At 30.0% G+C, this 57,671-nt stretch carries 56 protein-coding genes, 1 tRNA gene and 1 pseudogene (1 of these 58 running past the window's edge); 40 read left to right on the top strand and 18 right to left on the bottom strand.

Going from position 1 to position 57,671, the window contains the following annotated elements; translation table 11 throughout:
* The 3 genes in view from cmeF to cmeD are tightly spaced (at most 2 nt apart) and all read right to left on the bottom strand, a layout consistent with a single transcriptional unit that may run on beyond the window.
* Positions 1–2,338 carry the 5' portion of a multidrug efflux RND transporter permease subunit CmeF gene (gene cmeF, locus SR62_RS05055; RefSeq protein ID WP_038401396.1) on the bottom strand. 680 nt of this gene lie to the left of the window's left edge, so 2,338 of the gene's 3,018 nt are visible here — the first part of the coding sequence; it begins with the start codon at positions 2,336–2,338; its stop codon lies off the left edge, out of view.
* 2 nt (positions 2,339–2,340) lie between these two features.
* A complete protein-coding gene (gene cmeE / locus SR62_RS05050; RefSeq protein WP_002797145.1) occupies positions 2,341–3,081 on the bottom strand; it encodes a multidrug efflux RND transporter periplasmic adaptor subunit CmeE in 741 nt (246 codons plus the stop codon).
* Positions 3,078–4,352, bottom strand: a complete 1,275-nt coding sequence (cmeD, locus tag SR62_RS05045) for a multidrug efflux RND transporter outer membrane subunit CmeD (protein ID WP_002852947.1) — start codon at positions 4,350–4,352, stop codon at positions 3,078–3,080. The genes cmeE and cmeD overlap by 4 nt, the downstream gene beginning before the upstream one ends.
* Before the next feature lie 126 nt (positions 4,353–4,478).
* On the opposite strand from cmeD, the gene lepA reads away from it, so the two are divergent.
* The 19 genes from lepA to SR62_RS04950 all read left to right on the top strand — a co-directional run bounded on the left by lepA (position 4,479) and on the right by SR62_RS04950 (position 24,216).
* Positions 4,479–6,275, top strand: a complete 1,797-nt coding sequence (gene lepA, locus SR62_RS05040; RefSeq protein WP_002909145.1) for a translation elongation factor 4 — start codon at positions 4,479–4,481, stop codon at positions 6,273–6,275.
* A gap of 76 nt (positions 6,276–6,351) precedes the next feature.
* A complete protein-coding gene (mapA, locus tag SR62_RS05035) occupies positions 6,352–6,996 on the top strand; it encodes an outer membrane lipoprotein MapA (RefSeq protein ID WP_002852941.1) in 645 nt (214 codons plus the stop codon).
* Complete coding sequence (locus SR62_RS05030) at positions 6,993–7,568, top strand: ComF family protein (protein ID WP_002853564.1); 576 nt, start codon at positions 6,993–6,995, stop codon at positions 7,566–7,568. The genes mapA and SR62_RS05030 overlap by 4 nt, the downstream gene beginning before the upstream one ends.
* A gap of 40 nt (positions 7,569–7,608) precedes the next feature.
* Positions 7,609–10,200: a DNA topoisomerase (ATP-hydrolyzing) subunit A gene (gene gyrA, locus SR62_RS05025; RefSeq protein WP_147502289.1), complete on the top strand. Its 2,592-nt coding sequence runs from the start codon at positions 7,609–7,611 to the stop codon at positions 10,198–10,200.
* A 64-nt stretch (positions 10,201–10,264) separates the two neighbouring features.
* Positions 10,265–10,780 (top strand): flagellar assembly lipoprotein FlgP, encoded by a 516-nt coding sequence (gene flgP / locus SR62_RS05020; RefSeq protein WP_002852972.1) that lies wholly within the window; start codon positions 10,265–10,267, stop codon positions 10,778–10,780.
* Entirely contained in the window at positions 10,756–11,205 is a 450-nt protein-coding gene (flgQ, locus tag SR62_RS05015; protein ID WP_002892245.1) for a flagellar assembly protein FlgQ, read from the top strand. Before flgP ends, flgQ begins: the two co-directional genes overlap by 25 nt.
* A 56-nt stretch (positions 11,206–11,261) precedes the next feature.
* A complete protein-coding gene (gene flgR, locus SR62_RS05010; RefSeq protein ID WP_002892246.1) occupies positions 11,262–12,563 on the top strand; it encodes a fla regulon two-component system response regulator in 1,302 nt (433 codons plus the stop codon).
* Positions 12,563–13,594: an aspartate-semialdehyde dehydrogenase gene (locus tag SR62_RS05005; protein ID WP_002892247.1), complete on the top strand. Its 1,032-nt coding sequence runs from the start codon at positions 12,563–12,565 to the stop codon at positions 13,592–13,594. Before flgR ends, SR62_RS05005 begins: the two co-directional genes overlap by 1 nt.
* Positions 13,595–13,602: 8 nt before the next feature.
* Positions 13,603–14,109: a YqhA family protein gene (locus SR62_RS05000; RefSeq protein WP_002892249.1), complete on the top strand. Its 507-nt coding sequence runs from the start codon at positions 13,603–13,605 to the stop codon at positions 14,107–14,109.
* 51 nt (positions 14,110–14,160) lie between these two features.
* Positions 14,161–14,352 carry a mini-MOMP protein gene (locus SR62_RS04995; protein WP_002853004.1) on the top strand — a complete coding sequence of 64 codons (192 nt, stop codon included), beginning with the start codon at positions 14,161–14,163 and terminating at the stop codon, positions 14,350–14,352.
* A gap of 8 nt (positions 14,353–14,360) precedes the next feature.
* Positions 14,361–14,795: a c-type cytochrome gene (locus SR62_RS04990; protein WP_002892251.1), complete on the top strand. Its 435-nt coding sequence runs from the start codon at positions 14,361–14,363 to the stop codon at positions 14,793–14,795.
* 30 nt (positions 14,796–14,825) lie between these two features.
* A complete protein-coding gene (locus tag SR62_RS04985) occupies positions 14,826–15,941 on the top strand; it encodes an ABC transporter substrate-binding protein (protein ID WP_002867160.1) in 1,116 nt (371 codons plus the stop codon).
* Between the two features lie 21 nt (positions 15,942–15,962).
* Entirely contained in the window at positions 15,963–17,072 is a 1,110-nt protein-coding gene (locus SR62_RS04980) for an ABC transporter substrate-binding protein (RefSeq protein WP_002853905.1), read from the top strand.
* A gap of 18 nt (positions 17,073–17,090) precedes the next feature.
* On the top strand, positions 17,091–17,987 hold the full coding sequence (locus SR62_RS04975) for a branched-chain amino acid ABC transporter permease (RefSeq protein ID WP_002852952.1): 897 nt from the start codon (positions 17,091–17,093) through the stop codon (positions 17,985–17,987).
* On the top strand, positions 17,987–19,039 hold the full coding sequence (locus tag SR62_RS04970) for a branched-chain amino acid ABC transporter permease (protein WP_002893210.1): 1,053 nt from the start codon (positions 17,987–17,989) through the stop codon (positions 19,037–19,039). The genes SR62_RS04975 and SR62_RS04970 overlap by 1 nt, the downstream gene beginning before the upstream one ends.
* A complete protein-coding gene (locus SR62_RS04965; protein ID WP_002893211.1) occupies positions 19,036–19,806 on the top strand; it encodes an ABC transporter ATP-binding protein in 771 nt (256 codons plus the stop codon). The genes SR62_RS04970 and SR62_RS04965 overlap by 4 nt, the downstream gene beginning before the upstream one ends.
* Positions 19,793–20,488: an ABC transporter ATP-binding protein gene (locus SR62_RS04960; RefSeq protein ID WP_002873318.1), complete on the top strand. Its 696-nt coding sequence runs from the start codon at positions 19,793–19,795 to the stop codon at positions 20,486–20,488. Before SR62_RS04965 ends, SR62_RS04960 begins: the two co-directional genes overlap by 14 nt.
* Positions 20,489–20,505: 17 nt before the next feature.
* The gene (ccsA, locus tag SR62_RS04955; RefSeq protein ID WP_070306638.1) at positions 20,506–23,751 is read left to right on the top strand and encodes a cytochrome c biogenesis protein; all 3,246 of its coding nucleotides are present in this window, start codon (positions 20,506–20,508) and stop codon (positions 23,749–23,751) included.
* Between the two features lie 15 nt (positions 23,752–23,766).
* Complete coding sequence (locus tag SR62_RS04950) at positions 23,767–24,216, top strand: hypothetical protein (protein WP_024088204.1); 450 nt, start codon at positions 23,767–23,769, stop codon at positions 24,214–24,216.
* A gap of 2 nt (positions 24,217–24,218) precedes the next feature.
* Here the strand turns inward: SR62_RS04950 and SR62_RS04945 are convergent.
* The 3 genes from SR62_RS04945 to tgt form a co-directional block, all read right to left on the bottom strand.
* Positions 24,219–24,295: transfer RNA gene (locus SR62_RS04945), tRNA-Arg, on the bottom strand.
* Positions 24,296–24,347: 52 nt separating this feature from the next.
* Positions 24,348–25,115 (bottom strand): magnesium transporter CorA family protein, encoded by a 768-nt coding sequence (locus tag SR62_RS04940; protein WP_002893215.1) that lies wholly within the window; start codon positions 25,113–25,115, stop codon positions 24,348–24,350.
* A gap of 1 nt (position 25,116) precedes the next feature.
* Positions 25,117–26,238 carry a tRNA guanosine(34) transglycosylase Tgt gene (tgt, locus tag SR62_RS04935; protein ID WP_002893216.1) on the bottom strand — a complete coding sequence of 374 codons (1,122 nt, stop codon included), beginning with the start codon at positions 26,236–26,238 and terminating at the stop codon, positions 25,117–25,119.
* A gap of 29 nt (positions 26,239–26,267) precedes the next feature.
* On the opposite strand from tgt, the gene SR62_RS04930 reads away from it, so the two are divergent.
* Genes SR62_RS04930 through SR62_RS04910 form a run of 5 tightly spaced genes read left to right on the top strand, consistent with a single transcriptional unit; the run spans position 26,268 to position 33,204 of the window.
* Positions 26,268–27,668, top strand: coding sequence for a COG3400 family protein (locus SR62_RS04930; RefSeq protein WP_002856550.1), 1,401 nt, complete (start codon positions 26,268–26,270; stop codon positions 27,666–27,668).
* A gap of 45 nt (positions 27,669–27,713) precedes the next feature.
* Positions 27,714–28,769, top strand: a complete 1,056-nt coding sequence (aroB, locus tag SR62_RS04925) for a 3-dehydroquinate synthase (RefSeq protein ID WP_002893218.1) — start codon at positions 27,714–27,716, stop codon at positions 28,767–28,769.
* Complete coding sequence (locus SR62_RS04920; protein WP_002856191.1) at positions 28,766–30,337, top strand: mechanosensitive ion channel family protein; 1,572 nt, start codon at positions 28,766–28,768, stop codon at positions 30,335–30,337. The genes aroB and SR62_RS04920 overlap by 4 nt, the downstream gene beginning before the upstream one ends.
* On the top strand, positions 30,334–31,584 hold the full coding sequence (gene mtaB, locus SR62_RS04915; RefSeq protein WP_002893219.1) for a tRNA (N(6)-L-threonylcarbamoyladenosine(37)-C(2))-methylthiotransferase MtaB: 1,251 nt from the start codon (positions 30,334–30,336) through the stop codon (positions 31,582–31,584). Before SR62_RS04920 ends, mtaB begins: the two co-directional genes overlap by 4 nt.
* A 3-nt stretch (positions 31,585–31,587) precedes the next feature.
* Complete coding sequence (locus tag SR62_RS04910; RefSeq protein WP_002853644.1) at positions 31,588–33,204, top strand: AAA family ATPase; 1,617 nt, start codon at positions 31,588–31,590, stop codon at positions 33,202–33,204.
* 7 nt (positions 33,205–33,211) lie between these two features.
* Here the strand turns inward: SR62_RS04910 and SR62_RS04905 are convergent, their stop codons facing one another.
* Entirely contained in the window at positions 33,212–33,628 is a 417-nt protein-coding gene (locus SR62_RS04905) for a PepSY-like domain-containing protein (RefSeq protein WP_147502288.1), read from the bottom strand.
* 98 nt (positions 33,629–33,726) lie between these two features.
* On the opposite strand from SR62_RS04905, the gene SR62_RS04900 reads away from it, so the two are divergent.
* On the top strand, positions 33,727–34,245 hold the full coding sequence (locus SR62_RS04900) for a rhomboid family intramembrane serine protease (protein ID WP_002853058.1): 519 nt from the start codon (positions 33,727–33,729) through the stop codon (positions 34,243–34,245).
* Positions 34,242–34,754, top strand: coding sequence for a SixA phosphatase family protein (locus SR62_RS04895; protein ID WP_002902307.1), 513 nt, complete (start codon positions 34,242–34,244; stop codon positions 34,752–34,754). The genes SR62_RS04900 and SR62_RS04895 overlap by 4 nt, the downstream gene beginning before the upstream one ends.
* A gap of 15 nt (positions 34,755–34,769) precedes the next feature.
* Here SR62_RS04895 and rpoD read toward each other — a convergent pair whose 3' ends face one another.
* Complete coding sequence (rpoD, locus tag SR62_RS04890; protein ID WP_002853451.1) at positions 34,770–36,638, bottom strand: RNA polymerase sigma factor RpoD; 1,869 nt, start codon at positions 36,636–36,638, stop codon at positions 34,770–34,772.
* Positions 36,639–36,717: 79 nt separating this feature from the next.
* The gene (locus SR62_RS04885) at positions 36,718–37,599 is read right to left on the bottom strand and encodes a LysR family transcriptional regulator (protein WP_002855820.1); all 882 of its coding nucleotides are present in this window, start codon (positions 37,597–37,599) and stop codon (positions 36,718–36,720) included.
* A 112-nt stretch (positions 37,600–37,711) separates the two neighbouring features.
* Here SR62_RS04885 and SR62_RS04880 point away from each other — a divergent pair, with 112 nt between their 5' ends.
* Together SR62_RS04880 and SR62_RS04875 are read left to right on the top strand one after the other, a co-directional pair.
* Positions 37,712–38,809 (top strand): YeiH family protein, encoded by a 1,098-nt coding sequence (locus SR62_RS04880; RefSeq protein WP_002853043.1) that lies wholly within the window; start codon positions 37,712–37,714, stop codon positions 38,807–38,809.
* A 94-nt stretch (positions 38,810–38,903) separates the two neighbouring features.
* Positions 38,904–39,476, top strand: coding sequence for a hypothetical protein (locus SR62_RS04875; RefSeq protein WP_002867944.1), 573 nt, complete (start codon positions 38,904–38,906; stop codon positions 39,474–39,476).
* Positions 39,477–39,491: 15 nt separating this feature from the next.
* On the opposite strand, the gene rsmG is transcribed toward SR62_RS04875, so the two are convergent.
* On the bottom strand, positions 39,492–40,058 hold the full coding sequence (gene rsmG, locus SR62_RS04870; RefSeq protein ID WP_002867945.1) for a 16S rRNA (guanine(527)-N(7))-methyltransferase RsmG: 567 nt from the start codon (positions 40,056–40,058) through the stop codon (positions 39,492–39,494).
* Positions 40,059–40,619, bottom strand: a complete 561-nt coding sequence (gene ribA / locus SR62_RS04865; protein WP_002853056.1) for a GTP cyclohydrolase II — start codon at positions 40,617–40,619, stop codon at positions 40,059–40,061.
* Positions 40,620–40,676: 57 nt separating this feature from the next.
* Between ribA and hemB the strand changes: the two genes are divergently transcribed.
* The 6 genes from hemB to SR62_RS04835 are packed head-to-tail and all read left to right on the top strand — an operon-like array spanning position 40,677 to position 46,432.
* Positions 40,677–41,660 (top strand): porphobilinogen synthase, encoded by a 984-nt coding sequence (hemB, locus tag SR62_RS04860; RefSeq protein WP_002867946.1) that lies wholly within the window; start codon positions 40,677–40,679, stop codon positions 41,658–41,660.
* Positions 41,657–42,577: an ornithine carbamoyltransferase gene (gene argF / locus SR62_RS04855; RefSeq protein ID WP_002854006.1), complete on the top strand. Its 921-nt coding sequence runs from the start codon at positions 41,657–41,659 to the stop codon at positions 42,575–42,577. Before hemB ends, argF begins: the two co-directional genes overlap by 4 nt.
* A complete protein-coding gene (locus SR62_RS04850) occupies positions 42,574–43,065 on the top strand; it encodes a DUF2603 domain-containing protein (RefSeq protein WP_002853412.1) in 492 nt (163 codons plus the stop codon). Before argF ends, SR62_RS04850 begins: the two co-directional genes overlap by 4 nt.
* Positions 43,052–44,407: an oxygen-independent coproporphyrinogen III oxidase gene (gene hemN, locus SR62_RS04845; protein WP_147502287.1), complete on the top strand. Its 1,356-nt coding sequence runs from the start codon at positions 43,052–43,054 to the stop codon at positions 44,405–44,407. The genes SR62_RS04850 and hemN overlap by 14 nt, the downstream gene beginning before the upstream one ends.
* Position 44,408: 1 nt before the next feature.
* Positions 44,409–45,674, top strand: a complete 1,266-nt coding sequence (locus SR62_RS04840) for a (Fe-S)-binding protein (RefSeq protein ID WP_002890010.1) — start codon at positions 44,409–44,411, stop codon at positions 45,672–45,674.
* Positions 45,671–46,432, top strand: a complete 762-nt coding sequence (locus tag SR62_RS04835) for a DUF5416 family protein (protein WP_074484144.1) — start codon at positions 45,671–45,673, stop codon at positions 46,430–46,432. Before SR62_RS04840 ends, SR62_RS04835 begins: the two co-directional genes overlap by 4 nt.
* A gap of 2 nt (positions 46,433–46,434) precedes the next feature.
* Here the strand turns inward: SR62_RS04835 and SR62_RS04830 are convergent, their stop codons facing one another.
* On the bottom strand, positions 46,435–46,641 hold the full coding sequence (locus SR62_RS04830; protein ID WP_002893236.1) for a hypothetical protein: 207 nt from the start codon (positions 46,639–46,641) through the stop codon (positions 46,435–46,437).
* Positions 46,642–46,872: 231 nt separating this feature from the next.
* Here SR62_RS04830 and SR62_RS04820 point away from each other — a divergent pair, with 231 nt between their 5' ends.
* Together SR62_RS04820 and SR62_RS04815 are read left to right on the top strand one after the other, a co-directional pair.
* Positions 46,873–48,093 (top strand): CynX/NimT family MFS transporter, encoded by a 1,221-nt coding sequence (locus tag SR62_RS04820; protein ID WP_002893147.1) that lies wholly within the window; start codon positions 46,873–46,875, stop codon positions 48,091–48,093.
* 1 nt (position 48,094) lies between these two features.
* Complete coding sequence (locus tag SR62_RS04815) at positions 48,095–49,246, top strand: M20 aminoacylase family protein (protein ID WP_147502286.1); 1,152 nt, start codon at positions 48,095–48,097, stop codon at positions 49,244–49,246.
* Between the two features lie 3 nt (positions 49,247–49,249).
* Here SR62_RS04815 and SR62_RS04810 read toward each other — a convergent pair whose 3' ends face one another.
* Positions 49,250–49,990 (bottom strand): YaaA family protein, encoded by a 741-nt coding sequence (locus SR62_RS04810; RefSeq protein WP_002893151.1) that lies wholly within the window; start codon positions 49,988–49,990, stop codon positions 49,250–49,252.
* A gap of 90 nt (positions 49,991–50,080) precedes the next feature.
* Positions 50,081–51,199, bottom strand: coding sequence for a lipoprotein adhesin JlpA (gene jlpA, locus SR62_RS04805; protein ID WP_002855896.1), 1,119 nt, complete (start codon positions 51,197–51,199; stop codon positions 50,081–50,083).
* Positions 51,200–51,418: 219 nt separating this feature from the next.
* Here jlpA and SR62_RS04800 point away from each other — a divergent pair, with 219 nt between their 5' ends.
* Both SR62_RS04800 and SR62_RS04795 read left to right on the top strand, forming a co-directional pair.
* Positions 51,419–52,258 carry a cysteine ABC transporter substrate-binding protein gene (locus SR62_RS04800; RefSeq protein WP_002860724.1) on the top strand — a complete coding sequence of 280 codons (840 nt, stop codon included), beginning with the start codon at positions 51,419–51,421 and terminating at the stop codon, positions 52,256–52,258.
* Positions 52,259–52,298: 40 nt separating this feature from the next.
* Positions 52,299–53,546, top strand: a complete 1,248-nt coding sequence (locus SR62_RS04795; RefSeq protein WP_002893152.1) for an MFS transporter — start codon at positions 52,299–52,301, stop codon at positions 53,544–53,546.
* Here the strand turns inward: SR62_RS04795 and SR62_RS04790 are convergent.
* Positions 53,529–54,797 carry a M20/M25/M40 family metallo-hydrolase gene (locus SR62_RS04790; RefSeq protein WP_002893153.1) on the bottom strand — a complete coding sequence of 423 codons (1,269 nt, stop codon included), beginning with the start codon at positions 54,795–54,797 and terminating at the stop codon, positions 53,529–53,531. The genes SR62_RS04795 and SR62_RS04790 overlap by 18 nt on opposite strands.
* A 67-nt stretch (positions 54,798–54,864) precedes the next feature.
* Here SR62_RS04790 and SR62_RS04785 point away from each other — a divergent pair, with 67 nt between their 5' ends.
* Both SR62_RS04785 and SR62_RS04780 read left to right on the top strand, forming a co-directional pair.
* The gene (locus SR62_RS04785; RefSeq protein WP_060810086.1) at positions 54,865–55,392 is read left to right on the top strand and encodes a thermonuclease family protein; all 528 of its coding nucleotides are present in this window, start codon (positions 54,865–54,867) and stop codon (positions 55,390–55,392) included.
* Between the two features lie 8 nt (positions 55,393–55,400).
* Positions 55,401–55,574: a hypothetical protein gene (locus tag SR62_RS04780; protein ID WP_002853638.1), complete on the top strand. Its 174-nt coding sequence runs from the start codon at positions 55,401–55,403 to the stop codon at positions 55,572–55,574.
* On the opposite strand, the gene SR62_RS04775 is transcribed toward SR62_RS04780, so the two are convergent.
* The 3 genes and pseudogenes from SR62_RS04775 to SR62_RS04765 form a co-directional block, all read right to left on the bottom strand.
* Positions 55,575–56,153 carry a hypothetical protein gene (locus tag SR62_RS04775; RefSeq protein WP_002853367.1) on the bottom strand — a complete coding sequence of 193 codons (579 nt, stop codon included), beginning with the start codon at positions 56,151–56,153 and terminating at the stop codon, positions 55,575–55,577.
* A gap of 72 nt (positions 56,154–56,225) precedes the next feature.
* A complete protein-coding gene (gene cmoB / locus SR62_RS04770; RefSeq protein WP_002859209.1) occupies positions 56,226–57,116 on the bottom strand; it encodes a tRNA 5-methoxyuridine(34)/uridine 5-oxyacetic acid(34) synthase CmoB in 891 nt (296 codons plus the stop codon).
* Between the two features lie 82 nt (positions 57,117–57,198).
* A pseudogene (locus tag SR62_RS04765) lies at positions 57,199–57,671 on the bottom strand (ShlB/FhaC/HecB family hemolysin secretion/activation protein); the annotation flags it as partial.

Here is a 57,671-nt window from a genome sequence, read left to right as displayed (position 1 = left end):
TTTTATTGTAACGATTGATAGTTTTTAAATCTTTACTGTATATAAAATCCACCACGCTTGAAAGTTCTAAATTTATACCTTGGTTGTTTTTAATGCTAATGCGCTTTAAAGCTTCTATGTCTTTTTTAAATTCTGGAGCAAAACTTAGGATAATATCATCTTTTGAATTGCCTCTATCCATGCTTCCTACGCTAAGTTGCGAGAAAGAATACCCTAAAACCCCAGCGATATATTGAGGATTGACATCTAAAAGTTTGGCTTTTTCTTTGTTGATGTGTAAGGCTACTTCATCTTTTGTAGCATTAGCATTATCACTTATATCTACAATGCGTGCATTAGTGCCTAAAATTTCTTTTGCCTGAGAAGCAGCTTCTTTCAGAGTGTTTAAATCATCTCCTAAGATTAAAAATTGCACGGGATCATCAATGCCTGCACCCTCTATCTTTGGAAGTTCTAAAATTTTGATTTTTAAACTTTCATCTTGAAATTTTTGACGATATAAACTTACTATGGCACTTTGTCTTAAATTTCTTTCGTCTAAATTTTTAAGTTTAACATAAATTTTAGCCTTTGTAGCATCTTTGGCATCATCATAGCCTACAAGTAAAAAAGCGTATTTGACATTGCTATCATTTTTGATTTTTTCAAGCAAATTTAAACTTTTTTCTTTCATGGCTTCTAAACTTAAATCCTTTTTGCTTTCAAGCAAAACTTGAATTTCACTATCATCTTCCATAGGTAAAAAATCAAGCCCTATGCGAGTGGCTAAAGCAAAAGAAAGCCCTATAAAAACAAGAGTGGCTAGGATAAATTTTACTTTATTTTGTAAAATTTTATAGAGTAAATTTTCATACTTTTGCTCTATTTTTTCAAAAAAAGCTTCTGTTTTTTCATAAAACTTGCTTTCTTTTGGATTTAAAAATCTTGCCCCAATACTAGGTATTAAAAATACAGAAACCAAAAAGCTTATAACTATCCCACTTGCAACGCTTATGCCTAAGGCATTGAAAAAAAGCCCTGATATAGAGTTCATATAAGAAATAGGGATAAAAACACAAAGTAAAACTATACTTATGCTTAAAACGCTAAAACCTATTTCATTGATACCTAAAAAAGCAGCTTGTAAAGGCGGATAAGTTTTTAGTTTTTTAGCAATATTTTCAATCACTACTATAGCATCATCGATAAAAATTCCTATGCTTAAGGTTAAAGCTATAAAAGTTAAGCGGTTTAAATCATAGCCTAAAAGATCGATAATAAAAAAAGTTGAAATGATAGAAGTAGGTATAGCTATGCAAGCAATGAGAGTTGCACTTAAATTTCTTAAAAATAAAAACACGATAACAAGGGTTAGAAAAATCCCCAAAACCATATCAAAAATCACTTGAGAAAGGTGCTTGTGGATATTTAAGCTTTTATCATAAAGCATATTAATGCTTATATCTTTTGGAATTTGTTTTTCTAAAATAGGCAAGGCATTTTTGACATTTTTAATCATTTCAAGGGTGTTATAATTTGTGATTTTTCCGAGTTCTAAAAGCACCCCTTCTTTACCTTCGTATAAAGCACTTTGTTTTTCATCTTCATAAAGGCTTGAAATATTAGCAATATCACTTAAAAATACTCCTGTTTTTATGCGAAGATTGCTAAGTTCTTCTAAATTTGTGGCTTCAAAATAGCCTTTGATGATATAGTTATCTTGATTGTTGTTAAGTTCGCCTAGAGCTTGTTTAAAATTTTGACTTTTGATGATATTTGCTACATCAAGGGCGTTAAGATTGTATTTTCTAAGTTCGTTTGGTTTTAATTCTATGCGAATTTGGGGTTCTAAAAACCCCTTAGCTTCGATTTTACCTACTCCTTCAACTCTTTGCAAAAAAGGTTTTATTTTGTCATTGATTTCACGCATGAGTTGTAATTTATCTTTAGAATATAGAAAAAGTGAAATAGCAGAACCAGAATCTGAACTGATTTTTTCAATTTCAGGCTTAGAAGGTAGGCTTAAAGTTCCTATTTTATCACGCACATCATTGGCAGCTACTTCAAGATTTTTACCCAGTTTAAACTCGACTACACTTACACTAAAATTATCATATGCAGCTGAGGTTATGGTCTTTACTCCATCGATTTCACTTAAAGCATTTTCTATTTCTTTAGTGACTTTTGATTCTACGAAATTTAAATCCCCATTTATCTTGCTTGTGATTTTTATAAGAGGTATGGAAACATTAGGAAATAAATTTACACTCATGCTAAAAGCAGAGATTAGCCCAAAAATCATAAGAGCTAAGAAAAACATTAGCACGGTAATAGGTCGGTTTATAGCCAGTTTAAACATTTTTAATCTTTAGTGATGATTCTACCTTCACCAAAAAGCCCTGGTGTTAGATTTGTGGTTTGCACTTCAGCATAAATTTTTCTTGTTTTTACTTCTATACTTGGATAAATAAGGCTGATTTTTCCTTTCAATTCTGTACCATTTTGATCGATTTTATAAAAGAAATCATCGCCTAATCTAACTTTATCTTTATATTTTTCATCAAAACTTAAAATCAGTTTGCTTTGTGGATAGGAAAAAATTTCTATTAAAGGTTGAGCTACTCCTCCTACTCCTTCGCCCACTTGTATAAATTTGTTTGCGATAATAGCATCATAAGGTGCGCGTAATTCTTTTTTTGCCATGATATTTTTATAATAAGCTATATTGATTTTTGCTTTGTTTAAATTTAAATTAGCAGCATCAAACTTAGCTTTCATATCTTCATAGCTTTGTTTGTCTATAACATTTTCTACAGCTTTGATTTTTTGCATCCTACTTTTGGTATTTTCGTATTCTACAAGGGCAAGTTGATAAGAATTTTGAGCATTTTGAAGAGCTATTTTTTCACTTTCTTGATCAAGAGCAAGTAAAAGTTCTCCTTTGCTGACTTTTTGTCCAATTTCTACAGGAATTTTTTGAACCAAACCTATGCTTTCAAGGGCAAGTTTGCTTTGTTTTGATGCTTCTACATTGAAACTTGCGTAAATTTCTTCGCCAAAGGCGCAATTAAAAACAAGAAGTAAAAATAGAATTTTTTTCATTCTTTAACCTTTGAATTAAGATCTATACCCGCATTAAAATAATAATTTGCTTTAGTAATTTCAAATTCATTTTTAGCAAGCTCTAAATCGCTTTGTGCTTTAAATTTAACCTCTAAAGCTTGAAGATATTCTACATAAGAAACAAGTCCTGCTTGGTATTTTTTATCTACACTTTCAAAAGCTAAATTTGCAGCATTTAAGCTAAGATTAAGAGCTAAAATTTGTTCTTGTAAAACTTTTAAACTTTTGTCTAAATAATTTAATTCTTCTTTATTTTTTCTCTCGCTAAATCTTGCATTTGCATTGGCTATTTGAACATTTAAACGCTCTTTTTCAACTTCTTTCGCCCTTGCATTGAAATCAAAAATTTTCCATTCCATACCTAAAATAAATTGATTACCTTGAGAATATTTTTCTAAGAATTGATCCGCTAAATTTGCAAAAGGAGCTGGAACTTTTGGATTATAATTGTTTTTATAAAAGTTAAAATTATCTTGAATATAAAATTTTGGAAAATATTCAGCTTTTGCTAAATTTACACTTTCTTTAGCAAGATTGATTTGTTCTTTAGCTATCATTACTTCATAGTTTTGACTTTTTTCTTGTTGCGGATTTTCTAAAAAAGCATTCCCTTGCACTTTAAAATCTGTATCGCTTAAAATTTTAATCTCTTTTTGTATATTGGCAAGTTTTAATTCATTTTGACTGAGCTCTAATAAGCTTAAATGGTATTTAGCCTTAATGCTTTCAAGTTCATCTTTAGGGCTAAGTCCTGCGTCGTAAAATTTTTGCAATCTTTCAAAAGTTGATTTTAAAAAAGATACTTTTTGTTGATTGGCTAGTAAAATTTTTTCAAGACTTAAGGTGTTAAAATAAAGTGTGATTGCATTTAGGGCAAGGTAATTTTTATTTTGTTCTTTGTCTAAAAGGCTTAATTTTTCTCTGCTTTCTAAAGCTCTTAAATTAGCCTCTCTAGCACCCCCATCAAAAAGCAAAAAATTAAGAGAAACTTTAGCAAATAAACTTTCTTGTGGATCGATAATGAAGCGATCTTTATTGTTGGCTACATAAGCTGAGTTTAGACTAAGAGAGGGTAGGTAATTTCTAAAAGCTTGTTCTTTGTCTAAATTTGCTTGTTCGCTTTGCATTTGCTTAATGAGATAGGATTCATTATTTTGACTTAGTGCTATAAATTCGTGCAAATTAGAAGCTAACATTGCTAAGGGATAAAGAGCTAAAAATATAGCTGATTTTAAATATTTTTCAAACATTTTGATATTTTAATATGTTTTATATAAATTTCAATTGAAGTTTTTTATATAAAATAAAATTTATTTGTTTTAAACATAAATTTTGTTAAAATCCTAGCTTTAAAATTTTATATTTAGGATGAAATTTTGTCGGTAAAAAATATTAGAAATTTTTCTATTATAGCTCATATAGATCATGGAAAATCTACTCTTGCAGATAGGATTATTAGTGAGTGTGGTGCTATTAGCGATAGGCAGATGAGTTCACAAGTTATGGATACTATGGATATAGAAAAAGAGCGTGGTATCACCATAAAAGCACAATCAGTGCGTTTAAATTATAAATTTAATAATGAAAATTTTGTTTTAAATCTTATTGATACTCCTGGCCATGTGGATTTTTCTTATGAAGTGAGTCGTTCTTTGGCAAGTTGTGAAGGGGCTTTGCTTGTAGTAGATGCTTCTCAAGGTGTTGAAGCACAGACTATAGCTAATGTTTATATAGCGCTTGAAAATAATCTTGAAATCATTCCTGTGATTAATAAAATCGATTTACCTAATGCTGATGTTGAGAAAGTAAAGCATGAAATCGAGCATATTATAGGTATAGATTGCAAAGATGTAATTTGCGTGAGTGCAAAAACAGGAGTGGGTATAAAAGAGCTTATAGAAACAATTATTACTAAAATCCCTGCACCAAAAACAGATGATGAAGCTCCTACTAAGGCTTTAATTTATGATTCTTGGTTTGATAATTATTTGGGTGCTTTGGCTTTGGTTAGGATTTATGAAGGAAGTATTGCTAAAAACGATGAAGTTTTAGTCATGAGTACGGATAAAAAACATATAGTTCAAGATCTTTTTTATCCCCACCCTTTAAGTCCAATTAAAACTCAATCTTTACAATCAGGCGAAGTAGGTGTGGTGGTTTTAGGGCTTAAAACCGTAGGTGATGTACAAGTAGGCGATACCATCACTTTGGTAAAAAACAAAGCTAAAGAAGCCATAGGTGGTTTTGAAAAGGCTAAAGCTTTTGTGTTTGCGGGACTTTATCCTATAGAAACGGATAAATTTGAAGATTTAAGAGATGCTTTGGATAAATTAAAGCTTAATGATAGTTCTATTACTTATGAGCCTGAAACTTCTTTGGCCTTAGGCTTTGGTTTTAGGGTAGGATTTTTAGGGCTTTTACATATGGAAGTTATCAAAGAAAGGCTTGAGAGAGAATTTAATCTTGATTTGATTGCTACAGCTCCAACTGTGACTTACGAAATTTATCAAACCGATGGAGAGCTTATTAAAATTCAAAATCCTAGCGAGCTTCCTCCTGTTAATAAAATCGATCATATAAAAGAGCCTTATGTTAAAGCTACTATCATTACTCCAAGTGAATTTTTAGGGAATTTAATCACTCTTTTAAATCGCAAAAGAGGAGTACAGGTTAAAATGGACTATATCACACCTGAGCGTGTTTTGCTAGAATATGATGTGCCTTTAAATGAGATTGTGATGGATTTTTATGATAAATTAAAGTCCTTAACAAAAGGTTATGCGAGTTTTGATTATGAGCCTATAGAATTTAGAGTAGGGGATTTGGTAAAACTTGATATTAAGGTAGCGGGTGAAAATGTTGATGCGCTAAGCATTATCGTGCCTAATGAAAAAGCGCAAAGTAAAGGAAGAGAACTTGTTAGTGCTATGAAAGAAATAGTTCCTAGACAGCTTTTTGAAGTGGCCATTCAAGCAAGTATTGGAAATAAAATCATCGCAAGAGAAACTGTTAAATCCATGGGTAAAAATGTGACAGCAAAATGTTATGGTGGGGATATTACTAGAAAAAGAAAGCTTTTAGAAAAGCAAAAAGAAGGTAAAAAAAGAATGAAAGCTATAGGTAAGGTAAATTTACCTCAAGAGGCTTTTTTGAGTGTTTTAAAGATAGATTGATGATAAATTTAAAACTTGGCTTGAAATTTGCTTGTATTTTTAATACAATTTTAAAATAATTTTCTAAGGAGAAAAAATGTTTAAAAAATTTTTGATTTTTATAGTGCCTATTTTATTTTTGAGTGCTTGTGCAACTAAACAAGATACTTTTGCTCAAGTTAATCAAATTTCTAAAAATTCTCAATGCAGTTCTTGTGAAAGTCCTGGTGGTTTTGAAGCAAAGATTAAAGGGCTTTTATACATTAGCGATGTTGGAATTCAATGTTGTGCCAATAAACGCACTTTAGACACTGGTATTGCTTTGAAAAAGGTTTATTTACATAGATTTTATGATTTAAAAGAAGGGCAAAAGGTTTTAAATGCTAAAGGGAAAAAGTTATTTGTTGATGTGAATTTTAATGCGGTATTTTATACTTATTTAAAACAAGAACTTGAAGCTAGAGGAATAGTTGTGCTTGACAATAACGATCAAAATTCACCTTATGTGAGTAAGATTGATTTAGAATTTATATCTTATGGAGCAACTCAAGATGCTATAGGATTACATTCAAAACTAGTAGGAGTTTTACAAGTTAGTGATATAAATAAAAATAAGAAATTTACAATCCGTACCAAGCAAGATGTACAAGGTTTTGATGATTTAAAAGAAACAACTTTTTATACTCATTTGTTAATAAAACAAATGGCAAATAAAGCAGCTAGTTTAATCTCTGAACTTTGAGGTGTATAAATTGCGGAGCTTTTGCTCTGCTTTGCTTTTGTGAATTATGCGAGCTAGAGCTTTCTGAATTTTCCTTAAATGTAAGAAAGCTTGATAATAATTTCAAAGTCTATTCTTTTTATAAATACCATGAAATACAACACTTGCTTCACTCTAAACATTATTTTTATGGTTATTTTGTTTATAAAATGCTTGCTAAATTAAGTTTTGCAAAATTTAAAGATTTTTTTGATCCTAGAATGACAATTAATGTTATAGCTTTAGATGATAAGGTTGAAGATATGCTTTATTCGCATTCTGCTATTTTAGCTAGATATCTTAAAACAAAATTTGTAAAACCTGTTTTTAATGTTTTAAAAGCACAAAATCATATTAAATATTCTGGAAAAAGTTTAGAATTTCGTCAAAAACATAAAAGAAATTACAAACTCTTAAAAACCATTCACGAACCTGTAATTTTAGTAGATGATATTGTAACGACTGGTTCTAGCCTTTTGGAAGCTAAAAAAGTTTTAGAAGAAAATAAAATTTCTGTACTTTTTGCTCTTGTTTTAGCTGATGCAAAAGTTTAATATGCTATAATCAAAACTTTGAACTAATAGAAGGATTTTTATGGAGAATATTTTTAGCAAAGATTCTGATATTGAACTTGTAGATATAGAAAATTCTATAAAAGGTAGTTACTTAGACTATTCTATGAGTGTTATTATAGGTCGTGCTTTGCCTGACGCAAGAGATGGTTTAAAGCCTGTTCATAGAAGAATTTTATATGCTATGCAAAATGATGAGGCAAAAAGTAGAACAGATTTTGTCAAATCAGCCCGTATAGTGGGTGCTGTTATAGGTCGTTATCATCCACATGGAGATATAGCAGTTTATGATGCTTTGGTTAGAATGGCTCAAGATTTTTCTATGAGATATCCAAGTATTACAGGACAAGGCAACTTTGGATCTATAGATGGTGATAGCGCTGCTGCGATGCGTTATACTGAAGCAAAAATGAGTAAACTTTCTCATGAGCTTTTAAAAGATATAGATAAAGATACGGTCGATTTTGTTCCAAATTATGATGGTTCAGAAAGTGAACCTGATGTCTTACCTTCTAGGGTTCCAAATTTATTATTAAATGGTTCAAGTGGTATAGCTGTAGGTATGGCGACAAACATCCCACCTCATAGTTTAAATGAGTTGATAGATGGACTTTTATATTTGCTTGATAGTAAAGATGTAAGCTTAGAAGAGATTATGCAGTTTATCAAAGGTCCAGATTTTCCAACAGGTGGAATAATTTATGGTAAAAAAGGTATTATAGAAGCTTATCGCACAGGGCGTGGTCGCGTGAAAGTGCGCGCTAAAACTCATATTGAAAAAAAGACAAATAAAGATGTTATTGTTATAGATGAGCTTCCTTATCAAACCAATAAAGCTAGGCTTATAGAGCAGATTGCAGAGCTTGTTAAAGAAAAGCAAATTGAAGGAATATCTGAAGTAAGAGATGAGAGCAATAAAGAAGGAATCCGCGTTGTTATAGAGCTTAAACGTGAGGCTATGAGTGAAATTGTTTTAAATAATCTATTTAAATCTACTACTATGGAAAGTACTTTTGGTGTGATTATGTTGGCAATTTACAATAAAGAACCTAAAATTTTCTCTTTGTTAGAACTTTTAAATCTTTTCTTAACCCATAGAAAAACAGTTATTATTAGAAGAACGATTTTTGAACTTCAAAAGGCAAGAGCAAGAGCTCATATTTTAGAAGGTCTTAAAATTGCACTTGATAATATAGATAAAGTGATTGCTTTAATTAAAAATAGTTCTGATAATAATACCGCAAGAGATTCTTTGGTAGCTAAATTTGGTCTTAGTGAGCTTCAAGCCAATGCTATTTTAGATATGAAACTTGGTCGTTTAACAGGACTTGAAAGAGAAAAAATCGAAAATGAACTTGCAGAATTAATGAAAGAAATTGCAAGACTTGAAGAAATTTTAAAAAGTGAAACCTTGCTTGAAAATTTAATTCGCGATGAATTAAAAGAAATTAGAAGTAAATTTGATGTGCCACGTATTACTCAAATTGAAGATGATTATGATGATATTGATATTGAAGATTTGATTCCTAATGAAAATATGGTTGTAACTATTACGCATCGTGGTTATATTAAGCGTGTGCCTAGTAAACAATATGAAAAGCAAAAACGAGGCGGAAAAGGAAAATTAGCCGTTACGACTTATGATGATGATTTTATAGAAAGTTTCTTTACGGCAAATACACATGATACACTTATGTTTGTAACAGATCGTGGACAGCTTTATTGGCTTAAAGTTTATAAAATTCCTGAAGGCTCAAGAACGGCCAAAGGAAAAGCAGTGGTAAATCTTATTAATTTACAAGCTGAAGAAAAAATCATGGCTATTATTCCAACCACGGATTTTGATGAGAGTAAATCTTTATGTTTCTTTACTAAAAATGGTATTGTAAAGCGTACAAATTTGAGTGAATATCAAAATATCAGAAGTGTAGGAGTTAGAGCGATCAACTTGGATGAAAATGATGAGTTGGTAACTGCTATTATTGTTCAAAGAGATGAAGATGAAATTTTTGTCAGTGGTGGTGAAGAAAATTTAGAAAATCAAGAAATTGAAAATTTAGATGATGAAAATCTTGAAAATGAAGAAAGTGTAAGCACACAAGGTAAAATGCTCTTTGCAGTAACCAAAAAAGGTATGTGTATCAAATTCCCACTTGCTAAAGTGCGTGAAATCGGTCGTGTAAGTCGTGGGGTGACGGCTATTAAGTTTAAAGAGAAAAATGACGAATTAGTAGGTGCAGTTGTTATAGAAAATGATGAGCAAGAAATTTTAAGCATAAGTGCAAAAGGTATAGGAAAACGCACAAATGCTGGAGAATATAGATTACAAAGTAGAGGTGGTAAGGGTGTAATTTGTATGAAACTTACAGAAAAAACCAAAGATCTTATTAGCGTAGTTATAGTAGATGAAACTATGGATTTGATGGCTCTTACAAGTTCAGGCAAGATGATACGTGTTGATATGCAAAGCATTAGAAAAGCAGGGCGTAATACAAGTGGCGTCATTGTAGTTAATGTGGAAAATGACGAGGTGGTTAGCATCGCTAAGTGTCCTAAAGAGGAAAATGATGAGGATGAGTTAAGCGATGAAAACTTTGGTTTAGATTTGCAATAAAGTTTAAAGTTGGAACGCTTATTGCTTTTTATTTTACTAATTACAATATTTTGAAGGTGTAAAAATGAAAAAAATTTATTTTATGCTAGCAATAGCAGGAATTTTCGCTGGTTGTGTACCAAGTGCAAACAGTGCAACTAAAAATTCAAGTGCAAATAGCACTGCTCCATCTCAAGATGTTATCGTGCAAAAAGTCGATAAAGATGATGTGCGTGATATTATCAGAGAAGAAAAAATGTTGGCTCCAGATGCTAGCGAAACGGAACTTAGTTTTACAGCAGTTGGTGAAGGAATTGCTCCAATGAATACAGTTTCTACTGCTCAAGCCCTAGCTTTAGCAAAAAGAGCAGCGATTACAGATGCTTACAGACAGCTTGCAAGTAAACTTTATGGTGTGAAAGTGAATGGTAAAGACACTGTAAAAGATGCAATGCTTAGAAGTTCAACTATTACTGCGCAAGTAAATGGTTTGATTAAAAATGCAAGTATTATTGATGAGAATTTTAATCAAGGGCTTTATAGAGTAAACTTAGAACTTAAAATCGATGCAGACAAGTGGAAAGAATTGTTTGCTTATTAATCTTTCTTAGCTTTAAGCTTTTTGCCCAAGATGAATTTATTTTTTGGGCAGAGCTTTCTAGTAAAAATTTCATTCTCTTTCATCAAAATCAAAATTTATCCTTAGCAATGACGCAAAGCGAAAATGTTGAAGAACAATGGGTATGTGAAATTTCTTATAGTGATCAAGATTTAAAAGTTTTACCTCGAACTTCTTTAGGATTAATTGATGATAATATGCTAAAAACAATTAAATTTAATTTTTTAAATTCTCATAAAGATGAGTTAAGTGATTGCTTTATAGGAGCTAAAATCAGTGTTAAGGATATTGTTAATACCGACTTATTACGTGCTCAAAGTGAAACTTATATTAAAATTTTACCCTTGCGTTTTACCATGGAATTTGGCGAACAAAATGCGATAATTTATTATCTTAAAAAAAAGTAAATTCAAAATTAAGCGCAAATTGGATACTATAGCAGAAATTTTTTAAAAGGCTTAGGATGAATTTAGTCATAGTAGAAGATGATATTAATATGCGCAAATCCTTAGAAATTGCATTAGCAGAGTATGAAGAATTTAATATTAAATCTTATAAATCTGCTACTGAAGCTTTAAAAAAAATAGATGAGAATACAGATTTGATTATTACAGATATTAATATGCCAGGAATTGATGGCATAGAATTTGTTAAAGCCTGCGAAAATAAATATGATTTTATTATTATGACAGGAAATGCTACTTTAAGTCGTGCTATAGAAGCGGTTCGTTTGGGAGTAAAAGATTTTTTAACCAAGCCTTTTGATGTTGATACTTTAGTCGAGGCTATTAAGCGTGCTAAAATCATAAGAGAAAAAACAGCCGATAAAAAAAGCAAAAAAAATGAAAAAAAAGAAGAAAATAAAGATTTTTTTTCAACTTCTCCTAATTTAGAAAAAACATTAAATTTAAGTCAAAAAGCGGCTAAAACTGATGCCTCTGTAATGTTTTTTGGAGAGAGTGGAGTAGGAAAAGAGGTATTTTCTCGTTATATTCACACTCATTCTAAACGCTCTAATAAGCCTTTTGTTGCTATTAATATGGCAGCCATTCCTGCAAATTTGATTGAAAGTGAGCTTTTTGGTTTTGAAAAAGGTGCTTTTACCGATGCCAATGCAACTAAAATAGGGCTTTTTGAAATGGCTAATGAGGGTACTTTGTTTTTAGATGAAATTGGCGAAATGCCTTATGAAATTCAAGCCAAACTTTTAAGAGCTTTGCAAGAAAAAGAAATTACGCGACTTGGAAGTACGAAAAGCATCAAAATAGATGTAAGAATTATCAGTGCAACTAATGCAAATTTAGATGAAAAAATAAAAAATGGCGAATTTCGTTCAGATTTATATTATCGTTTAAACACTGTTCCTATTAATATCCCGCCTTTAAGAGAGCGCAAAGAAGAAATTTTAGGTATAGCTCAAAAGGTTTTAGAAGATACTTGTAAAGAATATGATTTTAAGGAAAAACAGCTCAGCCAAGAAGCTAAAAATGCTTTACTTGAATATGATTTTCCTGGTAATATTAGAGAATTAATATCCGTTGTACAAAGAGCTTGTATTTTAAGTGAAAATGATGAAATTTCAAGTGAAGATTTGTTTTTAGAAGCTAGAAGTATAAAAAAAGATGTAAAGAATTTAGAGAAAGAATTGATTTGTGAAGTTCTTTTAAGTGTAGATTATGACAAGGATCAAGCTTCTCAAATTTTAGGTATGGATATAAAAATTTTAAATGAAAAAATTAAAAAATATCAAATAAAGGATAGGTAATGTCAAAAAAACAAAAAATAGCCATTGTGGGTGCTACTGGTGCGGTTGGGGAAGAGCTTTTAAATGTTTTAGATGAACTTGATTTTCCAGTGGAAAGTATTTTACCTTTAGCAAGTGCAAAAAGTGTAGGTAGTGAAGTAGAATTTAAAGGCAAAGCTTATAAAGTCAAAGAACTTACTGAAAATGTATTTAAAGAAAATCCTATTGATATTGCTTTTTTTAGCGCAGGTGGAAGTGTGAGTGAAAAATATGCTAAATTTGCAGTAGAATCGGGTGCTGTTGTTATTGATAATACAAGTCATTTTAGAATGGAAAAAGATGTTCCTTTGGTGGTTCCTGAATGCAATCCTGAGGATATTAAAGATTGGAAAAAAACAGGGATTATTGCTAATCCAAATTGTTCTACTATACAAATGGTACAAGTTTTAAAACCTTTAAATGATGCATTTAATTTAAAGCGTGTTGATGTAAGTACCTATCAGGCTGCAAGTGGAGCAGGAAAAGAAGGAATGCAAGAATTGGTTGAAGCCATGCAAAGTTTTTTTGCTTTTAAACTTGATGAATTTGAACCTCAAACTTTTCCTTATACTTTAGCGCTTAATCTTATTCCGCAAATTGATGTTTTTATGGATAATGATTACACCAAAGAAGAACTTAAAATGGTTAATGAAACTCAAAAAATTTTACATAAAAATTTAGAAGTTTCAGCAACTTGTGTTAGAGTGCCTGTTTTAAGAAGTCATAGCGAAGCCATTACTATGCATTTTGAAAAAGAAATAGATGTAAAAAAAGCTAAAGAAATTTTAGAAAAAGCACCAAGTGTTGTTGTCATAGATGATCCTAAAAATAAAAAATACCCTATGCCTTTAATGACAAGTGATACTAATGAAACTTATGTAGGAAGAATTCGCACTGATGTGTATGATAAAAAAATACTCCATCTTTGGTGTGTGGCAGATCAAATTCGCGTAGGTGCTGCAACAAACGCTGTGCGTATTGCGCAAAAATGGTTAGAATTAAAAAATAAATAAGGAAAAAAATGTTAGAGAAAATATTTGAATCTTTGCTTGTTAGAAGTCGTATTGTTACAATTTTACCCGTAATTTTTGGTTTAATTGGAGCTTTTGTATTGTTTTTTATTGCAAGTTATGATGTTTTAAAGGTTATATTTTATACTTATAATTATTTTTTTGATACAGGTTCTAATGTGGATTTGCATGAGGATGTGGTGGCTTTAATTATAGGAGCTGTTGATCTTTATCTTATGGCTTTAGTTTTGTTTATTTTTTCTTTTGGAGTTTATGAGCTTTTTATCAGCGAAATAGAAGAATTTAAACAAACAAAACAAAGCAAGGTTTTAGAGGTGCATAGCTTAGATCAATTAAAAGACAAGCTTGCAAAAGTTATCATTATGGTCTTAGTGGTAAATTTCTTTCAAAGGGTTTTGCAGATGAAATTTGCTACTCCTGTGGATATGGCTTTTCTTGCTGGATCGATTTTAGCTCTTTGTGTAGGACTTTATTTTTTACATAAAGGTGGTCATTAACAAGGATTATCTTTTTTTGATATAATCGTTTTTTGTGTTTAAAGAATAAAAATGAAAAAAATATTTTTAATTGGTATGATTTTAAATCATTTTGTTTTTGCAGCTCCTTTAGATGAAGTCTTTAAAGATATAGAAGTTTCAGGGACTGTTCGTTATCGCTATGATATTAAAAAAGAAAAAAAATACAACAAAAAAACACATAGATATCAAAATAAAACACAAACGGAAATTACAATAAAATAAGGAAAATCATGATTATACGATGGTTGTTTATTAATTCAATATTTGTTGTTGCGCTTTTTGGTATTAACTTGAAATCATTTTTTACTTATACCTTTGATGCAAATAAGCAATATGATATGGAAAAAGCGAAGGCTTTGTATTTTCAAAATAAATGCAATACTTGCCATGGAGATAATGCTGAAAAGAGTGTTATAGGATCTAGAATTTTAAAAGATATGTCTCCTGAGGATATTAAAGGAGCTTTGATAGGTTATACTCTTGATAGTAGTAGTTCTACAACAGCTTCTCAAATGGCTTTTTATGCTAGAAATTTAAGCCACGAGGATATAGATAATATTATTGCTTATATTAAAGGTGGAAATTTTGCGCTTGATTTGCAAGTAAAAGATCTTCTTGAAGAAGAACCTGCGCAAAAAACAAAACATAATATATTTCTAAAATAAAATGTAAAAACTATAATTAAAAGGAATGCTATGAAAAAACTAACTTTAACTTTAAGTGTTTTAACTATGGTAAATTGCTTATATGCTAAGGATATTAATATAGGAGTAGTTTTACCTTTAACTGGAACTGTGGCAGCTTATGGGCAAGATGTTTTTAACGGAATTGAACTGGCTAATAAGCTACAGCCAAAACTTTCAAATGGAGATGTTATTAAACTTATCACAATAGATACAAAAGGAGATAAGCTTGAAACTTCAAACGGAGTTAATCGTTTAATAGCAACAGATAAAGTCCTTGGGATTATTGGTGAAGCTACAACTCCAAATACCATTCAAGCTATTTCTATAGCAGAAGAGAAAAAAATTCCTCTAATAGCTCCAGTGGCATCTGGAGATAAATTGCTAGATAAAAAGAAATATGCAAGTAGAGTTTGTTTTAAAGACAGTTTTCAAGGAGATAAATTTGCTACTTATGTATCTAAGGATTTAGGGCTTAAAAATGCTGTTATCATCATAGATCAAAGCAATGTTTATTCTTTAGGTTTGGCAAGAGCTTTTGAAAATTCTTTTAAGAATAATGGTGGGAAAATTATAAAAAAACTTGTTATTAATTCAGGAGATAAAGATTTTAGAGCTGTGGTTTCGCAACTTAAGAGTTTAAATCCTGATTTTGTTTATATGCCTATTTATCATCCTGAAGCTGCTTTAATTGCGAGACAAGCAAGACAAATTGGTTTTGATAAACTTTTAGCAGCAGGAGATGGTGTTAATAATCAAACTTTTATAGATCTTGGCGGAAGTGCTGTTAATGGAGTGATTTTCACTGATAGTTTTGATTATAACAATCCATCTACACAATTAGGAAAAGATTTTGTTGCAGCTTATGAGAAAGTTAAAGGAACAAAAGAACTTCCAGCATTTTCGGCTATGGGGGCTGATGCGTATTTTGTAATGCTAAATGCTATGAATGCTTGCGTTGATAATCTTAGCAGTGAATGTATTAATAGCAAAATTCATCAAACTAAAGATTTTCAAGCTGTTGGTGGTGTGATTAGCATAGATGAAAGCGGTAATGCTATTCGTTCTGTTGTGATTAAAGAAATTCAAAATCAAAAACAAAATTATAAAACAATTATAAATCCATAATTACTAAAATAAAGGTAGAGAATGAAAAAAAGTTTAATTTTAGCAAGTATTCTAAGTTTAAGTTTAAGTGCTGCGGAAGTCAAAATAGGAGTTGTTTTACCACTTAGCGGAGCTACTGCAGCATATGGACAAAGTGCACTAGAAGGGATTAAACTTGCAAATTCAATGCAATCAACTTTAAGTAATGGAGATAAGGTTTCTCTTGCTATTATTGATACTAAAGGTGATAAATTAGAATCTTCGAGTGGAGCAAATCGTTTAGTTTCTCAAGATAAAGTTATAGGTCTTATAGGGGAAATGGTTACTGCTAATACATTGCAAGTTATGCGCGTAGCAGAAGATAATAAAATTCCATTGATCGCTCCTGCTGCAACTGGTGATAGATTGCTTGATAAAAAAATATATTCTTCTCGAGTATGTTTTATGGACAGTTTTCAAGGTTCATCTTTAGCAAAATATGTTTTTTCAAAACTTAATTACAAAAGTGCTGTTATTGTAGTAGATCAAAGCACTGACTATTCCTTAGGTTTAGCAAAAGCTTTTGAAAAACAGTACAAGTCTAATGGTGGTCAAATTCTTAGAATTTTAAGAGTTAATTCAGGTGATAAAGATTTTAGAGCTATTGTAGCTCAAGTTAAAAGTTTAAATCCAGAATTTATTTTTTTACCGCTTTATTATAGCGAAGCTTCTTTATTTGCAAGACAATCAAAACTCGCAGGTTTAAATATTCCTATGGGTTCTGCAGATGGAGTTGCTGATCAAACTTTTATTAGTTTAGCTGGAGATGCAAGCGAGGGTTATATTTTCACAGATAGTTTTGATGCTAATAATCCAACTACAAAATTAAGCAAAGAATTTATCAGTGTTTATGAAAAAGCTAAAGGAACAAAAGAAGTTCCAAATTTTTCAGCTATGGGTGCTGATGCGTATTTTGTAATGCTAAATGCTATGAATGCTTGCGTTGAAAATCTTACTAGTAAGTGTGTCAATGAAAAAATTCACCAAACTAAAAATTATCAAGGTGTTTCTGGTGTTATCAGTATTGATCAAACAGGAAATGCAACTCGTTCTGTAGTGGTTAAAGAAATTAAAAATCAAAAGCAAAATTATAAAGATATTATCAATCCTTAAAGGAAAAATAGAAAGATTATGGATTCTACTTTATTTTTACAACAACTTGTTAATGGACTTAGTTTGGGCAGTATGTATGCCCTTATTGCTGTTGGCTATACGATGGTTTATGGTGTGTTAAGACTTATTAATTTTGCTCATGGCGATATTATGATGGTTGGTGCTTATGCAGCTCTTTTTTGCATGACCAATCTAAATGTTCCTTTTCTAGGAGCTTTGTCTTTGGCAATGATTTTTGCTGCCTGTGTTGGAATAGCTACAGATAGAATCGCTTATAAACCTTTAAGACAGGCTCCTAGAATTTCATTGTTGATTACAGCAATTGGTATTAGTTTTTTCTTGCAAAATCTTTTTAATATGCTTTTTACTTCAACACCTAGAACTTTTACACCGCCAAGTTATTTTGAGGAAAGTGTTAATTTTGGCGGAGTGATAACAACCTATGGTTCTTTAATGGTTCCTGCTCTTACATTTGTTATTTTAATAGCAGTGTTATGGATTTTGTATAAAAGCAAATATGGTATAGCTATTCGTGCTTTGGCATTTGATATACAAACAGTAAATTTAATGGGTATAGATGCAAATCGTATTATTGCTATAGTGTTTGCCCTAGGTTCAGCTTTGGCAGCAGTTGGGGGTGTTTTTTGGGCTGCAAATTATTACTCTGTTGAACCTACTATGGGAACTTTAATAGGTTTAAAAGCTTTTGCTGCTGCAGTTTTAGGAGGTATAGGTTCTGTAGTAGGTGCAGTTTTGGGTGGACTTATTATAGGATTTACTGAAGTTGTTGTTGTGGCTTTTTTTCCAGATTTATCAGGCTTTAAAGATGCATTTGCTTTTATTTTTTTGGTGTTTATATTGTTATTTAGGCCTACGGGAATTTTAGGTATAAATTTTGAAAAGAGTAGGTTTTAATGATGGTTAAAATTAAGGTTTCACATTTAATCTTTTTAATTGCTTCAATTATTTTTATTTTCATTTCTCCTTATATTTTTGGGGACTATGGATTAAATATTGTTAATCAAATTGCTATTTTTATTATTTTGGCTGTGAGTTACAACCTTATTAATGGTGTAACTGGACAATTTTCACTAGAACCCAATGGATTTGTTGCGATTGGAGCTTATGCGGCTGCTTTAGTTCTTTTAAGTGCTGATGCGAAAAATGATCAGTTTTTTTTAGATGGTCCTAGTTCTTTTATTTTAGCCATCCATTCAAATTCCTTTATTCTAGCTTTAATTGTGGCTGGAATTTGTTCATCTTTACTTGCCCTGATTTTGGCTTTTGCTGTATTTCGCGTGAGAGGGGATTATTTGGCTATTGTAACTTTAGGCTTTGGAATAATTATTAAAATAGCTGCTATTAATTTTCCTTCTATTACTAATGGCTCAAGAGGGCTGGTAGATATTCCACAATTTTCCACGATTTATTGGACAGGTGGTATTGCTATTGTAGCGGTTATTTTAATTTTAAATATAGTTTATTCTAAATATGGTCGTGCAATGAAGGCTATAAGAGATGATGAAGATGCTGCAAGTGCTATGGGAATAAATACTTTTTGGATAAAAACTTTAGCTTTTAGCACTTCAGCATTTTTAGAAGGTGTAGGTGGGGGACTTTTGGCTTGTCTGTTGACTACCGTATCTCCAACTCAATTTGATTTTTTACTTACTTTTCAGCTTTTGATTATTATTGTTTTAGGCGGACTTGGTTCTACTACAGGTGCTATTATAGGTGCGATATTAGTTATTGGTGGAAGTGAGTGGCTTAGATTTTTAGATGAGTTAAATATAAAAATAGATTCTTTAAATCTTGATATCCAATCAACGCCAGGGCTTAGAATGGTTGTTTTTTCTATTGTTCTGATTTTAGTAATGCTTTTTGCAAGAAAAGGCATAATGGGTTATTATGAGTTGAGTGATGTGATTAGAGGGATTAAAAAGCGTTTTAAAAGGAGTGAAAAATGATTTTGGAATTAAAACAAATTTCAAAAAGTTTTGGTAGTGTTAAGGCTATTAATGAAACTTCTTTTAAAATCAATGAGGGTGAAATTTTTGCTTTAATTGGACCTAATGGGGCTGGCAAAACAACTCTTTTTAATATTATAACAGGTAACTATAAACCTAGTTCAGGTTCGGTTGAATTTCTAGGAGAAAGAATTGACCACTTAAAACCTCATAAGATTGTGCATTTAGGAATAGCTAGAACATTTCAAAATATTAGGCTTTTTTCAAGCATGAATGTGCTTGAAAATGTTCTTATTGGTTTTAATAAACAAATGAAATATAATATTTTTGAAGCCTTTTTGCATTTAGGGCGTTTTGGAAAAATAGAACAAGTATTTAAAGAGAAGGCTTATGCAATATTAGAAGAACTTGGTATTGCAGAATTTGCCAATGAAAAGGCTACTAGCTTAAGTTATGGACAACAAAGAAAAGTTGAGATTGCAAGAGCAATGGCTACTCAACCAAGATTATTATTGCTTGATGAGCCAGCCGCTGGGATGAATAGCTCTGAGAGTGATGAACTTGCTGAGCTCATTTTTAAATTACGAAAAGATTATAAAATTAGCGTTTTGCTTATAGAACATGATATGAAATTTGTAAATAAATTGTGTGATCGCGTATTGGTACTTGATTATGGAAAAACAATTTTTGAAGGTAAACTTTGCGATGCTGTAAATCATAAAGAAGTAATTGCTGCGTATTTAGGGGATTTTGATGCTAATAGTTAAAGATTTGCATGTTTATTATGGATTAATTGAAGCTGTTAAAGGGATTGATTTTAAAGTGGGAACAGGTCATATTGTTTCTCTTATAGGTTCAAATGGAGCAGGTAAAACTTCAACTTTAAATGCGCTTTTAAACTCAGTTAAAAGAACTGGTGAGGTTAATTTCTTAGGTTATGATACTAAAAGGCATTTAACTCATACTTTAGTTCAAAAAGGTATAGCTTTAGTTCCTGAAGGAAGGCGTGTTTTTATTAATTTAAGCGTAGAGGAAAATTTAAAAATAGGTGCTTTTAATAATGCTGAAAATTATGAGCATTTAAGAGAGCAAATGTATAAACTTTTTCCAAGACTTGCAAGTAAAAAGCATGCTTTAGCTGGAACATTGAGTGGAGGGGAAGCGCAAATGCTTGCGATTTCAAGGGCTTTAATGAGTGAACCAAAACTTTTGATGTTGGATGAGCCTTCTTTGGGACTTGCTCCAAAGATTGTGGGTGAAGTTTTTGATATTATTGTGCGTTTAAAAGAAGAGGGTATAACTATTCTTTTGGTAGAGCAAAATGCTTATTCTGCATTAAAAATAAGTGATTATGCTTATGTTTTGGAAAATGGTCGCATTGTAATGGAAAACGAGGCTAAAAATTTAATAGGTGATGATGAGATTAGAAAGAAATATTTAGGGCTTTAAAATTTAAAGGAAAAAGAATGAAAAATATAATAAAAAGCATAGGGGATTTAAGAGTTTCGGTTGTATTGTTTTTGCTTTTTGCGCTTTTTTGTGCTTTGGCAACTTTTATTGAAAGTGCTTATGGAACTCCTACAGCTTGGGCAATGGTTTATGATACTTTTTGGTTTGAATATATACAACTTTTACTTGGTATTAATTTACTATGCGGGATGTTTCGTTATAAAATGTTTGGGCTTAAAAAATTGCCTTTAATGATTTTTCATATTTCTTTTTTATTTATTTTAGTGGGTTCTGCAATGACAAGATATGCTGGTTTTGAAGGTATTTTACCTATTAGAGAGCATACTCAAAATTCACTTATAGAAAGTTCTAAGACTTCTTTGCGCATTTCTGCTATAAAAGATGGAGAACGCTATAGTGCGGTTAATGATCGTTATATAGGAAATTTGCCTTTTGCTAATTCTTTTAAACTAAAACTTAATTTAGGTGATGATCAAGCTGTATTAAAATATAAAGATTTAATCTTAAATGCTCATTATACTTATAAAGAAAATAATAATTCTGATCCTTTATTGGTTTTGATGCTTTCTCAAAAAGGATCTCAAGGTGTTGATGTTAAATTTGAAAAAGGTGAAGTTAAGAATATAGAAGGGGTTAACTTTGCTTTTATGAATGATAATGTTAAAGCACCTTTTGTAAAAATTGATGAAAATTTAACTTTAAGTTCAAGTGAAAACTTACATTTTCTAAGTATGCTAGATGGACAAAATTTAGACCTTAAAATTGGAGAAAAGGCAAATGCTAAGGAAAGAAGGCTTTATGAAATCAATGATATTAGTTTTGTAGTTAAAGCTGCTTCTTTGCATGCGCAAGAAGCTTTAGAAGGTTCCAATAGACCTCAAGATGAAAGTTTTTGGTTATGGTTTAAATCTGCTTGGTTAGAAGTGGGTAGAACTATGTTGATTTCTACTTTTGGCGAGCCTCAAAATTGGAAAAATTCTTTATTATTGCATTTTAAAGATTTTGCCTTAAGCAATGAGAATAAAAACTTAGAATTAACTGGCTCTAATGCTTTAAAATTAGAATTAAGCTATAAAAATGAAAGTAAAGAATTTTATATTTTTGAATATAATAAACCTATTATGATAGAACTTGCGGATCAAAAATTCTTTATTTCTTGGGCGCTTTCTTATGAACAATTGCCTTTTGATATTTATTTAAGAGATTTTGTATTAGATCGTTATCCAGGTTCTATGTCTCCAGCTTCTTATGCAAGTGAAATTACCGTAAAAAATAATAATGAAAATTTTGATTATAGAATTTTTATGAATAATGTTTTAGATTATGATGGCTATAGATTTTATCAAAGTTCTTATGATCAAGATGAAAAAGGGACTGTTTTATCTGTAAATAAAGATCCAGGTAAAATACCAACTTATATAGGTTATTTTTTGCTTTGTCTTGGAATGTTTATGAATTTTTTAAATCCACATTCTAGATTTAGAACTTTGGCAAGATTAATTAATAAAGACACTTTAAAACATACAAGTGTGATTATTTTTATTTTATTGCTATCTTTTGGCTCTGAAAAGACTTTTGCTCAAGATTTAAATTCGACCTTACCTGTGGTAAATACTAATCATGCTAAAGCTCTTGCTACTTTAATAGTTCAAAAATCAGCAGATGGAAGAATGGTGCCTTTTGATACGCTATCAAGAGAAATTTTAGAAAAAATTCATCAAAGTGATAGCTATAAGAGTCAAAATTCTAACGCTGTTATGCTTTCCATGCTCGTTGATGTAGATAAATGGCAAATGGAACCTTTTATTTTAATGCCACAAAATCAAGCAGTTCGTGATGCTATTGCAAATATTTTAGAAATTCCTAGCGCTAAATATATTTCTTATAAAGATTTCTTTGATGAGAATAACCGATATAAACTTCAAAAATATGTTGAAAATGCAAATCGTAAAAACCCAAATGCAAGAGGAGTTTTTGATAAGGAAATTATAAAACTAGATGAAAGAGCTAATGTTGTAAATTTAGTTTTTAGTGGTGAATTATTTAAATTTATTCCTGTTCAAAATAATCCAAATAATGTTTGGCTTGCACCTTTTTCTGCTGTAACTACTCTTAAGGGGGATGAAGGGCATATTGTTTTGGCTTTAATACAGAATTATTTTAGTGCCGTGGAAAATGCTTTTAAAGATGGTAATTGGACTAGAGCTGATGAAGGTTTGAAATTTATCAAAGAATATCAAGAAAAAATAGGATATAAAGTCATGCCTAGTAAAACCAAGGTTGAAATGGAAATTTTTTCTAATAAGGCTGAAATTTTCGTTAAACTCGCTCCTGTATATTTAATTGCGGGTTTTTTACTTTTGATTCTTGTTTTTTCTAAAATGGTCATACCGAATTTAAAAATCTCTTTTATATTTAAAGTGGTATATGTTTTAAATGTTTTAGCTTTTGCAATTCATACAGTAGGTCTTGGACTTCGTGCTTATTTATCAGGTCATGCTCCGTGGAGTAATGGCTATGAAAGTATGGTGTATATAGCTTGGGCATTGTCTTTGTCGGGTATATTTTTCTCTAGAAAAAGTCCTATAGCCTTGTCATTAACTTCTATTTTATCCGGTGTTGTATTAATGGTTGCACATTTAAGCGAAATGAATCCGCAAATTACAAATCTTGTTCCTGTGCTCAATTCTTATTGGCTTAGTATTCATGTATCTGTTATTACTGCTAGTTATGGATTTTTAGGACTTTGTGCCTTACTTGGTATCTTTACGCTGTTCTTAATGTGTTTTCTTAAGAAAGATGGAAAATATAATCTTAATATTTTGAGAAATATTACAGAGGCTACAAGAATTAATGAAATGGCAATGATTTTTGGACTTTGTTTGCTTACTGTAGGAAATTTTTTAGGTGCAATTTGGGCAAATGAAAGTTGGGGGAGATATTGGAGTTGGGATTCTAAGGAAACTTGGGCTTTAGTTAGCATTTTGGTTTATGCAGCAATTTTGCATCTTAGAATGATTCCAAAATATTGTAATCAATTTGTGTTTGCTTTATGGAGTATGTTTGCTTATTGGGTTATTATTATGACTTATTTTGGAGTAAATTACTTTTTAACGGGACTTCATTCTTACGCTGCAGGCGAAGCGGCTCAAATTCCTAATTATGTTTATTGGGGATTTGCGTTGATGGTGGTTTTAGCTCTTTTTGCAAGAAGGAAACGAAATTTTGTAGGCAAACTGTAAATGAGCCATATTTTTTTGGTTATTTTTTGTGCTGCTTTAGCGCTTTTATTGTTTTTAGGCATGATTGCTTATCTTATTACAAGTGATGGTAAAAAAACAATTAAAAAGCAAAAAACTAGCCAAAAGCAGCATGTAACTGAAAAGACTAAAAAATTTGATACAGACTTAGATAAAATGATAATTGCTGCTTCCGATGTTAAGCTAACGGATATTGAATTAAAAGAACTTGCCAAACTTTATGTGCAGACACATAAACTTGGTTCAAAAACTTCTAAAGAATTAGATGAAGCAACAAAAAAGAAACTAGAATTTGTTTCTGCTTTGGCTGCAAATATTAATGCAAGTGCACAAACAGTAAGTTACTTAAATAAAGAACTTAAGAAAATTTCTGGATCTTACAAAAAAGAAATTGATGCTTATGAGCATATGGGATTAGCTAAAAGAAAAATTAAAGAAGATAAATAATATGGTGCGCTCAAGAGGATTCGAACCTCTGGCCTTTTGAACCGCAATCAAATGCTCTATCCAGCTGAGCTATGAGCGCAAAAATAAGTTAAAATTATATATAAATATTCTTAAAATAAGCAAAATTTTGCTTATTTTGTTTGTTTTTTAGCTTTTTTACCTTCATCTAAATCAAATTCTTTAGTCTTTTTTGAATGATAAAATATAAAACCTACAATCAAAATACAGCAAATCAAAGAAAAAATATAAAGTGTACCATAAGGGCTATCTTTGAAAAAAAGATTATTAGTATTCATTCCAAAAAATCCTACGATCAAATTTAAAGGCAAGAAAATAGAAGAAAGTATACTTAAAAGATAAATACTTTTATTCATTTTTTCATTTTTAATTGCACTTGTTAATGCATAAAGAGTATCAACTCTTGCTAGATGTTCTTTGGTGTTTTTACTCAAGATGCTGATAGATAAATTTAGAATTTTTAAATGTTTTTTGTATTGTGCTTGTTCGCTAAGTAAAAGATTGAAAGCTTCGCTTAGAAGATTAATTTGCTTTAGATTTTTGTTGATTTTTTGTCTTAACACAAAGGATTTTTTGTAAAAATTTTTAACAAAACCACCTTTTAAGATAATACCTTCTTTGTGTTCTAAAAGGCTTTGAAAATGAGTATTTTGTACTTTAAAATCTTCTAAAATGGATTTAATAAAATTTGAAAATTCTTCTATACTAGAAAGCTTAAATTCTTCATCTTGAAGTTTATAAATTTTTTCATCGTTAAAAAGCCAAGTTTCCAAATTTAATCCCACATAAACAAAAATTTTTTGTCCATAAATTTCACTATAGAAAGTTTCTAAATTCTTTGCTTGTAGGATTTTTTTTAGATTTTCGTGTAGTTCTAGCATTTTATTTGCCTCTTAAGTGATAAAAATTTCTTTTAAATTGCGTAAAAGAATTATTCAAAATTGCTTCACGCATCTTTCTTGCAAGTTCAAGATAATAATGTAGATTGTGCAAACTTGCCAAACGAAAAAAAGTAAGTTCTTTAGCTTTGAAAAGATGGTTTAAATAACCCCTTGAAAAATTACGACAAGTATAACATGAGCAAGTAGGATCTATGGCTTCATGATCGTTGATAAATTCTGCTTTTTTGATATTAAATTTTCCAAAACTTGTGAAAAATGTTCCATTTCTTGCATTTCTAGTTGGCATCACGCAGTCAAACATATCTACCCCTCGCTCAACATTTTCTACTAAATCTTCAGGAGTTCCTACGCCCATTAAATATCTCGGACGATTTTCATCTAGATAAGGGTTTAAGTTTTGGACTGTTTCGTACATCAAGGCGTTTTCTTCGCCCACGCTAAGCCCACCTATAGCTAAACCATCAAATGGCATTTCGTTTAAACTTAAAGCACAACGCTTTCTTTCTTTGTAATCTGTACCACCTTGGATAATACCAAAAATATTTTGCCCTATACCTATACCTTTATTTTGCATACTTTTATGATAAGTAATAGCCTCTTTTGCCCAAAGTATAGTGCGATCAACAGAAATTTTAACCCTTTCTTTGGTTGCGGGTAGGGCTACTAAATCATCTAAAATCATCATAATATCAGAGTTAAAATCATATTGAGTATCTAAAACACTTTTTGGAGTAAAAAGATGACGACTCCCATCGATGTGACTTTTAAATTCTATACCTTCATTAAAATGTTTGGAATTTTTACTTAAAGAAAAAGCTTGAAAACCACCGCTATCGGTTAAAAAACTTCTATCAAATTTCGTAAAACCATGTAAACCTCCAAAATCTTTTACCACTTTGGAAGTTGGACGCAAGTACATGTGATAGGTATTTGCTAAAATAATTTTTGCATCAAGCTCGTTTTTCATATCATTAGCATCAAGACTTTTAACCGCTCCTACTGTGCCAACAGGCATAAAAACAGGGGTTAAAAAAGTGCTGTGTGCGGTAGTGATTTCACAAACCCTTGCCATTCCATCTTTATGCTTTAATTTAAATTCCATTTGTTATAATTTCCTTTTTGGAGTTTAAAATGAATAATATTTTAATTATAATAGACGGTATTTTAGCAAAGCATTTCTTAGAAAGGCTTTGTTTTGAAAAAGGCTTAGGTTACTTTTTTACAGTAGTGTGTCAAAATAGTGAAAAAAATAACTTAAATATTTCTAGTGAGTATATTGACTTGCATTATTTTGATCCTACAAGCACAGCGCGTCTTGAAAATATTATGAGTAAAGATTTTAAACAGGCTTTTATTTATATGCAAGATGAATTTGAAACTAAAAAAAGTTATGAGGCTTTGCGTTCTTTAAATCCAAATTTAGAAATAGAAATAATGGATTTTTGGGGGTTAAGTGTTAATGATACTCATGCAAATTTAGCTGATGCTAGAATGACTTTAAGCCGTAGATTTATGGATTTTTTACCAGATATTGCTTTAACAGCTCAGTATATAGGACTTGGGGTTGGAGAGATTATGGAAGTAAAAATTCCAGCAGGGTCTATTTTTGCTTATAGGCACATAAGTTCAATACAGCAAAAAAGGTGGCGCATAGTCCTTATTTATAGAAATTCTAAGATTTATTTTGTAAAACCATCTTTTGTTTTAGAGCCAAATGATAGCATTTTGATCGTTGGAGATCCTGTTGTTTTACAAAGTATTTTTCATAATATAAGAGGCAAAGCAGGGCAATTTCCTATGCCTTTTGGAAGTAATGTTTTTGCTTTAATTGATATGAAAAATATGAATCAAAATATGCAAGAAAGAGTGCTTGATACTACTTTAAAATTAACTCAAAAAAGCAATGCAAAAAGATTTTTTATACATGTTATCAATCCTAAATTAGGGGTAATGTATGAAAAATTAAAAAAACTTTCTGAGGATAAAGAAGGTGTGTTTTTTGATTATTTCAACACGGATTTTAAACAAATTTCCACATGGTTGCAAAATAATGATATAGGATTAGTTGTAACCGATATAAAAAATTTTGAGAAAGAAAAACAAGCTTTTTTTGATTTAAAAATTCCTATTATGAAAGTGGGTGAAGCTTCTTTTGATGAGCTTAAAGAAGCGATTATTTTAAGTGCCGATGAGAGTGAACTTGAAAACAATGCAAATGTCATTACTGATTTAAGCAAACAGCTTGATTTTGGAGTTATTTTATATTATTATAATCCAAATTCTCAAAATACTACAGATATGGAGGAGTATTTTAGAAGTTTATCTAAGCTTTATGATAAAAATATACAAATTATTAATAAAAATGATGAAAACCCTCTTTTAAATTTGCAATATCGCGAAGATTTGTTACAATTTGTGAGTTTTCAAAAAGAATTACTAAATAGAGATTTTGGCAGAAATTTAAGTACAAATTTAAATAGGCATTATTATAAAATGAGACAAAATTATCAACTTTTCATACCAGTAGAATAAATAATTAATTAAATGTGATAGAATAAACGCAAAAAGAGTAGTTCAATGCAAGTAGAAGTTAAGTTAAAAGAAAATGCTTATAAGGTTTATATTGATGAACTTGAAGAATTAGAATTTGATAGTAAGGTTTTTATACTTTCAAATCCTAAGATTTCAGGTCTTCATTTGAAAACATTACTTTCTAAAATTAAGGCAAAAGAAATTTTTATTGCCACTGTAAAAGATGGTGAAGAATATAAAAATTTAAGCACCATGGAAGAAATTTTAAACCAAATGTTTAATTCTAAATTGGATAGAAAAAGCGTGCTTATAAGTTTTGGTGGTGGCGTGATTAGTGATATGGGTGGATTTGCTGCTAGTATTTATCAAAGAGGCATTGATTTTATAAATATTCCTACTACACTTTTAGCTTGTGTTGATGCAGCAGTAGGTGGAAAAACAGGTGTTAATAATAATTTTGGTAAAAATCTTATCGGCACTTTTTATCAACCTAAAGCTGTATATTGTGAGAGTTCTTTTTTAAAGACTTTGAGCTCTAGAGAACTTGCTGCAGGCATGGCTGAATTTATTAAAATGGCAGCAATGTTTGATGATAGTATACTTGATTTTATAGAAAAAATTGATGAAAAAAGTTTCTTAAATGCTACTTGCGAGAATGAAATTTTTACTCAAATTATAGCAAGAAGCATAGAACTTAAATCAAGGGTTGTTGAACAAGATGAAAAAGAATCAGGGCTTAGAATGCTTTTAAATTATGGTCATACTTTTGCTCATGTTATAGAAAATTTTACAGATTATAAGCTTTATTTACACGGAGAAGCAGTGGCTATAGGTATGGTTATGGCAAATCAATTGGCTTTAAATTTAGGGCTTTTGGATAAAACGCAAAGTCAAAAAATAAAAGATATTTTACTTAAATTCGGTTTGCCAATATCATATAAAATCAACAATGTAGATGAATTTTATGAAGCTTTTTTCATGGATAAAAAAAGCTCTAATAAAAAAATCAATTTTGTTCTTGCTAGTCCTTTGGGTAAGGGTTTGATAAAAGGTGATATTTCCAAAGAAGATATAATTGCAACTTTAAGAGAATTCCAATGAAAAAAATTATTATTTTAACCTTTTTTGTTGTTTTTGCTTTTGGTGATGTAAATCGGACTATTATTAATAATATAAATGAGAAAATTAATACTTTAAATACTGTAATCAGTGCTAGTATTTGGAATATACGTTATGAAAATTTTATAAAATATCAAGATATAAATGATGAATTAATCATTTTAAATCTTAATTTAAAAAAGACTTCCGATATTCACCAACAAGAAGAACTTAAACGCAAGATAGCAAATTTAGAAGAGCAATTGAGCTTGCTTAAAGAATATAAAGATTTAAATTTTGCACAAAGTCTTAGTGCCCCTGATAATATAGAAACTTTATCTAAGCTTACTAATCCTTTGGCTATTATAGGAGCTTTTTCTCATATTAAGAAATTAAAAGGAGAAAAGGAAGAGTATATATTTAAATTTAATGATTTTAAAAATTTAGTAGATAAAATCAGGGAAAAAAACTCAGAACTTAAGGAATTAGTTGAGCTTAAACCAAGTGTTGAGAATATAGAAGCTTTAAAAGCTTCGGATAAAAAGTTGGAAGAATTTGAGCAAGCTTTAAATTTTGCTAGTGTTTCTTATTCTGTTTATGAGAAAAAAATTGATGAAGAGCTTTCTCGAGTAAGTGCTGAGATTAAAGTTCAAAGCTTAAGGGCTGTAAATATACTTGTTGCTATTGTTATTGTTATAGCTATAGCTTTTATGTTGAAATTTATTGCTAAAAAATATATTAAAGATAGTGAAAGATATTATACTGCTACGAAGATTATTAATTTTATTAATATAAATATTATTTTTCTTATTTTGCTCTTTGCTTATATAGAAAATATTACTTATCTTGTAACTATACTTGGTTTTGCCTCTGCGGGCTTAGCTATTGCTATGAAAGATATGTTTATGTCTATGCTTGGATGGTGTGTGATTATTTTTGGCGGAAGTTTTAGAGTAGGGGATCGTGTAAAGGTTTTTCAAAATGATACTACCTATATAGGAGATATTATAGACATTTCTTTTTTACGCATTACTCTTTATGAAGAGCTTACACTTGAAACTTATAATAAAAATCGTCGTAGTGGGCGTATTATATTTATTCCTAATAACTATGTTTTTACAAATTTGCTTGCTAATTATACCCATCATGGTATGAAAACCGTGCTTGATGGCATTGATATAAGTGTTACTTTTGATAGCAATCTTGATAAGGCGCAAGAAATTGTAGAAAATATTGTTACACGCCATGCCAAAGGTTATACTGAGCTTGCTAGAAAAAATATAGCTCGTTTACAACATGAATATAGTATTAAAAATCCTAAAGTGGAGCCAAGGTTTTTTATGTTTTTTGAACATTGGGGAATGCGAATTTCTGCATGGTATATGACTAATGCTTATGCGGCTTTGGTATTAAGAAGTACGATTAGTAAAGAGATTATAAAAGAATTTAATAAGCATAAAGATATAAAAATTGCTTATCCATCGCAAAATTTATATTTAGGAAATTTAAATCAAAATCATTTTGAACAACATCATGAAAATATGCATTTTCATGCAAGGAATAAAGATTGAAAGAAAAAGTTTTTTTTAAAACCTTTGGGTGTCGCACAAATATTTATGATACAGAGCTTTTAAAAAGTTATGTAAAAGATTATGAGATTATAAATGATGAGAATAAAGCACAAATTATCGTTGTAAATTCTTGCACGGTTACAAATGGAGCTGATAGCGGGATAAAGTCTTATGTAAATACCATGCAAAAAAAAGGCATTAAAGTTATACTTACAGGTTGTGGTGCTGTAAGCAAAGGTAAGGAGCTTTTAGATAAAAAGCAAGTTTTTGGAGTGCTTGGAGCGTCAAATAAAGATAAAATCAATGAATTTTTAGGAGCAAAGACAAGTTTTTATGAACTTGGAAATTTAAATTTTATTGATAAAGATATAGTTTGCGAGTATGAAAATCATACCAAAGCTTTTGTGAAAATTCAAGAAGGTTGTGATTTTGCTTGTTCTTATTGTATTATCCCTAGCGTGCGGGGAAAATCAAGAAGTGTAGATGAAAAAGCTCTTTTAAAACAGGTTGAAATTTTGGGGGCTAATGGCTATAGTGAAATTGTTTTAACAGGGACTAATATAGGTTCATATGGGCTTAAAAATGGCACAACTCTAGGTAAACTTTTGCAAAAAATGGGACAAATTTCAGGTATAAAACGCATAAGGTTAGGTAGTTTAGAACCCGCACAAATTGATGAAAGTTTTTTAGAAATTTTAGATGAAACTTGGCTTGAAAGGCATTTACATATTGCCTTACAACATACAAGTGAAAAAATGCTTCGCATAATGCGAAGAAGATCGCATACGGATAATGATTTAAAGCTTTTTAATACTATAGCAAGCAAAGGATATGCTTTGGGGACAGATTTTATAGTAGCTCATCCAGGTGAGAGTGAAGAAATGTGGCAAGAAGCTTTAAGAAATTTTAAAGAATTTCCACTCACTCATATTCATGCTTTTATTTTTAGTCCTAGAAACAACACGCATTCTGCTACTATGAAAGATGCGATAAATGGAACTTTGGCTAAAGAAAGATTAAATACTTTAAAATCTATCGTGGAAAAAAATAATTATGAATTTAGGAAAAAAAATCAAGTTCCGCTTGAAGTTTTGGTGGAAAATCAAAAAGATGGTTTTTTTGAGGGGTATGATCAGTTTTTTAACAAGATCAAAATTAAAAGTGATAAAGATATAGCTAAAGAATGGATCTTTATGTCTCAATATGAAGTGCAAGAAAAGTCTAACTTTGCAAATTTAAAAGGCTAGATAATGAAAAATAAAAAGATAATTTTAGCATCTTTTATGGTTTTATGTATGCTTTTGGGAATTTTATATTTTAAAAATGAACCTAAATATATAGATGAAAATCTTTATCAAAGTCTGTTAAGTCAAAATTTAATCCAAAAAGCTGTGATTGATAAAGACGAAATTTGGCTTAAGGCGGAAGGTGAAAATTACGTAATTATAAAAGATGGCATAGATATAAAAACACTTTTAGCAAAAGTTCCCGTAGAAGTTAAAAAAGATAACACGCTTTGGGTGTTTTTTATTTTACTTGTTTTTATTATCGCACTTTTTATAAGTCTTGGCTATTTTGCTCGTAAAAAAGAGTTAGCTAAATATCCAATATCAAATAAGAATCAAAATCACACTCAAGCTCAAAATTCAAATATAAATTTAGAAAGTTCTCATATAAAACCTGTGATTTCAAATATTACTTTTAATGATGTAGCAGGTGTTGATGAAGTTAAAATGGAGCTAAGCGAACTTGTGGATTTTTTACAAAATCCTAAAAAATATAAAGAATTTGGTGTAAAAATGCCAAAAGGTGTTTTAATGGTAGGCCCACCTGGTGTAGGAAAAACATTGATAGCAAAAGCAGTTGCAGGAGAAGCAGGGGTGCCATTTTTTTATCAAAGCGGTTCAAGTTTTGTTGAAATTTATGTAGGTATGGGTGCAAAAAGAGTTAGAGAGCTTTTTTCAAAAGCTAAAATGATGGCTCCTAGTATAGTTTTTATCGATGAAATAGATGCTGTAGGTAAGGCAAGAGGAGAAATGTCAAATGTTGAAAGAGATAGCACTTTAAATCAACTTTTAACTCAAATGGATGGTTTTGAGGACAATAGTGGGGTTATAGTTATAGCTGCGACAAATAAAATCGAACTTATGGATCCTGCTTTATTGCGTTCGGGGCGTTTTGATAGGAGAATTTTTTTATCTTTGCCTGATTTTAAGGATAGACTTAAAATTTTAGAAATTTATATGAAAGATAAAAACAATAATGTCAATTTAAATAAAATCGCCAAAGCAAGCGTAGGTTTTAGTGGAGCAGGGCTTGAAACTTTGGTCAATGAAGCGGCAATTAATGCTTTAAGAAGAAATAGTGCTTTAGTTGAGGAAAGTGATTTTTATGCTGTATTAAATAAAGTTCTTTTAGGCAAGAAAAAGATTTTAAGTTTTAATGATGAAGAGAAGAAAATTCAAGCCACTTATCAGGCTGCAAAAGCTTTGAGTGCGTATTATTTTGACATAGGATTTGAAAAAATCACTCTTATTGAAGATCGTTTTAAAGAATATGAGCATAATATAAGATCAAAATCAGAGCTTATCAATCGTATAAAAGTTTATTTGGCTGGTTCTAGAGCTATGAGATTGATTTATAATGAAAGTTATACTAACTCGCAAGATGATTTTTTAAAGATTAAAGAATTGCTTGATTATATGTTGAGTTTTGATATGTTAGAAGAGTCAAATTTAAATGAACAAAAAAAAGAAATGGATGAATTTTTAAATTCTATGAAGGATAAAATTTTAAAATTATCAGAGCTTTTGCTTGAAAAAGAAAAGATAGAATATGATGATGTTAAAAATATAATGCAGGTTTGATTATATTTTAATCATCAATTTCTTTGTGCAAGATAGTTCCATTAAAATCTATAAGAATTTTTACATCGTTATCAAGTTTAATCTTGTAATGATTGATTTTTCTTTCGATTTCTCTAGCTTTTATATTTGGAAATTCGTTTTTAATGATATTGGCTAAATTTTGAGGTAAAAAATCTAGATCAAAAGGAAAGGCTTTATTTTCAATTTCCTTCCAAGCTCCATCTATATCAAATTCAAGCTCTGTTCCATCGCTAAGATAGACTTCATAGGAATTTTTGTCTTTTTGCACGATCCCTATAGGCGCTTTGAAATTATGTTGTAAAAATTCTTTAGAAACATTTGGTAAATTATCAGCAGAAATTATTATATCAGCATTTAAAGATAAACTTAAAATAGTAATAATATTTAAAAATTTAATTTTCAATATTTTTCCTAAATTATTTTTTAGTAAAATTGTAAAGAATTTATGTGAATTTTATGTGAATTTTAAGACAATATTATAAAAAATAAAGGTTTTATATTTTGCTTACAATTTTTTTAATTTTTTTAAATATTTTATGTTATTTTTTGATTTCTTATGATTATTACAATATCCTTGGTTTGAATATTTTATTTTTTAATGGAGCTTATTGGCAGCTTTTAAGTTCAATGTTTTTACATGGAAATTTAACTCATCTTATATTAAATATGATAGTTTTGTTTCAATTTGGGCGTATGTTAGAAACTTATTTGGGTGCTTTGTGTTTTATTTTTATTTATTTTATTGGCGGATTGTTGTGCTCACTTTTAAGTGTTTTTTATGTGTATTTTGATTTTAAATATTTTGGAGAAAATATAAATGTCATAGGCGCTAGTGGTGCAATTTGTGTTTTAATGGGCTTTTATGCTGTTATTGATAAAAATAGCACAAAAGGACTTATAGTGGCAATTTTACTTATGAGTTTTGTGCCATTGCTTATGGGGGTAAATGTTGCTTGGTATGGTCATATTTTCGGGTTTATGTGTGGTTATATTTTAGCTAAAATAAAAGAGGTAAAATGAAAAAAATTTATATTATAAGACATGCAAAAGCAAGTAAGAGTGAAGACATCGATGATTTTGAAAGAAAACTTACTAAGAGTGGAAAGGAAGATTTAAAAAAACTTTTTAAAAATCTTGCTTCGCATGAAATTCATCCTGATTTGGTGCTATCAAGTCCTGCTGTTAGAACCGCTAAAACAGCGAAAAAAATAGCCAAATTTTATAATTTTGATAAAAATAGAATTTGTTTTGATGAAAGATTGTATCTTTGCAATGTTGAAAATTTGCTAAAAATTCTGCAAAATATTGATGATGAGTTTAATGAAGTATTTTTAGTGGGTCATAATCCTAGTTTAATGGAGCTTGGAGAGTTATTAAGTTCGCTATGTTTAGCTTCTTTTCCAACTTCTTCTATCTTGTGTTTAGAATTTGATATTAAGGAATTTAAAAATTTAAAAAAACATAGCGGAAAATTAGTTTTTTTTGAACATGTACGCAAGTTAAAAGAAGAAAAAGATCTGGGTTTTTAGTAAGGAGATTGACTCTTACTTCCAACCTTCTATATAATTTTTTAGTTTTCTTCCTACTTTAGGGTGTTTGAGTTTTTTTATAGCTGAGCTTTCTATTTGTCTCACTCTTTCTCGAGTGACATTAAGTTCCTTTCCAATTTCCTCTAAAGTTCTATCACTTTCATCATCCATTAAACCAAAACGCATACGAATTACCGCTTTTTCTCTATCGTTTAATTGATCTAAAACTTCATCAATTTGTTCTTTTAAATCATCCTTTAAGATATGATCCATTGGAGAAAGTGAATTTCTATCTTCAACAAAATCTCCAAATTTACCATCATCTTCATTTCCTATTGGAGCTTCAAGAGAAATTGGTTCTTTTGTGATTTTAATAACTTGTTTAACCTTATCTACGCTTAAACCTACTTCTTTAGCTATAACACTGACATCAGGTTCTTTTCCATCTTTTTGTAGATGTTCGCGGATAATTTTGTTAATTTGATTGATGGTTTCTATCATATGGATTGGAATTCTTATGGTTCTTGCTTGATCAGCTATAGCCCTTGAAATAGCTTGCCTGATCCACCAAGTTGCATAAGTGGAAAATTTATAACCCCTTTTGTATTCAAATTTATCCACAGCTTTCATCAAACCTATATTTCCTTCTTGGATAAGGTCTAAGAAAGGCAGACCACGATTTGTGTAGCGTTTAGCTATGCTTACAACAAGGCGCAAGTTTGATTTTGCCATTCTTCCTTTTGCTTCATCAGAGATTTTTTTACCGCGTTTAATTTGCTCCAAAATTTCTTTTAAGCGTGATTTTTCAAGATCAAAGCTTTTTTCACTGGCTTCTTTAGTTTGAAATAGTTTTTTAATTTCCATATAAGTGCTTACCATGGTTGTTTCTAAAGCTCGCTCTGTGATTTCTTCTTTGCTCAATTTTGTAATATCTTTTAAAATATCTGCATGGCGTTTTTTAAGTTCATCAGAAAACATAGGTAAGCGGTATTCTAAACGCTTAAGTTCTTTGTCAAATTCTTCATCACTTTTTAGTGCAGTTTCCATTGATTTTACGATTTCGCTAATAAGTTTTGAAGTAGGGCCTAGATCCATTAATTTTTCTTTTAAAATATTTTTTTTGAACGCAATGCTTAATTTATCTAAAAGTTCATCTCCGCTTTCTTTGTCTTTGGATGTTTTTAGCCAATCTTTTTTAGCTTTTTCTAGAGCTTTAAATTTTTCTATAACTTTTAAAGTTCTTTCATCTTCTTTTTTGCTGTTTTTTTTAGTATTTTCTTCATCTGATTCTAATTCTGTTTCGTTTTCTTCATCTTCATCTATATCAAGTTCATCAAGTTTATCATCACTTTTTTCTTCATCGTCAAAGCTTTTAAATAGTTCTTTTACCCTTCTTTCTCTGTTTATTAAAGGTTCTTTATAATCTAAAATAAAATCTATCAAATAAGGTACAGAACAAAAAGCATCAATGATAATATCTTCGCCAAGTTCTATTTTTTTGGAAATTTCAATTTCTTCATCTTTGTTTAATAAAGCAATTTGTCCCATTTCTCTTAAATACATACGAACAGGAGAGTCTGATCTGCTCCATTCTAATAAATCGTTTTCATTGGCTAAATCAAATTCGTTCTCAAGGCTTGTATCTTGGAGTTTTTGTTTTTCTTCTTGAAGTCTTTTTGCATCTTCTATGTTTTTCATTTGTGCAATTTCAGCTGCTGAAAAAAGTTGCACTTTGTGTTTTTTCATTAATGCTTGCACTTTTTTAGCGGTTGATGCACTTGGTTGTTTTGTAAGATATTTTACCAATTTTTCATATGTGATATAATCTTTTGCATTTTCTTGAAATAATTCTTCTAATTCAGCTTCTTGAGTTTTGGCGTTCATTGATTATCCTTGAAATTTATATAAGCTTTGGATTTTATCTAAAAATTGCTTAACTTTCTATATAAATCGGTTATTATGTTTATGATTTGAATATTTTTTCAAATTTTTCTAAAGCTCTGTTAAAATTATAATTTTTTCTTTTTAAGGTATAAAATTTACGCTTTAGGTCGATATTTTTTAATTTAATTTCATAAAGTGTTGAATTTTTTAATTCTTTTTCTATGCTTTTTTTGGAAAAAATAGAGATTGCTTTTTTTTGTAAAACAAGTTCTTTAATCGCAGCCATTCTATCAAGTTCAAGAAAAATATTAAGTTTTTTTGAGCTTGCACCAATTTCGTTTAAAAATTTATCCCTTAAGCCTGAGCCTACTTCTCTTAAAATCCACTTTTGTTCCAAAAGTTCATCGATATAAAATTCTTTTTCATTGAGTTTTTTATCACTTGTAGCTACTATAAGTTCATCATCTTGCCAAAAATTTATTTCTAAATTTTCATACTCCACTAAAGCTGGATCAAGTTCTGCTTCAATGATTGCAAATTCTATATTTCCGTTTTTTAGTAAATTTAAACATTCTTTTGAATTCTGCGTTTGAGAGCGAATTTCTATGTTTTTAAATTCTGCCTTAAAATCAAATAAAATAGGAGCTAAAAAATGTTCAGAAATGCTTTGAGTTGAGGCTATTTTTATTTCCCCTAAGAGCATACTTTCGTCGTTTAATTTTTCTAAGCTTTGGTAGTAGGCTTGTATAATTTTTAACCAATTTTTTCCTAGTTCTAAAGCTTTTGGTGTAGGTAAGAGTTTTTTTCCAAGTCTTTCAAATAAAATGCCATCAAATTTATTTTCTAAATTTTTAATTACTATTGAAACATTAGGTTGAGTTATGGAAAAATTGTTGGCTGTATGAGTTGGACTTTGAGTGTTTAAAAGATCTAAAAATATTTCCATATCTTTGATTTTCATGAGTGATTCCTTTATTTAATAAAAAAAATTTATTATAAAAATTAAAATAATATATTTCTATAATTTTAATAAAAAAAATATAATAACACAAAATTTACAAAAAGGAAAATAAATGAAAACAAGTTTTTTAGCACATAGCGTGGCTATAGTGCGATCAAATTTTAAGGGTTTGCTTTTTACTGCTTGTATAGTGATTTTTGCTATGTATCTTTCTAGTGTTCAAAGTATCAAAGATACCACTCATTTAGCAGCGACTGCTTTTGCTATTATCATAGGAGTGTTGCTTTCTCCTTGGTTTTTTAAATACCAACATCATTTTCAAGCCGGAGTGCATTTTAGTGCGAAAAAACTTTTAAGACTTGGCATTGTTTTATATGGTTTTAATATCACTTTAACTGAGCTTTTAAGCGTAGGATTGAAAGGATTTTTGCTTTCTGCTATAGTGATATTTTTTGTTTTTATTATTGCTTTATTTGTGGGAACGAAAATTTTTAAACTCGATAAAGAAACTTCTATGCTTGTTGGAGCTGGAAGTGCGATTTGCGGTGCGGCAGCGGTTTTAGCACTAGAGTCAAGTTTGAAAAGTGATCCTTTTAAGGGAATTTTAGCTGTAGGTACGGTGGTGATTTTTGGACTTGTATTTATGTTCTTATATCCCATAGCTTTTTCTTTAAATCTTTTTCCTTTTTTTGATCAAAATGCTATGGGTGTTTTTATGGGAGCTACTTTGCATGAGGTGGCAAATGTCGCAGGTGCTGCTGAAATGGCAAAGGATATGGCAGGATTTGAGCAAGGTGCTTCTAATGTTGCAGTGATTATAAAAATGATGAGAGTGATTTTACTTGTGCCTTTTTTGCTTATAGTGACTTATTTTTTCGCTAAAAATCAACATTCAAGCAGTGGAAAAACTGCAAAAAGTATCACTATACCTTATTTTGCTTTTGCATTTTTAGGCATGATAGTTTTAAATACTTATTTAGCAAGCAAAGAAAGTATTTTAGGTATTGCTACGAGTGATATTATCTCTTTAGGTAAAACACTTTGTACTTTATGTATCGTTTTTGCTATGGCAGCTTTAGGCTTGCAAATTGACTTTAAAAAATTTTTAAAAAGTGGCTCTAGGGTATTTGGCTTGGCTTTTGTTTTAGGGCTTGTTTTGATTTTTGGAGGATATTTTTTAACCTTAGCTTTTAAAGGTATACTTTGGTAATAAAAATTATTTTTTATTTTAGAAAATTTTATTTTATTAATCAACTAAGAATATAATTTAATTCATTAATTAAATTTATTAAAAAGGAATAAAGATGAAAAAAATTCTTGTAAGTGTTTTAAGTTCTTGCTTGTTAGCTTCGGCTTTAAGTGCTGTATCTTTTAAAGAAGATAGTTTAAAGGTTTCTTTTGAAGGATATAAAACTAAAGATATGATAGGAACAAAAGGTGAATTTAAAAATGTAGAATATAAATTTTCTAAAAGTATAAAGGATTTGGCAAGTTATCTTAAAGGCGCTAAAGCTACCATAAAGCCAAGCAATGCTTTTATGGGTGAAGGCAATGATATTATAACCAATAATATCACAAAAGTATTTTTCCCTGCTTTATTGGGAGATACGGATATTAAAGTTGTTTTTCAAGATGTGATTGCGGGTGAAAATAAAGGCGTTATTTCAGCAAAAATTACTATGGATAAAAAAAGTACTATTGTACCTTTAACTTATACCATCAAAGATAATAAATTTGAAGCTAAAGGACAACTTGATTTGCATACTTTTAAAAATGGTTCTAAAGCATTAAAAGCATTAAGCGATGTTGCTGCAGGACATGGTGGAATTTCTTGGCCTTTAGTGGATATCAGTTTTAATGCTGATTTAGCAGAATAAAAAGTAGCCTTAGGGCTACTTTAAAATACAATATCTTCTTAAATTATTTTCCAAAATTTCATAATCTTTTATATTTTCAAGTTCTTGATAAATTTCACTACCTTTCCATAAAATAAAAACTGTATTTTCATCTTTTAGATTTTTGCAAATTTCAAGCAAAGGCTTGACATCCATTAAGGCTCTTGAAGTGATGATATCAGCTTTAAAGGTATTCTTGTATTCTTGAACTTTTTCTTTGTAAATATGTAAATTTGGAAGTTCACATTCTATTTTTAATGTCCGCAAAAAGGCAGCTTTTTTGGGATTGGGTTCGAAAAGATGAAAATTGCTTTGCAGTAAAAAAGCTAAAAATACAGCTGGAAATCCTGCGCCACTTCCTATATCGGCAATATTTTTTGCTTTAGAAAAATCATAAAAATCTAAAATTTTAATACTATCAAAGATATTTTCATCTATATTTTTTAAATGAGTAAGATTGTGAATGCGGTTAAATTTAGATAATAATTCTTTATAAATTTTTACCTTTTCTTCAAAGTTTTTTAAATCGTAGTTTTGCAAAAAATCATAATCTTTAAAAATCATTTATTTAAGATGTCCCATTTGAGTTTGTTTTATGTTTAAATACTCTACATTAAAACGATTAGGTTCTATTAAAATCGGTATGCGTGTGATGATTTTTTCTTTGATAGAATCTAGCTTTTCAGGGTTATTTGTGAGTAAATTAACCTTAGAAATTTCATAGTGTTTGAGTATAAATTCTACAATTTCATAAGTTCTCTCATCGGCTTTAAAGCCAAGCTGATGATTTGCTTTAATCGTATCAAAACCTTTATCTTGTAAAGCATAAGCATTAACCTTGTTAAAAAGCCCTATACCCCTTCCTTCTTGTCTAAGATAAATCACCATTCCGCCATTCTTTTCTATATATTTTAGCGAAAATTCAAGCTGTTCTCCGCAGTCGCATTTTAAACTTCCTAAAGCATCTCCTGTTAAGCACTCTGAATGAATTCTTAGATTGAGTGTATCTTTTGGAGTGTTTTTAAATATGCATAAATGTTCTTTATCGTTTTCTTTGAAACTTTGCATTTGGAAATTTCCCCATTTGCTAGGTAAATTCGCAATTTCTGAAATTTTTATTTCCATTTACCACTCTCTATAATCAAATTTATGTTAAGATTTTAGCAAAAAAAGGACAAAAAAATGTTTAAAAGATTTAGAAGATTAAGGCTTAATGAAAACTTAAGATCTATGGTAAGGGAAAATTCTTTAAGTGTAAATGATTTGATTTATCCGCTTTTTGTGGTTAATGGAACGGGGATAAAAAAAGAAATTTCTTCTATGCCTGATGTGTTTCAAATGAGTTTAGATGAAATTTTAAAAGAGTGTCAAAATGTAGTTAATTTAGGCATTAAAGCCATTATACTTTTTGGCGTTTTGGAAAATGAGAAAAAAGACAGCTGTGGAAGCGATGCTTTAGATGATGAAGGGCTTGTTGCAAGAAGTATAAGAGAGATTAAGAAAAATTTTCCAGATCTTTTTATAATCAGTGATCTTTGTTTTTGCGAATACGCAGATCACGGGCATTGTGGGATTATCGATCCAAAAACAAAAAGCGTAGATAATGATGCAACTTTAGAAATTTCAGCCAAGCAAGCCTTAGTTCATGCAAAAGCAGGGGTAGATATGATAGCACCTAGTGGAATGATGGATGGTGTTATCACTACTTTGCGCAAAGCTTTAGATAAGGAAGGTTTTGAAAATTTGCCTATAATGGCGTATTCTACTAAATTTGCATCAAGTTATTATGGGCCATTTCGAGATGTAGCAGAGTCAGCTCCAAGTTATGGAGATAGAAAAAGCTATCAAATGGATTTTGCTAATGGTAAAGAAGCTTTAGAAGAAAGCTTGGAGGATGAAGCACAAGGAGCTGATATTTTAATGGTAAAACCTGCTCTTGCTTATCTTGATGTGGTTAAAGAAATATCCCTTCATTCTAACTTGCCTTTGTGTGTTTATAATGTAAGCGGAGAGTATGCTATGTTAAAGGCAGCTAAAAATGCAGGAGTGATTGATTATGAAAAAGTTTTGTATGAAACTATAATAGCTTTTAAAAGAGCAGGGGCAAAGCTTATCATCACTTATCATGCTAAAGAATTAGCTAAAATGTTAAAAGGAGAAAAATGAAACATTTTTTAACTTTAAGAGATTTTTCTAAGGAGGAAATTTTAAGCCTTGTAAATCATGCTAGCGAGCTTAAAAAAGAGCCTAAAAAACTTTTACAAGATAAAACTTTAGCAATGATTTTTGAGAAAAACTCTACAAGAACAAGAATGGCATTTGAATTAGCCATAACAGAGCTTGGCGGAAAGGCTTTGTTTTTAAGCAGCAATGATTTACAACTTAGTCGTGGTGAGCCTGTAAAGGATACAGCTAGGGTGATAGGGGCGATGGTTGATTTTGTGATGATGAGGGTCAATAAACATGAAACTTTACTCGAATTTGCAAGATATTCTAAAGCTCCTGTGATCAATGCTTTAAGCGAGCTTTATCACCCTACTCAGGTTTTAGGAGATTTGCTTACTATCAAAGAATGGAATAAGATGCAAAATGGTATAGCAAAAGTTGCTTTTATCGGAGATAGTAACAATATGTGCAATTCTTGGCTTATTGCGGCTGCGATTTTGGGCTTTGAATTTAGTATAGCTATACCAAAAAACTATAAAATTAGCCCTGAAATTTGGGAATTTGCTATGAAACAGGCTTTGATTTCAGGAGCTAAAATTTCCTTAAGTCATGATAAATTTGAAGCCTTAAAGGATAAAGATGTAGTCATTACCGATACTTGGGTTTCTATGGGTGAAGAGAATGAAAAAGAACGCAAGATTAAAGAATTTGAAGGATTTATGATTGATGAAAAGGCTATGAGCGTTGCCAATAAAGACGCGATATTGCTTCATTGTTTGCCTGCTTATAGGGGTTATGAAGTGAGTGAAGAAATTTTTGAAAAACATGCAGATGTGATTTTTGAAGAAGCAAGAAATCGCCTTTATGTGGTAAAAGCCTTGCTTTGCTTTTTGGATAATCAGAGAGGAAGAGAATGAAAGAGCTAGAAAAGTATAGCACTTGCTTAAAACGTATTGATGAATTTAGTCAAAATCTAGGAATAAAGAAAAAAGATAGAACGATTTTTAAAATGAAGCAAAGCGAGAATGAAAACGAAAAATGTTTAGTTCTTGAAAATGGAAGTTTTGATTCTCCTGAGCCTTGGTTTGTGATCGATGAAAACGATGAAATTCACACTTTGCTTTCTTTACAAAGTCTTAAGAATATACTTGAAAGTTTAAAACAAAGTCAAAAAGAGAATTTTGAATTGCGTTTAGAAAAGGCGATTTATCAGCAAATTCCTGTAGATTTTAACGATGTTTGGACGGTTGCTATGGATGAGATCAAGCAAAAGGCACAAAATGGCACTATGGAAGTTAGTATTGATCTTGAAAAATTAATTTCTAAAATCAAACAAGAGCATCCAAATTTATTTGTAGATATGCAAGCGATGATAGAAAGGGTAAACCAAAATGAGAGATTATAAAGCTTTTGTAAAATACTCTAAAGCAGGACCACGCTATACTTCTTATCCTACAGCAGTAGAGTTTAATACAAATTTCAAATACGAAGAATATATAGAAATTTTAAAAAAACAAGATAGATCTTTATCGCTTTATTTTCATTTACCATTTTGTAGGAGTGCTTGTTATTTTTGTGGTTGCAATGTCATCTATACTGCAAAAGAAGAGAGTAAAGAAAGGTATTTAACTTATATTTTTAAAGAGCTTGATATTTTAAGTACCATTTTAGATACTAAAAGAGAAGTGGTGCAAATGCACTTTGGTGGCGGAACTCCAACTTTTTTTAGCGCTAAACAACTTCAAAGTTTGATTTTAAAAATCAGATCTGTTTTTGGAAATTTTTCTAAAGATGCAGAGATTAGCTGTGAGATCGATCCGCGTTTTTTAAATGAGGAACAAGCCATAGTTTTAACGCAAAATGGCTTTAATCGTATCAGCTTTGGAGTGCAGGATTTTGATGAAAAAGTTCAAAAAGAAATTCATCGCATCCAGTCTTTTGAATTAACACAAAATGCTTTAAATCTTGTAAGAAGCAAAGGGATAAAGTCTGTAAATATGGATTTAATTTATGGTTTGCCTTATCAAAATTTACAAAGCTTTACACAAACTTTAGAAAAAGTTATGCTTTTAAACCCTGATCGTTTGGCGATTTTTAATTACGCTCATGTGCCTTGGCTTAAGAAAAATATGAGAAAATTTGATGAAAATACCCTGCCAAGTCCTGATGTTAAACTTGAAATTTTAGAATTTTGTGAGAATTTTTTGAGTAAAAACGGCTATAAAATGATAGGAATGGATCATTTTGCAAAAGAAGATGATGAGCTTTTTAAAGCTTTAGAAAATGGAACTTTACATAGAAATTTCCAAGGTTATACCACCAAAGGCGGTGCTGATTTAGTCGGTGTTGGGCTTACAAGTATAGGTGAAGGACAAAGACATTATGCACAAAATTTCAAAGATATGTCAAGTTATGAAGCTGCATTAGATAGAGGAGTTTTGCCTTTTGAAAGAGGTGTAGTTTTAAGCGATGATGATGAGCTTAGAAAAGTAGTTATTATGGAGTTAATGGCAAATTTTAAGCTTGATATTAAGTCAATAGAAAAAGAATTTTGCATTGATTTTCAGGAGTATTTTAAAGAGGATTTAAAAGCTTTAGAAGAATACAAAGATTTTATTAATTTTGATGAAAATTTTATCAAAGTCAATGAAACAGGCGTTTTGCTTATAAGAAATATTGCCATGTGTTTTGATGCTTATATGAAAAACATTAGTGAAGATAAAAAAGTATTCTCAAAAACGGTGTAAGATGAAATTTAGTCAAATAAGTGATGCTTGTGTTAAATGTGGCAAATGTATACCTGTTTGTACTATACACGAAGAAAATCGCGATGAAATTACTAGTCCAAGAGGATTTTTAGATCTTTTAGCTGCTTATAAAGAGGGAAGTCTAGAACTTGATAAAGAAGCTAAGAAAGTTTTTGAATCTTGTTTTTTATGCACCAATTGTGTTGAAGTATGTCCAAGTAAATTAAGAGTAGATAATGCCATAGAAGAAGTTCGTTATGATATAGCTAAAAAATTTGGTATAGCTTGGTATAAAAAACTTATTTTTTTCTTTTTAAGAAGACGCAAAATTTTAGATTTGGTAGCTAAGCTTGGCTATGTGTTTCAAAGTTGTGCGTTTAAAATTCAAAATGAGAATGAAAATACAGGTATGAAGGCAAGATTTTCCATGCCTTTTGTTAAAAAGGGAAGATTGCTTACAAGTTTTAATAAAAAAAGTTTCTTAAATTCTAATCCAAAATTTATCAATAATGATGGAGAAAAAACAATAGGTTTTTTTGTAGGTTGTTTGGCGAATTATTTTTACATAGATACGGCTAATGCAGTGCTTAAAATCGCTAAGGAATTAAAAATCAATGTGGATTTGATGAAAGAACAAGTGTGTTGTGGAGCGCCGCAATTTTTTACGGGTGATTTTAAAAGTGTTGAAGTTTTGGCTAAAAAAAATATTGAGTATTTTGAAAAAAAATTAGAAAAATTAGATGCTATTATAGTTCCTGAGGCCACTTGTTCGGCTATGTTAAAGATAGATTATGAACATTTTTTTATAATGCAAAATGATTTAGACTGGGCAAAACGCGCAAAATGTGTGTCATCTAAGATATATATGGCTAGCGAGTATTTTTATAAATTTACTTCTTTGGAAGAAATTTTAAAAACAAAAAATAAATTTAATTATAGCATTACTTATCACGATCCTTGCCATGCAAGAAAAATGCAAGGGGTTTTTAAAGAGCCAAGAGAACTTTTAAAAACAAATTATCATTTTGTAGAAATGAGTAATTCTAATACTTGTTGCGGTTTTGGCGGGGTGAGTATGCAAACGGATTATTATGATAGAGCTTTAAGTGTAGGGCTTAAAAAAGCACAAATGATCGATGAAAGTAAGGCTAGTGTGGTAAGCGCCGAGTGTTCAGCTTGTAGAATGCAAATTTCAAATGCATTAGAACAAAATTCAAGCAAGGTTGTTTTTGCCAGTCCTTTAGAACTTATAGCAAAAGCTTTGTGATGATGAAGATAGTATTTAAAGGCAAAAGTTCCGAATATGAAATTCAAAGATCGTGCTTTTGTGTTGATGCTTTTGTGATTAAAGATAAGATTGAAGAACGAGATGGTGTTGATTTTATCACTTCAAATATAGAGCTTTTGGAATTTAGTGATGACAGTTTTACTTTTGAAGAAATTATAAAACATTTTAATATTTATGATAGTGAAGATATGATTATCGTTGAAGATTTTGACATGAAATCAAACAAAGATAATCAAAACCAAGAAGATAATATAGAACATGACATCTTAAAATCCGAAAAAATAATACATGAAAACACAAAACAAACAAGTATGCAGTTTAAAAATTTAAAATTTTTTTCAAGAATTTTTAAAAATGAAAATTTTCTTTCTGATTTTAAAGAAAGCAAGCAAGAAGTTGTTGCTATCAAAAAACACGAAAAACTTGAAATTTTTAAAAATTTATCTCAAGAAGATCAAGAAATTAGCTTTGTTAAAATTGAAATTTTAAATTATGATAGCAATGAAGATAGTTTAAATTTTAATCTTGATATATTTCCAAGCGGTATGAGCTATAAGTATGGAATTTTAAAAGGTTCTATGCATATTATTTTACAAGGTAAAACTTCTAGTACGATGCTTTTTCCGTTTTTAAAAAGTATGGTTTATAAAAATAAAAGTGAAAATTCAAGTGAAAAAATTTTTACTTTAATGATAAATCAGAAAAAGCACTATAAACTTATCGCAAATCTTTCTTAGTTTTATTTTGTTATATTTTCTATATTAGTGCGATTTTTTTCAATTAAAGAGCGATTTTTTTGAGTTGTTTCTTTAAGATCGACTATATCTTCTTTCATATTTTGTATGTTTTGGTTGAGTAATTTTATCTTTTTTTCATAGCGAGTAACGATGATAAAGACTACAAATAAAAATATAATAATCAAAAAAATAAATGCTAAAAATTCCATATTTTTCCTTTTTAAAACTAGATTTTGAAATATATCATTTAAATACTTCAAAAAACTTTTACGGGTTTTTTATTTTGTATTTTAGTTTTTTATCTTTAAACTTATATATAAATTGTCAAAAAGTAACAAAAAAATATATAAAAAAATAATTAAATTAAAAAATAATTAAAGATAATAAATATCTTATTTTTTTATGTTATATTTTAATAGATATCTAAAAAGGATTTTAATATGGAAAAATCACTTTTATTTCATTTTAGACGCATTGGAGTTGAATTTATCATTTTTAGTGTTTATGCTGTTTTTAGTATCTCTTGGGCAGCGACAGGGTCTTTGATGCCTTTGATTTCAAATGATCTTGCCCTAAATACTCAGCAAGCTACTTTAATCACTACCATGATAGTAGTCGCGAAAATTTTTGGTGCTTCATTTACTGCTTTTTTGGTTTATAAATTCGGATTAAAAAAGGGATATTTTTTAGGCTGTATTTTAATGAGTTCAGGTATATTTTTAAGTTTTGTAGATAGTTATAGCGGTATTTTGATTATAAGATTTTTAACAGGGCTTGGTTCAGCTTGTGCTTTAGTTTGCTTAGTGCCTATTGCACAGCAATGGTTTGAAAAAAAAGCTTTGCACTTTGTAATTAGTTTTAATATAACTTCAAATTTGGTAGGCATTACCCTAGGACTTGTTTTAGCTGAAAGCATCTCAAATTATTTTGGAAATTGGAGAGATTCTTTATCATTTTATGCTTGGATTAATTTGATTTTATTGATTTTGTGGCTTTTTGTAGGTAAAGATGAGAATAAAAAAGAAGAAAAAAAGAATAATGCAAAAGATCTTATTTATGCTCTAAAATCTCGTGTTACTTGGGGTATGATTATTTTTTACATAGGGCCTATTTTATTTTTAAATTCTCTTTTTACTTTTTTACCAACTTTTTATGCGCAATATGCGGGTTTGAGTAAAGAATTAGCTGATTTTGCTAAAAAAGAAATTCCAGCCTTGGCTAATTTTGCTATTATTTTTGGTCCTTATCTTGGATTATTTTTTAAAAGAAAAAATATTTCTTTTAAAATAATGTTATTGTCTGGAGGAGCGTGTATTTTTATATGCGGATTTTGTATGTTGTTTTTACAAAATTTAGTATTGATACAGATTTTTGCTGTGTTATCAGGCATTTTTTATTCTATGTGGTTTCCATTTTTCTTTAATCTACCTTCAGAATTAAAAAATTCTAATCCAAATCAAACTGCTTATATTATGAGTGCTTTTTGGAGTATTACCTTTGTTATACTATCATTTAACCTATGGGTAGTATCTTGGAGTGTTGATAAAACCCATAGTTTTACTTTGGGTTTTGTTTATATTTTTACTTTGATTTTTATTTCAGCGATCTTAGCACAATTTGTTTTACCTAGAAGAGAAAATTTTATACAAGGAGAAAAATAGAATGAATTTAATTCCAGAAATACTAGACTTACAAGGCGAATTTGAAAAAATTCGTCATCAAATTCATGAAAATCCTGAGCTTGGTTTTGATGAATTATGTACTGCAAAATTAGTGGCGCAAAAATTAAAAGAATTTGGTTATGAGGTTTATGAAGAAATAGGAAAAACAGGTGTTGTGGGGGTTTTAAAAAAGGGAAATAACGATAAAAAAATAGGGCTTCGTGCAGATATGGATGCTTTGCCTTTGCAAGAATGCACAAATTTGCCTTATAAAAGCAAAAAAGAAAATGTAATGCATGCTTGCGGTCATGATGGACATACTACTTCTTTATTGCTTGCTGCAAAGTATTTAGCAAGTCAGAATTTTAATGGTACTCTAAATCTTTATTTTCAACCTGCTGAAGAGGGCTTGGGTGGTGCTAAGGCAATGATAGAAGATGGATTGTTTGAAAAATTTGATAGTGATTATGTTTTTGGATGGCACAATATGCCTTTTGGTAACGATAAGAAATTTTATCTTAAAAAAGGTGCGATGATGGCTTCTTCGGATAGTTATAGCATTGAAGTTATTGGAAGAGGTGGTCATGGAAGTGCTCCAGAAAAAGCAAAAGATCCTATTTATGCTGCTTCTTTGCTTGTGGTGGCTTTGCAAAGTATAGTATCTCGCAATGTTGATCCTCAAAATTCAGCAGTTGTAAGCATAGGAGCTTTTAATGCAGGACATGCTTTTAATATCATTCCAGATATTGCAACGATTAAAATGAGTGTTAGAGCATTAGATAATGAAACTAGAAAGCTAACTGAAGAAAAAATTTATAAAATTTGTAAAGGTCTTGCACAGGCTAATGATATAGAGATTAAAATCAATAAAAATGTTGTTGCACCAGTGACTATGAATAACGATGAAGCTGTGGATTTTGCTAGTGAGGTTGCAAAAGAATTATTTGGCGAAAAAAATTGTGAATTTAATTATCGTCCTTTAATGGCAAGTGAGGATTTTGGGTTTTTTTGCGAAATGAAAAAATGTGCCTATGCTTTTTTAGAAAATGAAAACGACATTTATTTACATAATTCTAGTTATGTTTTTAATGATAAACTTTTAGCTAGGGCTGCAAGTTATTATGCGAAGCTAGCTTTAAAATACTTAAAATAAAAACTAATCTAGAATTTCAAGCACAATTTCTTCCTTTAAACCTTTGATTTGAATTTCTTTGAGTTTTAGGTTTGAAGGAAGGTTTGCTAAAAGCTCTTTATTGTTTTTTACTTGGTTTTTTGCACTTATGGAGAGTAAAATTCCCCTATAAGCTTTAGCAAAATGACTGATGACTTTACCATTTTTTACAAATTTATAAGTATAAAATTTCTTTTTTGGAGTATAAAATTTATCATAAAATCCTGCTCTAAGGTCAAGTATTTCTTCATTTTCTAAGTATTCATCTAAGGCTTTGCTAAAATGTTCTTTATAAAATTTCTCTATGGCAAAATTTCCTATTTTAGCCCCTTGCTTGAATTTATAAAAGGGTAGGGTATCATTAGCTCTTACAACGCCAAAAAGATTAGAAAATATAAGAGTATTTTCTAAAATATAAGCTTGGCTTTTTTTATCTAAGGCTTTAAAATTAAGATATTCATAACTTACCCCAGTATAAAGCAATATAGCTTCTTGAGTGGGAACTTGTTTTAAGTCGTGTTTAAATTTATCAATTTCATTTTCATTTTTAATGCCAAAAAGTTCTTGTAAATTCTGTAAACTTGCGTTTTTGATAAATTCTTCATAATGCTTTAAAGTTTCCATTCTATAAGGAAATAATTCTTTAAATATAAATGAGTTTTCATTGATAGGATTTTTTACGCAATTTTCATTTTTGCTTTCACTAGGGGAGAATAAAATTTTCATTTTAGCCTTTTTTGTTAATGTTATGAAACATTAAGAGCAAAGAATTTAATCTTGCTTTTAATGTTTTTGAAGTTTTTATCATTTTAAAATTTAAAACGACGCTCCGCCCATTAACATAGAAAACATGATAAATGGAAGTATAATTTTTAACGCTTCTGTGGCGTCTTGATTGTTGATGCTTAGTTTTTCTATGCTGTCGATTCCCTGTGTGCTATAGTCACTAACAGGGATGTTTTTAAATTTTAAATCAAGATTGAGTTTATAATCATCATTTTGAGTGATATTGTTTAAAATAGCTAAAGCTTTATCAAAGATTAATGCTTGTTCTTCATTTTGACTTTGAGCTTTTAAGGTTTGTAAATTTTCCTTAGCAGTTGCTATATAGCTACTAAATACGCCTTCGGTTTTAAGAGTTGAATCAATTTTAAAATTATTTAAGATGATGTATTTTTGGATTGTATTGCTAAAATCTGAAGCTTGTTCGTAGTTTACCATATTAAGAAGTTCATTGATAGCTTGTTCATCCATAGCTAAAGTTTGAGTGTTAAATTTTATACCCTTAGAATCAAGGTAATTAAGCAAATCTTCTTTTAGATTTATATTTAGATTTGTATTGAAATTTAATTTTGCGTTATAAAATTTTATATCAAGATTATCTAGATAATTGTTTTCTTGTTTGTTTATGGAGTTATCAAATGATAAAGTATAAGAATCCGAGCTTAATTTATTGATAAAAGAGCTGATTTTTGGATCTTGTTGAAATAAGCTTGCATTGATGTCACTAACAACTTTTTCTCCAAGTTTAAAATCTTCAAAAACCAAATTTGATTGTATGCTTTTTTGGTTTTTAAAAAGATCGTTGTAATATTCTTTAATGCTAATTGATGTATTTGCTTCGCCTTTGTAAATTTCATTTGAGCGAATTTTGATATTTTTTGCTTGAAATAGTTCTTGATACTCATCGTTATTATCTTTTGCAAGAGTTTTGAAATTTGGACTTAAACACGCTATAAAATCACCATCTGCATTGCATTTAAAATCTGAGAATTCAATCTTTATTCCAGAGTCCTGAGAAAGACTTGCAATTTCTTGTTTAACTGTTTGATTTAGTTGATTTTCATATTTTTTAACTGTTTTTTCATCTATGGAATTTCCGCAAGCTGAAAACAAAACAGCTATTCCAATAGAGAGAAAAATACCTTTTTTCATAGTTTTCTCCTTAAAAATTTTAAAAAAAGATTATATCTTTTTTTACTTAAAATTTAAACAATGCTAAAAGAGAGTGTGGGATTAATTACATTTTTACACATAGGAAAATCTTTTTAGTTTGTTTCAAATGTATTATTTATAATTTTAAGTATAATTAACTTTGCAATTATTATATATTTTTGCAATAGCTTTAAGCTTATTTTTAAAGAAAGGAAATGTATGAAAAAAATACTTCTAAGTGTTTTAACGACCTTTGTTGCAGTAGTATTGGCTGCTTGTGGAGGAAATTCTGACTCTAAAACTTTAAATTCTCTTGATAAGATCAAGCAAAATGGAGTTGTTAGGATTGGGGTATTTGGCGATAAACCACCTTTTGGTTATGTGGATGAAAAAGGAAACAATCAAGGCTATGATATAGCTTTAGCTAAACGCATAGCAAAAGAACTTTTTGGCGATGAAAATAAGGTGCAATTTGTTCTTGTTGAAGCTGCAAATAGGGTTGAGTTTTTAAAATCAAATAAAGTAGATATTATTTTGGCTAATTTTACTCAAACTCCGCAAAGGGCAGAACAGGTTGATTTTTGCTTGCCTTATATGAAGGTAGCTTTAGGCGTAGCTGTACCAAAGGATAGTAATATAACTAGCGTAGAAGATTTAAAAGATAAAACCTTGCTTTTAAACAAAGGTACAACAGCAGATGCTTATTTTACGCAAAATTATCCTAATATTAAAACTTTAAAATATGATCAAAATACCGAAACCTTTGCCGCTTTGATGGATAAAAGAGGCGATGCTTTAAGTCATGATAATACCTTGCTTTTTGCTTGGGTGAAAGATCATCCTGATTTTAAAATGGGTATCAAAGAGTTAGGTAACAAAGATGTTATCGCACCAGCGGTTAAAAAAGGCGATAAAGAACTTAAAGAATTTATCGATAATTTGATCATTAAACTAGGCCAAGAGCAGTTTTTTCACAAGGCTTATGATGAAACTTTAAAAGCTCATTTTGGAGATGATGTTAAGGCTGATGATGTAGTGATTGAAGGTGGAAAAATTTAATAAAGGGCTTTTTGCCCTTTATATTGATTTAGGATAAAATATGCAAAAAAAATACAAAAATATTATTTATGCTTCTTTGGGTGGAATTTTAGAATTTTATGATTTTGTGCTTTTTGCCTTTTTTTTGGATATTTTTGCTAAGGTATTCTTTCCGCAAAATGATGCTTTTTGGATGCAGATAAATGCTTATATAGCCTTTGGTGCTGCTTATTTAGCGCGTCCTTTTGGTTCTATTGTGATGGCACATTTTGCTGATAGATATGGAAGAAAGAATATTTTTTATATTTCTATGCTTTTGATGGTTTTGCCTAGTTTTGCTTTAGCTTTTTTACCAAGTTATGAAAGTATAGGTATATTTGCTACTTTGATTTTATTTACTATTCGTATTTTGCAAGGTTTAGCCGTTGGAACTGAGGTGAGTGGAGCTTGGATTTATGTGAGCGAATTTGTTAAAGGGCGTCAAATTCCTTTAGCTCTTGGTTTTATTTCAGCGACTTTAACCATAGGTTTATTGCTAGGAAATATTGCCACTTTAGGCATAAGATCTTATTTTACCCCAGAAGAAGTTCAAAGCTATGCTTGGAGAATTCCTTTTATCATAGGAGGATTTTTTGGAATTTTAGCTTTGTTTTTAAGAAATAAACTCAGCGAAACTCCAGAATTTATAAAAGTTCAAAATGAAAAGAAAATTTTAAATTTTCCATTGTTTGAAGCTTTAAAAACTCATAAAATGAGTATGCTTGTTTGTTTTTTAATGACCATGGTTTTAACAAGCGGTGTGGCAACTTTGATGATTTTGCCTAAGTATTTTGAAAGTCTTTTGGCTATGAGTAAAACTTCTGCTTTATGGGTGCAAAATTTTGCTATTTTAGCGGTGATTTTTGGAGCTTTATTTCAAGGTTTTTTAGCAAGCAAATGGGGAAGCTATAGGATTTGTTCTATTTTTAGTATAGCTTTTATTATCTTTGGTATGTTTTTTAGTTTTTATGATGAGAATTTTTTATTTTATTTTTTATTGGCTTGTTTTGCACAAGGTATTATTACTTTCGCGCCTGTTTTTATGACGCAAATTTTTAAAAGCGAACTTAAATTTAGTGGGCTTAGTTTTGCTTATAATATTTCTTATGCGATTTTAGGTTTTTTAACCCCTTTTATAGTTAATGCTTTTTATAAAGAGTATTTAGGTATTTATCTTGCTATAGTGGGATCTTGCTCCTTGCTTTGCGTGTTTTTGTTAAAACGCGTTTTTGCAAGAAGCAAGATTAAAGAATTAAGCATTGTCTTTTAAAACTTCAAAAACAACCTTAGATATTTTTTCAACTGAAGCGATTTCACAATGCTCATCAGTTGAATGAGGATTATGGATATTTGGGCCTATAGAAGCACATAAAAGCTCTTGTTTTTTCTCTATAATGCCGCACTCAAGCCCTGCGTGGATAGCTGAAACTTTGGCATTAGGCGATACTTTTTTAAGTGCTTTAAAAACCATGTCGCTAAGTGCGTTTGGTTTACCTTCCCAAGGTGGATAGAAATTAAAACTTCTTGCTTTAAAATCAAAAGCCTTGAAAAATTCTAAAGTTTCAAATTCTACTTGCTTAAGTCCATCAAGTATATTAGATCTTGCAAAAAGTGCGAATTTGATTTGTTTATCTTGCATTCTTAAAGTAGCTAGGTTAATGCTTGTTTGAACTATATATAGATTTTCATCATAAGCTCTAACCCCATGAGCAAAAGAATTTATAAGACTTAAAAGTTTTTTGCTTTGATCGCAAATTTCAAATTCGCCTTCTTCTTTAAATTCACATTTTATCCATTTATTACTCTTTACTTCATTTTTAAAATGCACTAAAGCTTTGGCGTGTTTAGGTATAGAATTGATTCTTTCTCCGCCTTCAAAAGAAATGATTTCTCCTTCATTTTCTTGTATGAATTTAGCCATTTCTTTGATGGAACTTTTTTCATTGCGTATGATATTTATGCCTGAGTGTCCACCTTTAAAATTTTGTGCGCAAAGCTCATAAATTTTACCCTTTTTTCTAAGGGTATTAAAAGATAAACTAGCTTCTATATCTACTCCACCTGCACAGCCTATCATGATCTCATCATCGCTTTCATGATCTAAATTTAAAAGCATTTTAGATTCTAAAGTGTGCTCGAGTGAATTCACTCCCATGAGTCCTACTTCTTCATCGTTTGTAAAAAGACATTCTAAATTTTCAAATTCAGCCATAGCACTCATCATGATGGCTATACCTATGCCATTATCTGCACCAAGACTTGAATTTTTGGCTCTTAAAAAGCCATTTTCTTCATAAACTTCTAAGTTTGGTGCATCGCCCATACAGACCATATCATAATGGCTTTGTAGACAAATTTTTGGTTTGCCTTTTATGGCATGGATATTTCCTGCCTTATCTACACTCACCTTAAAGCCTTTATCTTTGGCGTAAGAGCTTAAAAATTCTTTCATTTGTTCTGTTTCATAACTGCAATGAGGAATTTTGCATAATTGTTTAAAATTTTCTATAACATTTTGCATTTTATCTCCTTTGTTTTGATAAAATTATGGCATATTTTTTAAAATTTAAAGGCAAAATGATTAAAAAATGAGAATAAATTATAAAAAATTATTTAATCTAAGAAAATTATTAAGTGATCCAAAAAAACTTTTTTCTGTATTAATCTTCACTCTTGTAGTTATTTTTATCCAGAACTATATTGCCCAAAATTCTAGTTTTGAAGGAAAAGTAGTTAGAATTATTGATGGAGATACTATAGAAGTTAATCATGAAAACAAACTCGCTAGAATAAGATTTTTTGGTATAGATGCACCAGAACTTAAACAAAGTTTTGGAAAGCAATCAAAAGAAGCTTTAAGTAGAATTTTAAGCGGCAAACAAGTTGAAATTATTTATAAAAATAAAGATACTTATGGTAGAATTGTTGCTATTGTAAAGCTTAATGATGTTGATATTAATCGATTTTTGGTAAGCAAAGGCTATGCTTGGACTGATACTTACTATAGTAACGCTTATACCAAAGAACAAGAAAATGCTAAGAAAAATCATTTAGGTCTTTGGAAAGAGAGTAATCCTATAGAGCCTTATAAATGGAGAAAACACAATAAATTCTAAGGAAAAACATGAAAAAATATACTTTAATGGTGCTATTAGCTTTAGGAATTTCTGGATGTTTTGTAAATGAAAGAGGGATTTCAAATCGTTTTTATGATGATTGTAAAGAGTATTATGATGGAAGCGGAACTTATCATAAGGATTGCCCAAAAAATTGGGTAGATATTAAAATGACTCCTTGATTATTTTCCACCCACAGAGGCCATTAATGCAGCTGCTACAGCTTCTGGATTGTTGATTTTGGCACCTTGTTCTTGATTTTCTGTAGGTTTAACAGTGTTAAGTGGCGGACGCTTGAGTTTAAATATATGCTCATCGGTGCTAACAACTTGTATCGTTCCTTCAAACATTTTAACTTCTTTAACATGTCCAACCACTTTTACATCTCTTTTTTTGGAGGTTTCGTCAAAAAGTGCATGAGCTTCAAGTTCTAAAACATCGCCTAATTTAAGCGGAGCATAAAAAAAACATTTTGATCCAATAATCACTGAAAATTCTTTATTGATAGAGGCTTGTGCTACATAGTTTGCCGCAGCGAAAATAAAGGCATCAAAAATCAATCCTTGATCATCTGCTACCATTTCGCTTGTGGTTATTAAAATTGATTTGGCATAGTTTTTATCAATTTCTATAATGGTTCCAGCAAGCGAGGTGTTTAATTCAGGACAAGTGAGTAATTCTGCTCTAACGCGAGATATATCTTCTGCAGATGCGTATTCTTCAAGTTGTGCATATTCTTCAAAATTATCTTTTTTTGCCATATCTAACCTTTAAATTCTACTTATCTACTTCAAAATATCTAAAATTCAATATCGGTAAAAAATAAAAAGAATTTATATTTTAATGCGTATATAAACTCTTTTGGGTGCTTCATAGCCTTCAATGGTAAGATTTTTATCCTTTGGATCTAAGAAATTTTCCAGCGAAAAAGAGTCTATCCATTCTGTTTTTCTTTGTTCGTTTTCATCGGTTTTTTTTGTAGCCAAAACTTCAAATTCTTTAAATCCTGCTCTTTCACACCAGTTTTTTAATGCACTAATGCTTGGTACAAAATAAATATTTGGAATTTTAGAATAAGTTTTATTAGGCACAAGAGCGATTTCTCTCTCATCTTCTATATACATGGTATCTAAAAAAACAACTCCATTTTTATTAAGTCCTGCTTTTAAATCTTTTAGCATTTTTATAGGATCACTTCTATGATAAATCACCCCAAGACAGAAAATCACATCAAATTTCAAGCCATAGCTTGGAAGATCTTCTACGCCTAAAAGTTCGTATTTTATAGGAGTTTTAGCTAAAGCGTTAATGAGTTCAAATTGCAAACGGTATTTGATAGAAGGATCAAAACCTATGAGTTTTGCAGGATTAAATTCAAGCATTTTAAACATATAATAACCATTATTACAGCCTATATCAGCAACGCATTTTTGAGAAATTTCGTTCATGAAAGGCTTTAGAATGTTGAATTTAATAAAACTTTGCCATTCTGTATCGATGAAAAGATCATCTATTTTAAAAGGACCTTTTCTCCATGGTTTAAGTTCTTTTGCTATAGCTAAGATTTCATCTTTGGCTTGAGAATTTGTAGATAAATTTACACTATCATCTAAAGAAAAATTACAAGCAAGATTGAGAGCTTTAAGTTCTTGAATTTTAGCGTATAAAGGGTGATTTAGAAATTGTTTTTCAAGTAAATTTTCTTGCATTTTTATCCTTGACATTTGCTTTTAATGCTAAATTATAACATTAAAAGCTTTTATGGCAATATAAATTATATGCATTAAATATTTGATCAAAAATAACTCAAAAATACTTTCTAAAGATTACATAAGCTTTAGAACTATAATCATCATCTAGCTTATACTTCTTTAAAGCTCTAGCTAAATCAAGCTTGACATAAAAATTCCCTGTTTTATTATAAAGCAGTTGTAAACCATAAGCATCTATATAGTTTGTATAAGAATCATTCTCATACCAAGAATAACTTATATCATAAAAAGGAGTAATATAAAAAATCTTTTAAAGGAGTAGCCATTCTAAGTCCAAAGCTGGCCACTACAGCATTATCTCCTTCTCCATCTCCATTATTATAAGCCCTTACTCCATAAGGACCTCCTAAAGATATGGTTTCACTACTATCTAATGTAGATCCATTGATAACTTGTTGATAATTTAAACTAAAAAGATGAGTAAAGGTATCATTAAGGAAATAAGCATTGTTAAGATTGACATTGAGTTTAGCAAATTTTCCAAATTCTACTCCACCTACTTTGCTT

Origin of the sequence: Campylobacter sp. 2014D-0258 (assembly GCF_008000495.1) — a bacterium.
Lineage (GTDB): Bacteria > Campylobacterota > Campylobacteria > Campylobacterales > Campylobacteraceae > Campylobacter_D > Campylobacter_D jejuni.
Note: the sequence above shows the minus strand (reverse complement) of the source record. Positions and strands in the feature narration are given on the sequence as shown.

Excerpts from the sequence above, each read along its gene's own strand:
- cmeE (WP_002797145.1), bottom strand. The coding sequence starts at position 3,081 with ATGAAAAAAATTCTATTTTTACTTCTTGTTTTTAATTGCGCCTTTGGC.
- cmeD (WP_002852947.1), bottom strand. The coding sequence starts at position 4,352 with ATGTTTGAAAAATATTTAAAATCAGCTATATTTTTAGCTCTTTATCCC.
- mapA (WP_002852941.1), top strand. The coding sequence starts at position 6,352 with ATGTTTAAAAAATTTTTGATTTTTATAGTGCCTATTTTATTTTTGAGT.
- gyrA (WP_147502289.1), top strand. The coding sequence starts at position 7,609 with ATGGAGAATATTTTTAGCAAAGATTCTGATATTGAACTTGTAGATATA.
- flgP (WP_002852972.1), top strand. The coding sequence starts at position 10,265 with ATGAAAAAAATTTATTTTATGCTAGCAATAGCAGGAATTTTCGCTGGT.
- flgR (WP_002892246.1), top strand. The coding sequence starts at position 11,262 with ATGAATTTAGTCATAGTAGAAGATGATATTAATATGCGCAAATCCTTA.
- SR62_RS05005 (WP_002892247.1), top strand. The coding sequence starts at position 12,563 with ATGTCAAAAAAACAAAAAATAGCCATTGTGGGTGCTACTGGTGCGGTT.
- SR62_RS05000 (WP_002892249.1), top strand. The coding sequence starts at position 13,603 with ATGTTAGAGAAAATATTTGAATCTTTGCTTGTTAGAAGTCGTATTGTT.
- SR62_RS04995 (WP_002853004.1), top strand. The coding sequence starts at position 14,161 with ATGAAAAAAATATTTTTAATTGGTATGATTTTAAATCATTTTGTTTTT.
- SR62_RS04990 (WP_002892251.1), top strand. The coding sequence starts at position 14,361 with ATGATTATACGATGGTTGTTTATTAATTCAATATTTGTTGTTGCGCTT.
- SR62_RS04985 (WP_002867160.1), top strand. The coding sequence starts at position 14,826 with ATGAAAAAACTAACTTTAACTTTAAGTGTTTTAACTATGGTAAATTGC.
- SR62_RS04980 (WP_002853905.1), top strand. The coding sequence starts at position 15,963 with ATGAAAAAAAGTTTAATTTTAGCAAGTATTCTAAGTTTAAGTTTAAGT.
- SR62_RS04975 (WP_002852952.1), top strand. The coding sequence starts at position 17,091 with ATGGATTCTACTTTATTTTTACAACAACTTGTTAATGGACTTAGTTTG.
- SR62_RS04970 (WP_002893210.1), top strand. The coding sequence starts at position 17,987 with ATGATGGTTAAAATTAAGGTTTCACATTTAATCTTTTTAATTGCTTCA.
- SR62_RS04965 (WP_002893211.1), top strand. The coding sequence starts at position 19,036 with ATGATTTTGGAATTAAAACAAATTTCAAAAAGTTTTGGTAGTGTTAAG.
- SR62_RS04960 (WP_002873318.1), top strand. The coding sequence starts at position 19,793 with ATGCTAATAGTTAAAGATTTGCATGTTTATTATGGATTAATTGAAGCT.
- ccsA (WP_070306638.1), top strand. The coding sequence starts at position 20,506 with ATGAAAAATATAATAAAAAGCATAGGGGATTTAAGAGTTTCGGTTGTA.
- SR62_RS04940 (WP_002893215.1), bottom strand. The coding sequence starts at position 25,115 with ATGCTAGAACTACACGAAAATCTAAAAAAAATCCTACAAGCAAAGAAT.
- tgt (WP_002893216.1), bottom strand. The coding sequence starts at position 26,238 with ATGGAATTTAAATTAAAGCATAAAGATGGAATGGCAAGGGTTTGTGAA.
- SR62_RS04930 (WP_002856550.1), top strand. The coding sequence starts at position 26,268 with ATGAATAATATTTTAATTATAATAGACGGTATTTTAGCAAAGCATTTC.
- aroB (WP_002893218.1), top strand. The coding sequence starts at position 27,714 with ATGCAAGTAGAAGTTAAGTTAAAAGAAAATGCTTATAAGGTTTATATT.
- SR62_RS04920 (WP_002856191.1), top strand. The coding sequence starts at position 28,766 with ATGAAAAAAATTATTATTTTAACCTTTTTTGTTGTTTTTGCTTTTGGT.
- SR62_RS04910 (WP_002853644.1), top strand. The coding sequence starts at position 31,588 with ATGAAAAATAAAAAGATAATTTTAGCATCTTTTATGGTTTTATGTATG.
- SR62_RS04895 (WP_002902307.1), top strand. The coding sequence starts at position 34,242 with ATGAAAAAAATTTATATTATAAGACATGCAAAAGCAAGTAAGAGTGAA.
- rpoD (WP_002853451.1), bottom strand. The coding sequence starts at position 36,638 with ATGAACGCCAAAACTCAAGAAGCTGAATTAGAAGAATTATTTCAAGAA.
- SR62_RS04885 (WP_002855820.1), bottom strand. The coding sequence starts at position 37,599 with ATGAAAATCAAAGATATGGAAATATTTTTAGATCTTTTAAACACTCAA.
- SR62_RS04880 (WP_002853043.1), top strand. The coding sequence starts at position 37,712 with ATGAAAACAAGTTTTTTAGCACATAGCGTGGCTATAGTGCGATCAAAT.
- SR62_RS04875 (WP_002867944.1), top strand. The coding sequence starts at position 38,904 with ATGAAAAAAATTCTTGTAAGTGTTTTAAGTTCTTGCTTGTTAGCTTCG.
- rsmG (WP_002867945.1), bottom strand. The coding sequence starts at position 40,058 with ATGATTTTTAAAGATTATGATTTTTTGCAAAACTACGATTTAAAAAAC.
- ribA (WP_002853056.1), bottom strand. The coding sequence starts at position 40,619 with ATGGAAATAAAAATTTCAGAAATTGCGAATTTACCTAGCAAATGGGGA.
- hemB (WP_002867946.1), top strand. The coding sequence starts at position 40,677 with ATGTTTAAAAGATTTAGAAGATTAAGGCTTAATGAAAACTTAAGATCT.
- argF (WP_002854006.1), top strand. The coding sequence starts at position 41,657 with ATGAAACATTTTTTAACTTTAAGAGATTTTTCTAAGGAGGAAATTTTA.
- SR62_RS04850 (WP_002853412.1), top strand. The coding sequence starts at position 42,574 with ATGAAAGAGCTAGAAAAGTATAGCACTTGCTTAAAACGTATTGATGAA.
- hemN (WP_147502287.1), top strand. The coding sequence starts at position 43,052 with ATGAGAGATTATAAAGCTTTTGTAAAATACTCTAAAGCAGGACCACGC.
- SR62_RS04840 (WP_002890010.1), top strand. The coding sequence starts at position 44,409 with ATGAAATTTAGTCAAATAAGTGATGCTTGTGTTAAATGTGGCAAATGT.
- SR62_RS04830 (WP_002893236.1), bottom strand. The coding sequence starts at position 46,641 with ATGGAATTTTTAGCATTTATTTTTTTGATTATTATATTTTTATTTGTA.
- SR62_RS04820 (WP_002893147.1), top strand. The coding sequence starts at position 46,873 with ATGGAAAAATCACTTTTATTTCATTTTAGACGCATTGGAGTTGAATTT.
- SR62_RS04815 (WP_147502286.1), top strand. The coding sequence starts at position 48,095 with ATGAATTTAATTCCAGAAATACTAGACTTACAAGGCGAATTTGAAAAA.
- SR62_RS04810 (WP_002893151.1), bottom strand. The coding sequence starts at position 49,990 with ATGAAAATTTTATTCTCCCCTAGTGAAAGCAAAAATGAAAATTGCGTA.
- jlpA (WP_002855896.1), bottom strand. The coding sequence starts at position 51,199 with ATGAAAAAAGGTATTTTTCTCTCTATTGGAATAGCTGTTTTGTTTTCA.
- SR62_RS04800 (WP_002860724.1), top strand. The coding sequence starts at position 51,419 with ATGAAAAAAATACTTCTAAGTGTTTTAACGACCTTTGTTGCAGTAGTA.
- SR62_RS04795 (WP_002893152.1), top strand. The coding sequence starts at position 52,299 with ATGCAAAAAAAATACAAAAATATTATTTATGCTTCTTTGGGTGGAATT.
- SR62_RS04790 (WP_002893153.1), bottom strand. The coding sequence starts at position 54,797 with ATGCAAAATGTTATAGAAAATTTTAAACAATTATGCAAAATTCCTCAT.
- SR62_RS04785 (WP_060810086.1), top strand. The coding sequence starts at position 54,865 with ATGAGAATAAATTATAAAAAATTATTTAATCTAAGAAAATTATTAAGT.
- SR62_RS04780 (WP_002853638.1), top strand. The coding sequence starts at position 55,401 with ATGAAAAAATATACTTTAATGGTGCTATTAGCTTTAGGAATTTCTGGA.
- SR62_RS04775 (WP_002853367.1), bottom strand. The coding sequence starts at position 56,153 with ATGGCAAAAAAAGATAATTTTGAAGAATATGCACAACTTGAAGAATAC.
- cmoB (WP_002859209.1), bottom strand. The coding sequence starts at position 57,116 with ATGTCAAGGATAAAAATGCAAGAAAATTTACTTGAAAAACAATTTCTA.